Origin of the sequence: Burkholderia sp. S171 (assembly GCF_009766085.1) — a bacterium.
GTDB lineage: Bacteria > Pseudomonadota > Gammaproteobacteria > Burkholderiales > Burkholderiaceae > Caballeronia.
Window position 1 is genome coordinate 302504 of record NZ_LMUF01000007.1, and the last position, 57671, is coordinate 360174.

Consider the following 57671-nt stretch of genomic DNA (forward strand, 5'->3'; position numbering starts at 1 on the left):
CGCGCGTGAGATTGAAGTCGCGTGAATGCTTGACTACGGCACCCGCCGCGACTTCGCCGAGTCGCAGGCCGTGCAGGTCGTACCGGTCGATCACGCCTTGCAGCACGAACGTCAGCATGTCCTGATTCGATGCCGTCGAGTATGCCGTGTTGGAGCGGGCGAACGGAATCCGGTTGCTGCCGAGGATCGCAACGCGACGGACGGCGGGGAGGGCGCTCACAGTCATGATGAAGTCTCGTCGAAGGATACGGCGGGCGCTTTAAGAACGGTTTCGGTTGGTGTGAGTTGCTTAGAACACCGTATGATTGTGTGTAAGGCGCAAGCCCGAATCATGGCAATTCCCACTCGAAGCGGCCGCGCAGATGCTTTCGCTCTCCCGCCATATCGCGCACTTCGAAGTCGCGTCCAGTCGGAGATAAAGCCGCAGTCCACAACGTGGTTTCGGCAGGCAGGAAAATGGGTGACTTGAAGTCGCCTTGTACATCCGCGGCACCGAGTTGCTTCGACGGTTGCAGAGCCGCGAGCGAGCGCGCGAGCGTCCACATGCCATGGGCGATGGCGCGCGGAAAGCCGAACGCTTTCGCCGAAAGTGCGTGCAGATGAATCGGGTTGAAGTCGCCGGACGCTTTTGCGTAGTCGCGGCCGAGTTGTGCAGGAAGCTGCCAGCGTGCTTCGCGGATCAAAGCAGGCGGCGCCGTATCGGCCTGAAGTATGGACGCATAACCCCGGCCCGCGACACCGCGCTTCAGATACACACTGTCGGCATCCCAGACCGCTTCACCACCGCGATAGATCCGCGTATGCAACGTGAACGCTTGCCCCTTGTCGTGAGCCACCAGCGCGCCGCTTTCCACTTCAACGCGTAATGCCTGTCCGGAGTGCAGCGTGCGCCGCAAGCGCACGCTGTTCGATACATGCACGAGACCCATCGCGGGCCACGGAAACGCCGGATCGGTAAGCAGCATCAGGTGCAGCGGGAACGCCATCACGTGAGGGAAGGTGACCGGCACGCCTTGCTCGGGGATAAAACCGCATACGCGCGCATAGCGGCCGATCTGTTCGGGATCGAGTGCCACGCTTGGGCGCACGAGGCGCAGCGGCGGTAGTTCGGCGACTCCCTCCGGGCGCTTGAAAATGCCCTGCAGCGCACGGCCGTAGAGTTTCACGGGTGGCGGCAGGGACTCGAGGATTACCGTGCGCATGCGGGGCGAACCCGACGGCGAGCTTGATGGAAGCGGCATGCCCATGGTCATGCTCCGATCAGGCTTTGTCCGCACACGCGCACCACGTTGCCGGTGATGCCGGCGCTAGCCGGACTGGCGAGCCACGCGATTGTCTCTGCTACGTCCACAGGCTGGCCACCCTGGCTCATCGAGTTCATGCGCCGTCCGGCTTCACGAAGTCCCAGCGGAATCCGGGCGGTCATCTGCGTTTCGATGAACCCCGGCGCGACCGCGTTGATCGTGATGCCTCGTGCGCGTAGCGGTTCCGCCATGCTTTGCACGCGGCCGATCACGCCTGCCTTCGAGGTCGCGTAATTGGTCTGGCCGAGATTGCCGGCAATGCCGCTGATCGACGATACCCCTATGATCCGGCCGCCTGCATGCAGCACGTTCTGATCAAGCAGCAAGTCATCGATGCGTTCCTGCGCCGAGAGGTTTACATCGATCACGCTGTCCCACGCGGCTTCCGCCATCTTCGCGATAGTCTTGTCGCGCGTGATGCCGGCGTTGTGCACGACGATATCGATACCGCCCATGGCCAGCAGCGCGGCCGCGATGGTCTCGGGTGCTTCGGGTGCGGCGATATCCGCGACGATCGCCGAGTGTGCTCCAAGCGACGGCCACGCATCTTCCAGCGCGAGCATGGTCTGGTCGAGCGCGTCCTGTGCCTGAGGGACATCCAGCCCGATCACGTGCGCGCCACGATCGGCGAGGACTTGCGCGATCGCTGCTCCAATCCCACGCGCCGCCCCCGTCACGAGCGCACGTTTGCCCGCGAGCGGCTGATTCCAGTCGACGGGCTGCGTGAGCGGCGTGGTGTCGATATGCACGACTTGCCCCGATACATACGCCGAGCGCGGCGAGAGCAGAAAACGCAGCGCCCCTTCAATATCGGCGCCCGGTTCCACCTGAACCAGATTCGCAGAAATGCCGCGGCGCGCTTCCTTGCCGAGCGAACGCGTCATGCCTTCCAGCGCCCGTTGCGCGGTCCAGGCACGCGGTGAAGCGCAGGATTCGGGCGGAAGTCCCAGCACGACGATACGGCCGCTCTTCGCCACTGACCGGATTGCATCGTGGAAGAAGCCGTATAGCGCATGAAGTTGCGTGCTGTCGGTGATACCCGTTGCGTCGAAGATCAGCGCCTCCACCCGATCGTTCGGCGGCCCGCCGGGCGAGCGCGGTTCGAAGCGTCCGCTCATGGCGCCATGTCTTGCCGCGACGGACAACCAGCCAAGCGCGCTTTCGTGGGCCACGCTCGTCATGCCGAGGGAAGTCAGCAGCGTAATCAATGGCTCGAACAGCGTAGGCGACGGACCCGCGCCGATCGCTGCCATACCGTCGAATTCCGCGCGGCCTTGTGCATGCCGGCGCAATACTTCCGGCTGAGGCAAGCCGATGGAACGCGCGACACTCGCGCCGAAGGGGGAATTGACGAAGTCGAGATAACGATCTTTCATGCCTGCCTGAAAACGGTTTAGCGCTTATGTGAAGGGTCACGCATGGATTTCCTCGGGCTCGCTCGCCAGCGCTTCCTGGCGTTTCTTCAATGCGTCGAGCATACCGAAATCCGCGCCGAAGTCATCGACCTTGACGACTTCCACGCCGTAACGTGCATAGTCGGAGAGTACCTGACGTTCGGTCGCATCGATCAAACCGCGCGTTTCGCAGGCCGCAGCCCACGCGTCGAGATCGGGCAGGCTTTGCGGCATCGGCGGGATCTGCCTGGCCTTGACCGCATCGCGCAGCTTGTGTTCGATCTCGGCATAGCGCGGGCTGAGCGCGAACATTAACTCGCCGTAACCCAGCGGATCGATATGCACGGGCGGTGCGTACGAGTCGCCAATCAGACGCTCGCGAGCGTCACCCGGCGTTGTCATCAACTCGGCTATAGCTGTTCCCAACCGATCTCCCGGCACGCGATGCGGCATGCCGAAAGGAAACGCCAGCACGCGCACGAAGCCTGCTGCGAGCGGCTTCGGATAGTTGGAGAGTACGCCTTCGAAGGCCGTTTGCGTTTGATGCAGCGCATCTTCGACACCCCAGCGCACGAGCGGAAGATCGGCTTCAGGGCGGCCATCGTCTTCGAAGCGCTTGAGTGTGGCCGAGATCAGGTAGAGCTGCGAGAGGATATCGCCGAGTCTTGCCGACAGGCGTTCGCGCCGTTTCAGTTCACCACCGAGCGCGAACATCGATACATCCGCGAGCAGTGCGAATGCCGTAGCGAAGCGAGTGGCCGCGCGATAGTAGGGCACAAGACGGGCGTCGGCGCGGGTGGGTTTGGGGATCAGCGCGCTGCCACCCAACGCGAACACGAAGCTGCGCACCGCATTCGATGCCGTGAAATTCGCGTGGCTGAAGAAGGCGCAGTCAAAATCACGCAGGCCTTTGGCGCGGTCGGCATTGCGGGTAGCGGTCATCTCTTTCAGCACGTACGGATGACAGCGGATCGCACCCTGACCAAAAATAATGAGGCTTCGAGTGAGAATATTCGCGCCTTCGACCGTGATCGAGATGGGCACTTGTTGATACGCACGGGCGAGGAAATTCGATGGCCCCATGCAGATGCCCTTGCCCGCGACCACGTCCATGCCGTCGTTGATCACTTTGCGTGCACGCTCGGTGATGTGATATTTCGCGATCGCGGAAATCACCGATGGCTTCTCGCCAAGATCAACGCCTTGCGCCGACAAGCGCCGCGCCGCGTCCATCACATACAGGTTGCCGCCCATGCGCCCGAGCGCTTCCTGAACGCCTTCGAACTTGCCGATCGCCGTGCGGAACTGCCGGCGTACGGCCGAATACGCACCGGTGCCGCGCACGGCAAGCTTCGCCATGCCCACGTTCGATGACGGCAGCGAAATGGCGCGTCCCGCGGCAAGACATTCCATCAGCATGCGCCAGCCGTTACCCACTTGTTCGCGCCCGCCGATCACCCAGTCAAGCGGGATGAATACATCGTTGCCCCAGTTCGGGCCGTTCTGGAAAACCGCATTCAGGGGCCAGTGACGGCGGCCGATATTCACGCCGGGATGACCGGTCGGGATCAGCGCGCAGGTGATGCCGGCTTCATCGGCGGTGCCCAGCAGATGGTCGGGATCGAGCGCGCGAAACGCGAGGCCGAGGACCGTCGCGATCGGTCCAAGCGTGATGTAGCGCTTCTCCCATGTCACGCGAAAGCCGAGCGTTTCGCGGTCCTCATGCAACCCCTTGCACACGATGCCCACGTCGGGAATCGCCGCCGCATCCGATCCGGCGTAGGGGCTCGTCAATGCGAAGCAGGGGATTTCATCGCCGCGAGCAAGGCGCGGCAGATAGTGGTCCTTCTGTGCTTCGGTGCCGTAGTGCATCAGCAATTCGGCGGGGCCGAGTGAGTTGGGAACCATCACTGAAACCGCTGCGGCCGAGCAGCGCGTGGCGAGTTTCATGATGACCTGCGAATGCGCGTAGGCGGAAAATTGTTTGCCCCCGTATTGCTTCGGAATGATCATGCCGAGGAAGCCCTTCGACTTGATGAACTGCCACGCTTGCGGCGACAAATCTTGCCAGACTGCCGTCGTTTCCCAGTCGTTCGCGAGATCGCAGAGTTGGGTGCATTCCGTATCGATGAACGCGCGCTCTTCGGCCGTGAGCACCGGTGCGCCGAGTGCGAGCAGCGTGTCCCACCTCGGGCGCCCGGAGAACAACGCTGCGTCCCACCAGACCGTGCCGGCTTCGATTGCATCGCGTTCAGTCGGCGACATCTCCGGCAGGATCTTGCGGAACAGGTCAAAGATGGATTTTGTTAGTAGTGCACGGCGCAGCGGCTTGATGGCAAGCACGAGCGCGGGCAGCACGAAGACAATTGCAAGGAGCACTGTGACGACTGGTCCGGTTACCCCCGCGAACCAGCCGATGGCCACCCAGATCATTGTCCACGCGAGCCACGCGGCGGCGGGCGCTTGCAGATACAGCAAAGCGCCGCTCACGATAAACAGTGCGACCACGAAGCTGGCTGTCATGACGACCTCTCTTGTTGTTGTTCGATAGTGTGCGCGGGAACGGCACGGAGGCGGTGTGCATTGGCAGCTTAATCTTCAGCACATTACATTCCCGGCGCGTGCGTTCTCCGTTCAAGCAGTGGCATGTTGCGACGCGGTATCGTGCATGAACGGACTTGCGCTTAAAGGGGCCGACGTCAACGCTGTTGCGCTATGGGAGACCGGTTCGCGCTCAGCGAACATGGCGGCGAACGGACAGGCTCCGCTTGGGGGAGAGAGAGGCGCTTTGAGCGCGGCCACCATGACCAGCGCAAGGCGGCCAATTAATTGCGAGTCCTCCAGACGCTGCCCCTGCGCGAAATCGGCGATAAGGCTGCTCGTATCGGCCCCGGCGAGAATGCCGCTCAGCGAGCCGATGCAAAAGTGCAGCCGCCAGCCCAGTTCTTCGCGAGGCAAATGCGGCAGCACGGTTTGAAACGCGCAGAAGAAACGCTCGGCGACATCGGCATAGATTCCGCGCAGGAAATGACGAATGAATGGCGACGGATCGGTGTAGGCGCGGCCGAGGAGACGCAGCAACGCAGGGCCGCTTTTGTCGATGCAGCGGGATTGCTGAAGCGCCGGGATGAACATCGCGCCAAGGATGTGCTCGCAGGTGAGTTGCGAACCCAGCGAAGACTGGAAGCGTTCGAGCAAGGCCAGGCGGTTCTGGTTGAGGCCGTCGAGGCGGCGAGTGAGCATGGCGTGGATCAGCGCGTCCTTGCCGCCGAAATGATAGTTCACGGCGGCCAGGTTTGCATCGGCGCGAGCGGTGATGAGCCGCATCGACATGGCTTCGTAACCCGCGTCAATGAAAAGCGCTTCGGCGGCGTCGAGCAAGCGCGTCTTGGTGTCGCCGGACGCTCGTGAAAACAGACGTGAGGACACACGTGAAGGCGCGCGACTGGATGGGTTAAGCGTGGAACGGGTAGGCACTGGCGTCTCCGGGACCTTTGAAACGGTCCACATTCTGGAAATGGTCGAGTAAAGCCTTTAATTAAAACGGGCGTTCTAATCAAGATAAAAAGCTTTGGCGATATCGACAAGCCATTTTGTGGAGCGCGGTCTCTAGAAAGAGAACGATCGTGCGGGAGATGGGGAGCGACTGAGTTAAATCTAGTGGAAAAATGGGGACGCGGGCGCGTCCCCATCGAATAAAAATCCTTAAACCGAACTTGTCGCCCCAACTTGCTGAGCCGACTCGGTCATGTCAATACCGCGCCGCTCGCGGCTAAAGAGAATAAGCCCCGCGATCACCACGGCGACCGTGCCGCCGACCAGCGCCATGGCAAGGCCGTAGTTATTGCCATTCTTGATAGCGATAGACGCCTGCATGGTCGCATTGACCGATGCCAGCAGATTGCCCAACTGATAAATCAGCCCGGGGAACGTAGCGCGAATCTCATCGGGCGAAATCTCATTCAGGTGAACCGGGATCACGCCCCAAGCTCCTTGAACAGAGATTTGCATCAGGAACGCGCCAGCGGCGAGAGCTACCGGGCCAGTTGAGAACGCCCAAAGGGGCAATACCGGCAACGCGATTAAAGCGGCAATGAAAATTGCCCAGCGGCGCCCGATTTTCTCCGACATGGACCCGAAGAACAGGCCGCCACAGATTGCCCCGACATTCAGGACAATGGTAATGAGCGCAACCGTGTGTGGATCGAAGTGATGCTGTTCGCGCAGGAAGGTCGGATAAAGATCCTGGGTGCCGTGCGAGAAGAAGTTAAACGCGGTCATCAAGACAATCGCGTAAATCGACAACTTCCAGTTTTCCTTGAGCGTCTTCAGCAAGCCGGGCCGTGGCCGCTTTTCCATGGCCTTCCATGCCGGCGATTCCGGCACGTGCGCGCGCACATATAAAACCAGCAGCGCAGGCGCCACGCCGATAAAGAACATTCCGCGCCAGCCAACATATTGATACGCGACGCCAAAGACGATGGAAGCCAGCAGATAGCCGCTCGGATAACCCGCTTGCAAAAGACCCGAGACAAAGCCACGTGCTTTGGTCGGCACGGTTTCCATGGTGAGGGCCGAGCCCACGCCCCATTCACCGCCCATGGCAATGCCGAACAGCGAGCGCAATATGAGCAGCGTCAAGAGGTTCGGTGAGAAGCCCGACAACATTTCCAACAGCGAATAAATGGCGATGTTGACCATCAAGGTCGGGCGCCGACCGTACTTGTCGGCAAGACGACCGAAGATCAGCGCTCCTATAGGGCGCATCGCAAGCGTCAGGGTAATGCCCAAAGCGACCGACGGAATCTTCGTATTGAATTCAGCGGCGATATCTTTCAAAACGAAAACCATTAGAAAGAAATCGAAGGCATCGAGTGTCCAGCCTAAATAGGCCGCAATCGTCACGTTTCTTTGTTCTCGCGTCCAGCTCATTACCGTAATCTCCCCATTCGCGTAATTGATTAATCATGACGTTGTGACCAAGCCCTTCTCTGCGCCGCGCCGAATAAGGCGCTCGGCTGGTGTCGGCAGGTTGGAGTGTACGCCGCTGTTTAATTGGATGCTCGCAACGATCACGCAAACTGGTATTAACCCCGGTATGGTTTCATGTTTTCTGTGCAATGCGTCAATCGGATAGCTTTCGGTTAAGTCAGTAAATTAAAGGAAATGAAAGTTAATTGAATTATTTTTGTATTAAATCGCTAATGAGGGTGAAGATCAGGCGTAGTTCACCTGAGGGCAAGACATCGGTTCACTTACGGACAAGTGCGTTGACCGGCCAAAATTGATACTGGGCGCATCGAAACGAGACCCGCCGAGCCCACATGTCCACTACTCCCCATGCCCGATGGCACTATGTCTTCATCTCGGCTTTCCTCGGCACCGCAATCGAACAGTACGATTTCCTGCTCTATGGCACGGCTTCCGCGCTCGTATTCAACAAGATATTTTTCCCGAATCTCGATCCGCTGGCGGGCACCATCGCAGCGCTGGGGACCTACGCGGCGGGGTACTTCGCACGCGGTGCCGGGGCGCTGATCTGCGGGCACTTCGGCGATCGTATCGGCCGCAAGACGTTGTTGCTGACAACCCTCCTTGTCATGGGCGTGGCCTCCACGCTGGTTGGTTGTCTACCTACGTATGCGGCCATTGGTATCTGGGCGCCCATTCTGCTGACCACGTTGCGCGTGTTGCAGGGATTCGCCATCGGCGGTGAGCAGAGCGGGGCAATCGTGCTTGGGGTCGAAAGCGCGCCGGCGAATCGCCGTGGCCTTTATGGGAGCTGGAGCAATTCAGGCAGCTATGGCGGCGCGCTGCTCTCTACGGGGGCGCTCCTGTTGACATCGTTATTGCCGGAGCATGATTTCCTGTCGTGGGGATGGCGCGTGCCGTTCCTCTTCAGCGCGGTGCTGGTTGTCATGGGCCTGTTGGGACGCGCCCGGTTGCCCGAGACACAGGAGTTCAAGCAGTTGCAGGCAACTGATTCGGTCGCGCGGTTTCCGCTACGGGACCTGCTGCGCGATAAGCGTCGTGAGGTTGTGATCGTCTTCATGGCGAGGCTCGGCGAGATCACGTGGTCAGTCTTCGTGTTGCTGTTCTCGGTCGCTTACGTGACGGTGCAGCTCAAGTTGCCAAGGTCGGTCGTTCTCGGCGCGATCATGGCCGGCGCGTCCTTGGGCGTATTCATGGTGCCGCTGTTCGCGGCGCTGTCGGATCGGATCGGCCGCAAGCCACTCTACCTGTTTGGATTGATCGTCTGCGCGGTGTATGTATGGCCGTATTTCAGCCTGCTGAACACGCGCGACCCGGCGCTTATCACGCTCGCTATCGTGGTTGCGCTGGGCGTCGTGCATCCGCTGATGTACGGGCCGCGAGGCGGTTTCTTTGCGGACATGTTCGATGTCCGCGTGAGATTCTCGGGTGTTTCCATTGGCGCTATCGGCGCGGTGGTTGGTGGCGGGATCAACCCGGTTATCTGTTCGTCGCTGCTCGCACATCGCGCGGGAGATCCCTCGGGTGTTGCGCTGTATATCACGATCAGCACGTTGATTGCGGCGTGTTTTGTTGCGTTTGCTCCGCGCGGTTCAGCAGCGCGGCACGCGTCGTCTGCGGCCACGCCAACAAGCACTGAAACAGCCACCCATGCCGCGGCCATTTCGCAGGCGAATCAATTGTGAAAGCGCATGACAACCGATAAAAATTCTTCGATGGAGAGTGTGATGAGTGAAGATAACAACCAAGACAACCACCACGACAACGACCACGACCTGAGCCAGAAAATCACGGCGCAGATGGACGAAAAACTGGAGCAGGGCACATGGGATAGTCGACAGAAGATAGCGCTTGCGTGCCGAATGCTTGCCCATGAAGGGCACTCCGAAACGCTGGCGGGACAGATCACCGTGCGGCAAAAGGATGGGTCGTTCCTGACGACGGCCATGGCTATCGGCTTCGACGAAATCACAAGCAGCAACGTGATTCGAATTGACGACGCCATGCAGGTGATCGAGGGAAAGGGCATGGCCAATCCGGCGATCCGTTTTCATCTCTGGATTTACCGCAAGCGCCCCGAGGTGAATTGCATCGTGCATACGCATCCGCCGTATATCAATGCGTTGTCGATGACGGGCACGCCGCTGGGGGTCGCGCACATGGACGCCACGCCATTCTTCGAAGACTGCGCGTTCTTGCGTGAATGGCCGGGCTTGCCGATCGGCGATAGCGAAGGCGAAATTATCTCGGCGGCGCTGGGGTCCAAACGAACGATCCTGCTGGCGAACCACGGCTTCCTGGCGGCGACCCGGTCGCTTGAGGAGTCCGCGTACCTGTCCATGCTGATCGAGCGGGCGGCGCGAAGCCAGATACTCGCGCAGTCGGTGGGAGAGATTCAGCGTATCGATGCTGAGCGCGCGCGCGAATCGCACGACTTCTTGCTGCTGCCGAGTATTGTCAAAGCGAGCTTTGCGTTGTTCGGCCGCCGCGTGATCAAGCGCGAGCCGGAGGTGCTGTTCTGAGTTCAGGGCGCCGGCCAACCGGCTCGCGCGCGCGGCACCGGGAATAGCGCCTTTTGCGTGTTCATTTTGACTGCGACATAATGGCCGCGACTGCGTTGCCGCGCCGAGGATCGTCCTTGGCGATCCGGTGGCCTTCAATCTTTCCAGCGACGTCCCAAGAGGGGCTGCCATGCGCGATATCACCCGTTTCGACCTGCCGTATGCTCCTGGATTGCGCGAGATGCCCGCCTGCGGAGCGGATGAATTGAAGCGGTCACTGGACGACATCGTGACGCCCGGCGACATTCAAATGACGGCGCATGCAACGACCGGCGCACTGCGTGCATGCCGTCTGACAGGGGGCGGAGTGCTCGCGACCGCGCATCTCGGCTATCAGGAGGTTCACCACGAAAGTGCTCACCTTCGTGAACTGGCAGGCGACGATGTCATCGTACTGGTCGCGCTGGATGGCAAGGGTGCTGTGACGCAACAGGGTCGCGTGCTGCCTTTCAGCAAGGGCGACATCACGTTTCGCCGTGCGCGAGTGCCGTCGATTGCACGCATCGACGAGCCGGCTAATCTCGTGCTGCTGCGTTTGCCGATCACCCGTTTCCTTGGTCATTCGGCGTCGCGTCATGCGTCGTTCACCCCGTACCGTGCAGATGCCGCCTCGGGCATTGTGGGTACGATTCATCGGTTCATCGACTCCGTCTTGCCCGCCTTCGCGCATATGAGTCCGGCGACTGTGGCGGCTGCGGAAGAGTCGCTGGTGGCGTTGATAGCCGCTGCGTATCTTGAGGCGGGGGATCGTACACATGCTGAGTTTGGTGAAGACACCGCACCTTGTTTCAATCCGCTGCGATGGTCGCAGCTCACGGCTTACATTGCCGCGAACCAGCGTGATCCGGAGATGGATGTTGCATCATGCGCAAGCGCGCTGGGCGTCTCGAAGCGCTACGTCCATACAATCTTCGAAGCCATGGGCCTGCAATACGGAAGCTATGTATTGCAGGAACGCCTTGCACGCAGCCGCGACGATCTGGCTAACCCGATTTGGGAATCGCTGTCGATAGAAAGGATAGCTTACCGAAATGGCTTTAACGACCCCGCGCATTTCAGCCGGCGTTTTCGCGCGGCCTTCGCTATATCACCTCGGGATTTCCGCCGTCGCGGCGGTGAGTTGCCAACGCGTTCGGTAAGTTAGTGCGAGTCGACGAGCGCGCGTAGGTCGGGATCGCGGACCTCCAGTAAATCGAACAAGCCAAGGGCGCGTAATGCGGGCAGGCCATCGACAATATCGTGCTCCGCCTCTGTGCGCTGGCTCGCAGGCGTTAAGGGATCGACCCAAACTCGCGCATTGGCAAGGAATGCACCGACGGTGCCTTTGCGAACGGAGACGCCGTTCAGCATGACGACGTTGGTGTCATCGGGAAGGATATCTGCAGCGCGCATCGTGTACTCCTGGTGTGGTTGACCCCCTCGACTGTATCGAGCGGCAACCGGACGCGCTGCGGCAACCATGCCATTCGATACGCTTTCCACGCCAACAGGGCGGCTCACGAGCCGTTTTGCGCCTCCGTTTTACGCGTCCGTTTTGCGCGTCCGTGTTACGCGTCCTTAACTCCACTCAGTATCCGCATTCTCGTCAGGCTCATGCAACGTCAATCCGGACAGCGGCAGCGGCAACGCCGTCTTATACCTGACCTGCTTGAGCGCGAAGCTTGAACGGATGTTCGAGATGCCTGGGATCTTTGTCAGCCGTTCAATGATGAAGCGTTGCAGCGCCTGGATGTCCGGCATCATGACGCGCAGCAAGTAGTCCGCGTCGCCGGTCATCAGGTAACACTCCATCACCTCGGGACGCTCGCCGATCGCTTCTTCGAAACGCCGCAGCGCGTCTTCGTCCTGTTTCGTCAGGCTGACCTGAATGAACACGTTGATCCTTAGCCCAAGCGGTTCGGGATTCAGCAACGTGACCTGCTGTTTGAATAGCCCCAGCTTTTCGAGTGCCCGCACGCGGTTAAAACAGGGCGTCTGCGACAGGTTTACCGCCCGCGCCAGTTCCGAATTAGTGATGCGTGCATTCTGCTGCAGCTGGTTCAGGATGCCGATGTCGATACGGTCCAGGCGTTTAGGCGATGTGGTCATAGCTCGAATATTCTGGAGAAATGGGCGTACACGGAATAAATACACTATCCCGCGGCCTGATTAAAAGCAAATCAGAGGCACATTCTGCGGCGCAATAGTTAAGCTGTATCTATACGCAGCGCTATTCCCCCATTCAATGCGGAGCCGTGCCATGACTGATTTATCCAGCGGAAGCGAACAGATTCTGTCGATATCCCGAGGTCGCGAAGACACCGATCCCGAGGAAACCGCCGAATGGCTGGAGTCGCTCAATGCAGTCACCGAACACGTCGGCCGCGACCGCGCGCAATATCTTTATGACCGGCTCGCCGAGCATGCGCTGTCATTGGGTATCGAGTCGTCGCGCGCACGTGTCACCCCTTATATCAACACCATTCCTGTTGCAGATCAGCCGCGTTATCCGGGCAATCTGGAGATAGAGGAAAAGCTCGCTGGCGCTTTGCGTTGGAATGCACTTGCCATGGTCGTGCGCGCTAACAAGGCTTACGGTGAACTTGGCGGCCACATTGCGAGCTATGCGTCCGCGGCCGATCTCTTCGAAGTGGGTTTCAACCATTTTTTCCGCGCTGCTGCGCCGGACGCGGGTGAAGGCACGGGCGGCGATCTTGTCTATTTCCAGCCGCATTCATCGCCAGGGGTTTATGCACGCGCGTTCCTCGAAGGCTTTCTTAGCGAAGAGCATCTGGAGCACTACCGCCAGGAGATAGCGGGACCGGGACTGTGTTCGTATCCGCATCCGTGGCTCATGCCGGATTTCTGGCAGTTCCCCACGGGCTCGATGGGCATCGGTCCGATCAACTCGATCTATCAGGCGCGCTTCATGCGCTACCTGCACAATCGCGGCCTCGCCAAGACCCAGGACCGCAAGGTGTGGGGCTTCTTCGGCGATGGCGAGATGGACGAGCCGGAATCGATCGGCGCGTTGTCGCTGGCGGCGCGTGAGCAACTCGACAACCTGGTGTTCGTCATCAATTGCAACCTGCAGCGGCTCGACGGTCCGGTGCGCAGCAACGGCCGCATTATCGATGAACTCGAAGCGCAGTTCATTGGCGCGGGCTGGAATGTGATCAAGGTCTTGTGGGGCTCCGACTGGGATGCGCTCTTTGCACGCGACCAGACCAATGCGTTGCTGCGTGCCTTTGCGCATACGGTCGATGGCCAGTTCCAGACCTTTTCGGCCAACGATGGCGGTTATAACCGCGAGCGTTTCTTCGGCCAGAATCCAGAGCTTGCCGCACTGGCATCCCATCTTAGCGACGAGGACATCGACGGCTTGCGTCGTGGTGGCCACGACGTCCGCAAACTTCACGCGGCCTATGCGAAAGCACTGAGCCACAGAGGTCAGCCGACAGTGATCCTCGCCAAGACGATGAAGGGCTTCGGCATGGGGACGTCGGGCCAGGGCAGGATGACCACGCACCAGCAAAAGAAGCTTGGCTTCGACGACCTCAAGGCGTTTCGCGACCGCTTTCGCTTGCCGCTGTCGGACGCCGATGTCGAGGCGGTCAAGTTCTACAAACCTGCGGAAGACAGTCCGGAGATGCAGTACCTGCACGCACGACGCGCAGGCCTTGGAGGCTATCTGCCCAGAAGGCGGAGAGCGGCGTCGAAGGGGCTGATCGTCCCTTCGATTACTAGCTGGGGCCAGTTCGCAATCGACGCGGCAGGCAAGGAAATGTCCACCACCATGGCGATCGTGCGCATGTTCGGCACGCTGATGAAGGACGCAACGCTTGGACCCCGCGTGGTTCCCGTGGTTGCCGACGAGGCACGCACATTCGGCATGGCGAACATGTTCCGGCAAGTCGGCATCTATTCGCCGCTGGGCCAGTTATACGAGCCGGAGGATCTTGGCTCCATGCTGTATTACCGTGAGGATACCAAAGGACAAATTCTCGAAGAGGGCATTTCAGAAGCGGGCGCAATGTCCTCATGGATCGCCGCGGCGACCTCCTACAGCGTGCACGATCTGCCGATGCTGCCGTTCTACATCTATTACTCGATGTTCGGCTTCCAGCGCATCGGCGACATCATCTGGGCGGCGGCGGATCAGCGTGCACGCGGCTTCCTGATCGGCGCGACCGCGGGCAAGACGACGCTTGGCGGTGAAGGGCTGCAGCATCAGGATGGCAGCAGCCATCTCGTGGCATCGACTATTCCGAATTGCCGCGCATACGATCCCGCGTTCGCCTATGAAGTTGCGGCTATCGTCGACGAAGGCATGCGCGAGATGGTCGAGCGCCAACGCGACGTGTTCTATTACGTCACGGTGATGAACGAGAATTACGCGCAGCCGTCGGTGCCCGGCGGCGATCTCGAGACGCTGCGCGAGGGCATTCTTAAAGGCATGTATCCGCTGGCGACAGAAACAAAAGCGGAAGCCACGGTGCAGTTGCTGGGGGCCGGTGCGATCCTCGGCGAGGTTATCGCGGCGCAGCGGATGTTGCGCGACGAGTGGGGTATCGAAGCGGCGGTATGGAGCGTGACGAGTTTTACTGAATTGCAACGCGACGGCATGGCTGCTGAACGGCTTGCACGGCTCGGCGAGACTGCGCCCGCGCCGTATGTGACCACGATGCTTGGCGCATCGCGAGGCCCGGTAATCGCGGCAACGGACTATGTTCGTGCTGTGCCCGAACTGATCCGCGCGTATGTGCCGGGTCGTTATGTGACGCTTGGCACCGACGGCTTCGGTCGCAGCGACACCCGTCAGGCATTGCGCGAGTTCTTTGAAGTGGACCGCGCATCTATTGTGATTGCTGCGTTGAAAGCGCTGGCCGATGACGGCGAAATCGATATCGCCATCGTACGAAAAGCGTCGCAGCAGTATGGGAAGGTGGCGTCGGCATTGGGCGCTCCCTGGCAACGGTAGAGAGCGCTCGCGGATAACGGGGCAAGGGTAACGCCGCGCGAAAACCAACCGGTCGATCAGACACGCCGCAACAGCTTCTGAAAGACCCATTCGATTCGAGCCGCGTTGCCATGTATCAAGACCGGATGACTTGCGCCATTGACCTGTCACCCGACGGCGGGACTTTTATATTGTGCGGAGGCCTGGCGCTGCGGTATAAGAGCCGTTCCAGAGGGTTTTCCGGCCATGTCCGCTCCGCTTCTTGATCCTGCAAAAACTGAATCGTCCGACGGCCCGGTGCTGTTCGCCGTCGAGCTGTCCGGCGATGTCGCGCGTGTCACCGGGTCTCATCGCCACGCTCGGGGTCAGATCTTCGGTGCGGTTCGCGGGTTACTGTCTGTTGGAATGGATGACAGCCAATGGGTCGTGCCTGCTACCCACGCGGTCTGGCTTCCACCCAATCGTGCGCACTCTGTTCGTTCGCACGGCGCGTTTTCAGGGTGGGGCGTCTACGTCAGTGAGAGTGCTTGCGCGGATCTGCCCAATGAGCCCTGCACGGTTCGCACGTCTGGCCTGTTACGCGAGGCCGTGAGCCGTGCCGCAAGCTGGCCCGATGCAATGCTGGACGAAGCGCAGATGCGCCTGTCCGGCGTTATCCTCGATGAAATTCGCTCGCTGCCGCGCGAGGCTTTCGGCTTGCCGATGCCGCGTGATGCGCGCGTGCTGCGGATCGCTCGCGCGCTTGCCGACAATCTCTCCGATAACCGCCGTCTGGAAGAGTGGGCCGCCTGGGGCGGCGTGTCGACGCGAACCTTGACGCGGCGGTTTATCGATGAGACCGGGTTCAGCTTTTCCGAATGGCGCCAACGCGCGCGCTCGATGCGGGCGTTGGAGATGCTTGCATCAGGCGTGGCGGTCACGACCATTGCACTCGATCTTGGCTATGAAAACGTCAGCGCTTTCATTGCAATGTTTCGCCGGACCTTTGGCGTGACGCCAACTCAATATTTCGTCTAGCGACCGCGCGCTCCTGGAACGATTAAGCGTGATGGTCAAGCGTCGGCTTCGGCGTCCACTGCCATCCTTTTAACACGAAGCTCCCTCAATGAAAGGGCGGAGTGAACGCGGTTCTGCTTGCCGCCGCCGGCACAAACCTGCATGCGCTGGTATTCTGGCAGTTGACATTGCAATACGTGCTTGGCAAGAACCGTGAGTCTATTCGCATCCCTTAATATTTCGACGGAAAGTCCATGAACGAGCTAACACTGCTGGCTGAAGCCGATGACCGCGCCCGACGCTATACCGAGTCCATTCCAAGCCGCCGCGTGTTCCCCGATCAGGCGGCGTTGCAGGCGCTGACCGCATTCAACGAGCCGCTCCCGGCGCGCGGCTACACACCGGAAGACGTCCTGCGGATGCTGGACACTATTGGCTCTCCCGGAACGGTGGTGTCGAACGGACCGCGTTACTTCGGCTTTGTGATTGGCGCGGCGTTGCCGGCGGCGGCTGCCGCAGAACGGCTGATGCTGGCATGGGACCAATGCGCATCATCATTCGATAATTCTCCGGTCGCGGCCACACTTGAAAAGGTTGCGGCGGGCTGGGTGCTCGAAGCGCTTGATCTGCCTCGCGAAAGCGCCGTGGGGTTCGGAACCAGTGCAACGGCATGCACGCTAAGCGCCCTTGCCGCCGCGCGTCGCGTGCTGCTTGCACGCAAGGGTTGGGACTTTGACAACGACGGACTGGCGGGTTCTCCCGAGGTCAAGGTCGTGGTGTCCGAGCTTGTGCATATCACGGTAAAAAAGGCGCTGCGTTTGCTCGGTTTTGGCATGAACAAGATCGTGTTCGCGCCGGTGAACCGCCATGGCCAGGTGGACCCGGACCGCTTGCCGCCGCTGGATGACATGACCATCCTCTGTTTGCAGGCGGGTGAAGTCAACACGGGCGAATTCGATCCCTTCGACACGCTCATTCCCCTAGCCAAGGCCGCGGGTGCGTGGGTTCATGTCGATGCTGCGTTCGGTTTGTGGGCGCGCGCATCCTCGCATGCGGAACTGACGAAGGGCATAGAAGGGGCCGATAGCTGGACTACCGACGCCCATAAGTGGCTGAACACCCCCTACGACTGCGCGATGGCAATCTGCCGCGACAGCGAAGCACTCGCTGCAGCGATGAACAGCGACGCGGTCTATCTGAGCGGCGCGAGAGATGCGCAGAAAAACCTGACCCTCGAATTTTCGCGAAGGGCTCGCGGTATACCGGTGTGGGCGGCGTTGCGATCGCTGGGTCGTGAGGGGGTGGCTTCAATGGTGGACCAACATTGTGCGCTGGCGCGTCGCATTGCAGAGGGTCTGGAACGAGCGGGATTTGAAATTTTGAACCGCGTCACGCTGAACCAGATCCTGGTTCGCGCTCATACCGATGAACTGACCATTGCTGCCCGCGAAGCGGTCCAGGCATCCGGCGAGGCCTGGTTTGGTGCAACCGTCTGGGAGGGGCGGCCGGCGTTCCGGATCAGCGTGTCGTCATGGCGGACGACGGAACACGAAGCAGACGCGCTCGTTGAATTGTTGACCGGGATCGCAAAGCGGCAGTAAGCAAGACGGCATGAAGCAAGGCGGCATTCGTCGCACTCATGGGTGAGGTTTGCCCATGCTACCGATGCCGGCCGAGAAGCGTGCGAAGGTTGATCGCAAGGCTGGCCAATATTGCCAGCGCGCCCAGCGTTTCAAGTATTGGCGAGAGCATTGCGGCAGATCTCCCAGAGGGTTGAAGCCGGTGGCGTGCTCCCGGCGCAACGCTTAAACCAAATGCCGTAAGAGCAGTTGAAGACCGAGCGCCAGCATGCAGATATAGAACCATCGGCGGAAGCTGGCCGGGCTGATGTGGCCACGTATGCGTTGACCTAGCCACATACCGAGCAAGGCAGGGACGACGGCGAGCAACGAACGGGTGAGATCAGTGGTGGTGAACGCGCTTGCACGGGCAAGCCCGATCGCCAATGCCACGGTCGATACCGTAAATGATAGTCCGAGGGCCTGGACGAGATCTTCTTTTTTTAGATCGAGCGCCTGCAGATACGGGACTGCGGGCACAACAAAAACGCCGGTTCCGCCCGTGACAAGTCCGGTCACCACGCCAATGACGGGCGACAGCCGCCGCTCATGCCGTGGCGGCACGGTGAAGTGCCACGACAGCAATCCGGAGGCGGCGTAGAGCGTCAGTGCGGCTCCGAGTCCAGTTAAGGCCCAGACGCCGCCGCTGCCGGCAATGAACGAAGCCGCAGCCACGGTGCCGATCACAATGCCCACCATCATCAGCCAGAAGCGCCTGACAAGCGCACCCAGTCGTGGACCTGCAACTAGCTGCCAGACGTTCGTGACGAGCGACGGCAGGATCAGAAGGGAAGCTGCCTCGGCCGGCAGCATAAGCGTTCCAAGTACACCCATTGCGACGGTTGGCAGGCCCATGCCAGTGACGCCTTTTACCGTGCCTGCTAGCAGGAAGGTCAGCGTAATGGCAGCGAGACGCGCGGTGTCAGGAGAGGTCATTGATACTTTGCAGGAAACTTCGCAGGAAGATGATCTGCTCTTATTTTCCCCAGATTCGCAATGGGCACAATGCGGAAGATACGTACTCTGCCTTAGGGTATAACTAAGGCTGATCAACAAAAATTTCCCCGGCCATGCGCTTCGATCTGATAGACCTGCGCCTGTTCCTGTACATCCTTGAAACCGGCAGCATCACGCATGGCGCGGCTCAGGCGAACATGTCGCTGCCGTCGGCCAGTGCCCGTTTGCGCGGCATGGAGGACGCACTCGGCCTGCCGCTGCTGGACCGAGGCCGCCGTGGCGTTGAATCCACGCCGGCAGGCGACACGTTGGCGCATCACGCGCGTCTGGTACTCGGCCAGATTGCGCGGATGCAGGGTGAACTGGGAGAGCACGCCGAGGCCCGTAGGACGCGCGTGCGGGTGTGGGCGAACACCGCGGCCGTTACGGAATTCCTGCCCCGTCCGCTTGGCGGATTTCTTCGGCATCACCCGAACGTGCACATCGATTTGAAGGAGCGGCAGAGCGTCGAGACCATCAAGGCCGTCCTGAGTGGTTCCGCGGAGATAGGCATTGTTTCCGATGCGGTCGAGCACGGGACGTTGCAGACATTTCCGTTCGCAACGGACAAACTGGTTTTGATCGTCGCGCGCGACCATGCGCTCAGCGGGCGTCGTCGTGTCGCGCTCGGGGATGTGGTCGAGGAAGACTTCATCGGCTTGAGCGCAGGCAGTGCACTCCAGGAGTATCTGGGCGAGCAGGCGCTGTTTGCCGGGCAGCAATTCTACTTTCGCGCGCGGGTGCGGACCTTCGAAAACATATGCTGCATGGTCGAGCAAGGGGCCGGCGTGGGGATCGTGCCGGCAACCGCTGCGAAGCGCTATAGAGGGACGCCGGGCGTGCACACGGTGGAGTTGACCGACCCCTGGGCCACACGCCGGCTCCTGATCTGCGTTCGCGATCTAAAGGCGTTGCAACGACCGGAGCGCGCGCTGGTTGAGGACCTTGCCGCGGCCTCTGATGGTTGAACGCTAGCAACTCAGATCGAAATATCCCTTGGCGAGGCATACGCCGTTCACCAGGATCTCGACGTCGTGCCGCCCGGCATAATGCACGCGCGTGGTGAAGTCCCGAATGTTCTGCGTGCGTTCTATTGCTACTTTTTGGCCGCCGTCGAGCGTCAACTCCTTGAGCTTGAATACCTTCGCGGCCGTCACGCCGGATTTCTTCACGTAATGCATCCTGTAGTCGATCACCAGCCGCTGGCTGTCCGGACACTTGGACGCAAGTTCGAATGACAAGGTCACGCGCTCGCCCAACGCAACCTGGCGTGGCGTCACGGCAAACTTGCTGACCTTTACATCGGGTACGCCGCCCGCTCCAATCACGGTCAACGCGCGGCCGTTGCCGGCCTTGATCAGTGAGCGCAGCGCACGCTTAGCGATCCAGGCTGTGTGAGCGTTTTCGATCGGCCACGTCGCCAGCCGGTCTAGCACCCACTCAGGATGCGACTTGGTCACATCGTTCAGATGATTGGCGACTGACTTGCGAACATATAGGCTCGTGTCCGAGCGCAAGTTTTCAAGAATTGGCGCGGCCAGCGAAGGATCAACCAGGATTGCATCGAGCCGGAACGACCATGGCAAGCGCGGACGGCTGCCTTCACTCGCGAGGCGGCGCACGGCGTCGCTGTCATCGCGTGACCAGATTTCCATGATGGCAAGCGCACGCTTCAGATCCTTGCGCAGGAACTCGCGCACTGCGAACTCGGACGAGCCGAAGGCCGTGAAAAACTTGAGCGCGTCCATCGATACATCGAAGTCGTCCAAGCCGTATTGTCCAACGTAGTCGGGAAGGACAAGCGTTGCAAATCCGTTGTCGATGCGCAGTGCCAGCGCACGAAGAACCTCAAGCGCCTGGCGATAGTCCGCAGGAAGGGTGGCACGCAGCGCCTGAGTCATGCGGCGCAGACGCTGCATCAGCGTCAGGTCGTCGAGTTCGGCGAGCGAGATCTTGAGAAACCGCCGCGTGTCGAATGAGGGATAAACCGCTTTGACGTCGAGCGCCATATCGCGGAATCGGCGCTCGTTGAAGATCTCTTTCAGTGCGGTGGTTTCGGTGTCCGACATCGTGATCGTTTTCTTGTTGGAGTTGTACTGGGTTTGCAAGGCGGTGCTATCGGCTGCAAATGATGTTGATGATCCGGCGCCGAAGTTCATCATGAGCGCGGCTTTCACAACACCGGAAAGAGAGTGTAGCTGCTCGCCCTGTCAGATCTTGTCAGGAGCGGCATTTTTGGGGCCGGTTCAGACTAAATTCAAAAAACCCTCGAACCCCTTTCGCAAGCTTAAGTATCCGTCGATGCCGCCGTTAACAAGGGGCCAGCCTGCCTGGTTTCAACGCTGTCTTAGATCCATTGATTAGTCACTCGACGACCATCCTGCAATAGCTTTCTCGATCCGCATCCAATGACACTTCCACGCCGTTTTGTTCCGTCGCGAACGGGCGCGGTGGATGAGTGCTGCAGAAAGAGTTTTATTGTTTGACACTCTAAGACACGTTGAAGGGCCATATCAAATTCAACGTTACGAAGAGTCGTCATTATGTTTAAAAAAGCGAGTGTTTCCACCTGCCTTCTGGTCGTTCTGGTCGTGTTCTGTCTTTTCCAGGTCGTCACCGAAGGGCTTGGTTTCTGGTCGCTGACCGCCACTCACGAAGATGTCGATAACCTGTCAAACATCGCACTCAAGCAAGTCAACGAGGTCAATGAAACCACTCAGCGACTGATGGATGCGCGGATCAACCTGTCGCGCGCCGGCACCCGCATGGCGCGTGGCGGCACTGAACCGGTCGACATTGTCCAGCATGCGCGCGAGCAGTTGGCGGTTGCGGACAAGTCGTTCACCGCCTTCGTCAATGCGCCCAAGACCGGCGATGAAAACCGGGCGCGCACGGCCGCATTGCAGGAAAAATTCCAGGTGTATCACGGTGCATTGAGTGAGCTGACGCAATACCTCGACGCCAACAATCTGCAGGCGTTCCTCGATCAACCGACCCAAGGGTTCCAGGACCGCTACCTTGCCGAGCAACAAAATTTTGCCCGGTTTGGCGACGCCGCGAGCCAGTCGTATCTCGATTCCATCGATGCCCGGCTTGGTCTTTTCCGCGGCGTCGGTCTGGCGATTTTCGCGGCGCTCGTGGCCGGTGTCGTGTTCGTACACGTCGCGTTGCGCCGCGCAGTGGTTGCCCCGCTCGAAGAGGCCGGCCGTCACTTCGAACAGATTGCCGAGGGCAAGCTCGACGAGCACATTGCCGATCGTGGCAGCAACGAAATTGGCCGCTTGTTCGCGGGTCTCGCGTCGATGCAGGCAAGCGTCGCGCACACGGTGAAGACGGTGCGCGAATCATCGGACTCGATCAATCTTGGCGCCGATGAAATCGCCACAGGCAACGCGGATCTGTCGGCTCGCACGGAGAACCAGGCTGCATCGCTGGAAGAGACTGCATCGAGCATGGAGGAACTGACCGCGACAGTGCGCCAGAACGCCGAGCATGCCCGCGATGCGAACAGCCTTGCAGGCGACGCGCTGACTGCGACATCACGCGGCACGGGCGTGGTCGATCAGGTGGTCGAGAAGATGACCAGCATCGCCAGAAGCTCGGACAAGATCGCGGAGATCATCTCGGTGATTGACGGTATCGCGTTTCAGACGAACATTCTTGCGTTGAATGCGGCCGTTGAGGCGGCGCGTGCGGGTGAGCAGGGTCGCGGATTCGCGGTCGTGGCCAGCGAGGTGCGTGGGCTGGCGCAACGCAGCGCGCAATCGGCCAAGGAGATCAAGGAGCTGATTGGTGAATCGGTTTCGCAGGTCAACGATGGTTCGGCGCTGGCGGGACGCGCCGGTCAGGCAATGCGCGACGTATCGACGTCAATCTCGCGCCTCACGCAGATGATGGCCGAGATCAGCGCGTCATCGCTTGAGCAAAGCACGGGTATTGAGCAGGTCAATCAGGCTGTAGTGCAGATGGATGAAATGACGCAGCAGAACGCGGCACTGGTGGAGCAGGCGGCGTCGGCGGCCGCGTCGCTGCATGAGCAGACGCGTCACCTGAAGGCGGCGGTATCGGTGTTCAAGATTCCGGACGAGGGAAGGGTAACGCGGTACTAAGAGCTGACGCCGGTACAAGGGCGCTTGCTCGCCAAAGTTTGCAGAGGCTTCACGATGGCGCAAGCAGGGCTAACAATGCTCACTTGGGGGCCGGCCGCAATTGGGCCGCCCCCAGATCACGTTCGCAGCTTAGCGGTCATCGCGTCTCAGGAGTACGCAGCCTCGGCGTGCCCATCTTGAACCATGCCTTGGCTATTTTCCCGTTCTCGATTTCGTAAATAGCGACCACGTCGATCTCACCGGGACCGTCCGGAAAGGTGCGAGTAACGATCTCCTGGTCGACCACCATGTTGCCAACCGATATCCGTTTAACGAGCGTGCCGTGAAGATTGGTTTCGCTGAAGCGGGCGACGTGCCGTTCGCGAATCTCGTTTGCTCCGCTAGCCAGCAAACGCGAAGGGAACTCATAGTATTCACAGTCGTGGGCCCACCACTGCATGAAGTCTTCTATATCCCGGGCGTTATAAGCCTCGAGTTGTTTTTGCACCGGGAATTCTGCGTTGCTCAACCCGCTTCCGTTCATTTCGTGATGTTCCTTGTGCAGTGTGAATGATCTCGGCTATGCGCTGCATTATGAAAGCGCATGCCGAGTGTCCGCGCCGAGTATTGCAGCGATGCATTGCGACTGTCTATAGCCGCAGCACGCTGGACCTCGGGCACACTGACTAATCAGAGAGTGAAGGGCGGATCTATTGCCCGGCGGTTTCGCTGGCCGGTCGATCGAAGGAGTCTTTGAAGGCTTTCCAGCCGAGGTTGAAGCCCATGCGCGCAATCATGATGCCGATGACGGCAGCGGCCAGGCGATCCGATATCGCCAGCCCGGCCATGCTGCCCAGGATGCCAACCGCCGCTATCAGCGCCGAGATTGCGTCCGAGCGCGCATGCCAGGCGCTCGCAACGAGAAGGGTGGAACGGGTGCGTTTAGCGACCGACATGATGTACCGGAACAGCGCTTCCTTGGCGATGATCACAAACACCGCGACGACCAGCGCGCTCGCGTGAACGCTGGAATTAGTCGCCGCGTTGGCCACGTGCCCGAGGCTGCTCCAAAGGGTTTCCATTCCGGTTGCGATCAAGAGGAAGGAGATCAATAGTGATCCTATGGTTTCGTAGCGATCATATTGATCGTTGACGCTCCGGTGCGCGGCCGTCGCGCTCAGGCGCAAGACCGCCAGCACCATCCCATCTGCTGCCAGGTCCGCCAGCGTATGAACGCCGTCGGCGAGCAGACCGTCCGAGAAAGCGAGCCAGCCGATGGCAATCTGCATGGCCATCAAGGCCGCGTTTAACAGGACGCTCACCTGGGCCGCCTTGAAGGCGGCATTGTGCTTCTCGCGGCCGTGCTCGGACGTCGACGACATCGTGGAGGGGAGTTATTAGTGTAGGTACAGCACCGTAACCGCCCTTCGTGGCGATGATATGACACGGATCGAGGAAGAGGGATGAGGCGGGTCAGAGCGACCGACCCGGTTGGCGCGTGCAACGCCATAAGGGTCCAGGCAAAGACCTGGACGCGGCCTGCCTCTGCCATTGGCGGCTCAGTGCGGGCGGGCAATATTGCCGATTACTCGTCCCACTCTCTGCCCGATCTCCGGAAGATTCGGCCAATTTTCTAAAGTGCCATCGACTCTTGCCGTAAAGTCATATACCAGTCTAGAACCAGCTTGATACTTTGAGGTCGTACAGTGGCAAAACAGCATTCGCTCACGATCCGGATGACTGCGTTTATCGTCGTTGTCTGCGCTTTGCTCGTGGGCACGGATATTTGGCGCAGTGTGGCTGCCCGACAAGTGCAGTTGAAGGAAATGACGTCGGCCACCGCGAATCTTGCCCGCGCAATGGCGCAGCACGCTAACGACACGATCAAAGAGTCCGACATAGCACTGAGGGGCATTGCCGAGCGCGTTGAACACGATGGCACCGGCCCGGTTCCCCTGGAACGGCTTCGTCAATTGTTTGCGTCCCGGTTGAGCGAGCTTCCGCAACTCAATGGTTTGTTCGTTTTCGATCGGAACGGTCAACTGATCTTGAGCACCGAGCCTGGGAAACCGCGCAGTTATAACAACGCGGACCGGGACTATTTTGTCTTCCACCGGACTCACGATGATCGCGCTACCCGCGTCGGTGTCCCGTTGCTTAGCCGTGCGACCGGCAAGTGGGTCGTTCCGGTGTCGCGGCGTATTGATGACACCGACGGTAAGTTCGCCGGCGTCGTTGTGGCGACCATCGACATCAACTTCTTCTTACGATTCTATGACAGCCTGGATATCGGCCATGCCGGCGCTGCGGCATTGGTCCTCGATAACGGGCGCATGGTCGTGCGCAGACCGTTCGAAAGCCGATTCCAGGGCGCGGACGTATCGGAGACGGTTCTTTTTCACGCTCACCAGCTAAACAAGTCGGGCTCCTTCCTTACAAAGTCATCTCAAGATGGCGTGGTACGGCTTAATAGCTATCGAAGCCTGCAGGACTATCCGCTCTTCGTCGCCGCGGCTTTATCGCAGCAAGAAATATTGGCCGGCTGGTGGACCGATACGCTTTGGCATTCGGCGGGCGTAGGCGCGCTGGTTATCGCGTTGGCGTTTTTTGGTTTCCGGCTTATCCGGCTTATCGGGCTGAGGACCGCGGCGGAAGAGAGGCTTGCTGCCAGCCTTGACATCACGCGTGCAATCCTTGATACAGCGATCAATCCGATTCTCACCATCGACGGCACGGGGGTTGTGCGCTCGCTCAATCCTGCAGGTGAAAAGGCCTTCGGCTACGCGTCGCACGAGCTGGTCGGGCAAAACATCAGGACGCTGGTCCCCGATAACTTCGTCGATGCTTACAACGACTATATCGCGCAGTTCAAGCAACAAGGAAGGACGGGCGGCGGCAGTGGCCGGGAACTGGCGGGATTGCGCGCGGACGGCTCGATTTTTCCGGCGCATGTTTCCACCGCGCCGATGGTCCTCGCCGGAGAGCTTTGTTTCGTCTGCGTCATCACGGATCTCACCGATCAGCACGGACAACGCACAGAGCTTGCCGCTGCGCGAGACCAGTTGTTACTGGCAGCCCAGACAGCAGAGCTCGGTATCTGGTCGTGGCATCTTGCCGACAACGCGCTCCACTGGAACGCGCGCATGTTCGATATCTACGAACAACCAAAGACCCTGCTCAATAACGGCCTGAATTTTGAACACTGGCGCATGCGCGTGCACCCGGCTGATATTGACGCCACGATGCATTCGCTCAATGCCGCGCTTGAGGGCAATGGCGACGAGTTGCCGTTGTTCCGAATCACGCTTCCCGGCGGCCAGATCCGGTACATCCAGTCACGCATCCGTGTCGAGCGGGACGCGAATGGCACGCCAGAGGTAATGACAGGAATCAACCGCGACATTACCGACCAGCATCAGCTCGAATTGCGTTTGCGCGAGGCGAAGGAGCAGGCCGATGCAGCGAGTGCTGCGAAGTCGTCCTTCCTCGCGAACATGAGCCACGAAATCCGGACTCCGATGAACGCAGTTTTAGGCATGCTGCACCTGGTCCAGCTAAGCAACCTCAATCTCCGTCAGCGCGACTATGTCAGCAAGGCGCAGACAGCGGCGAAGTCCTTGCTTAGCCTGCTAAACGACATTCTCGACTACTCGAAGATCGACGCGGGCAAGCTGCAACTCGACGTCCATCCGTTCGAGCTTGAACCGCTGATGCAGGATCTGGGCGTAGTCTTGTCCGGCAATCAGGGCGATAAAAACGTCGAGGTCCTGTTCGATCTGGATTCGGCTCTCCCTGAGTCCCTGATCGGCGACAGCCTTCGCCTGCAACAGGTCTTGATCAACCTCGCCGGCAATGCGCTCAAATTTACGTTGACCGGACAAGTCATCGTCAGCGTCGAGTTGCTGCAACGTCTGGATGCGGCTGTCCGCGTACGAATTGCGGTCACCGATAGCGGCATTGGCATCAGCGACGAGCAGACCGGTCGTATTTTCGAGGGTTTCAATCAGGCCGAGACATCGACGACCCGCCGTTTTGGCGGCTCAGGTTTGGGATTGGTTATTTGCAAGCGCCTCGTCGGATTGATGGGTGGCGACCTGCTGGTTGAAAGCGAAGTAGGCGTTGGCAGCCGGTTCTGGTTCGACATCACGCTTGGCGTCGATGGCGCGCATCCGGCCGCCGATGCACCTGTCATCAACCGGCAATTGCGGTTGCTGGTAGCCGACGATAACCAGATGGCAGGAGAACTGCTGGTTCGAACGGTCGCGGCGCTTGGATGGCAAGCGGACCTGGTGGGCGGGGGTATCGACGCCGTCAAGCAGATCAGCGAGTCGGTACGCGCCGGGCAACCTTATGACGTCGTGTTAATGGATTGGCGCATGCCGGACCTGGATGGATTGAACGCGGCGCGGCTCATTCGCGGCGCGAAAGACAGCCTGCCGCTTCCCGTGGTCGTGATGGTCACCGCCTACGGGCGCGAGGTGCTGGCTGAGGCACGCGACAGCGGAGAGGCGCCTTTTGCAGGCTTCCTGACCAAGCCGATCACGCCTAAGCAGTTGAACGAAGTCGTACTGCGTGCGCTGCACGCCGGGGACACGCATCAGGCCGAGATCGAGGAGCCGGCGGCCAAACCCGCGGCTCGCCTCGCCGGACTGAATCTGCTCGTGGTTGAAGACAACGCCTTGAACCGTCAGGTTGCCGAGGGCGTGCTGAGAGCAGAGGGCGCCCAGGTACAACTGGCCGAGGGCGGGATCGAAGGCGTGAAAAGAGCGACGACGTCGGGCACTCCGTTCGATGCCGTCCTGATGGATATCCAGATGCCGGATATCGACGGATTCGAAGCCACGCGACGCATTCGTGCAAATCCGCGCTTCGCCTCGCTGCCCATTATCGCGATGACGGCGAATGCATCGAATGCGGATCGGCAAGCCTGTCTCAACGCCGGCATGGACGATCACGTGGGCAAACCCATTGATGTCGAGCAGCTGGTCGCGGCGCTGCACGCTCAAATCGATGGCAAAAAAATCTCGCTCGGCCTTGCATCCGGTCATCCGAAGTCCGGCGCAGCCGTCGTTGCCGAGCCGCTGCTGGAAACGAAAGCGTCGATTGTTGCGCGGTTTGGTGGCAATATTGCGTTAATCAACAGTGTTTTGGCTAATTTTGGGGCTCAAACGGAAAAGCAGTTAGCGTTGCTTAGCCAGCAAATCGCGCAGAGCGATCCTCTTGACGCTGCCTCGCTGCTGCACGCAATCAAAGGGACCGCCGGGACAGTCGGCGCACGCGCGCTTTCTGCGCGGGCCGGCCAACTCGAATACGATCTGCGCCACGCCGATGTCCTGGCAACGAATGACGTGATCACCGACGAGGGCGTTGCGGATCTAAGAGCGCTGCTCCAGGACAGTGTAATTGCATTGGCACGTGATTTCGGCGATGCCAGAATCGAGGTGCCGGTCACCGAGGTGGCATTGCCGTTGGCAGAATGGAAGCTGCGGCTCAACGAGATAGTGGCATTTCTCGAGTCATCGAATCTGCAAGCTATCGCGCTTGCCGAGGCGTTGGTGGCTCACACGGCTTCGGAACAACGGACTCAATTCGATCAGTTCCTGATGCAGGTAAGGGAATTGGATTTCGCAGTCGCGGCGCTCAGCGCACGCGACATGCTGGAGCGATCGTGACAAATGGAGCATATTCTGGAAAGCTGGTTACTTCATGCGAATCGCCGTCCCAAGATCCTGATTGCCGACGATCAGCCGACGAACATTCGTGTTCTATACGAGCTTTTTCGCGACCAGTGCGACGTATTCATGGCAACGAGCGGTGCGCAGACCATTCAAATCTGCCGCGCTGAGTTGCCCGATCTCATCCTCCTGGACGTAGTGATGGAGGATATCGATGGTCATGAGGTATGCCGGCGGCTCAAGGCCGACTCGCTGACCAACGCCATTCCGATCATGTTCGTGACGTCGCAGAATCACGAGGCGGATGAAGTCATCGCCTTGGGATTAGGCGCGGTTGATTTCATCACGAAACCTATCAACCCGGTGATCGTGCGCGCACGTGTACGCACCCATTTGACCCTTAAACTTCAGGGTGATTTGCTGCGCGCAAGCGCATTACTCGATGGATTGACGGGCGTGGCGAATCGTCGGAAGTTTGACGAGGATGTGCAGACTGACTGGCGCCAGTGCCTCAGGGAAACTGCGCCTCTTTCGCTGATTCTGATCGATATCGACTATTTCAAGCTTTATAACGATCGTTATGGCCATCAGGCGGGTGACACGTGCCTGAAACTCGTCGCGAAGGCTCTGGCTGAAACGCTTCGACGTCCGTATGACAAGCTGGCGCGGTACGGCGGTGAAGAGTTTGGGTGTCTTTTGCCTAAAACCGAACTCGCAGGAGCGAGCGCCATAGCGGAAAGAATGCAAACGCGCGTGAGCGAATTGAGAGTGGAGCATCTTGGCTCCGACGTCGATCAGGTCGTGACCATCTCTTTGGGCGTCGCTTCAATGGTGCCGACGGCTTCCATTACGCCCGAATTATTATTGAAGGCAGCAGACCAACAACTCTACGAAGCGAAGCGCACGGGTCGTGCGCGTGTCTGCGCGTTGTCGACGTCATAAGTCGGGTTTGGAATCTCGGCTGCGAAATCTTGGCTAACGCTGCTAATGCTGCGCTCCGCTCTCGACTCACGCGTCAAGAGCGGAGCGTCTCCCATTCAGCCTTTATACCGATTGTTTGCGTTCGCTTGCCCTTGCTTGCGACGAATGACTGTCCGCTGTTTTCCAATATTGGATAATCCCGCGAACTTCCGCTTCGATACGTCGCACCGTGTCAATAATGCTTTGAATCCGGGCTTGCAAGACGACGGGTTTGAACGGTTTGGCGATCACATCGGTTGCGCCAAGGTCGAGGGCTTGCTGTTCAGCGTCGGCATCGGCGGCCGGTGCAATATAAACAATCGGCACGTGTTCGAGCGCGACTACGGCTTTCAGCGCCGCGCAAATCTCAAAGCCGTCGTTATGCGAGTGGTGGGTGTCGAGAAGAATGAGGGTAGGCGCGTGGCGATGCGCTTTTTGCAATGCCTCTTCGCAGTTGGCCGCAAAATGTAAGGCGCCTGTATTTTCGAGCGCTCGCCGCATGAGCTGAATAGTGGAAGGATCATCTTCGATAATCAGCAGGTTCGGCGTTTCCGGCGTCACTGGCCATGTGCGCAAGGTGCCCGCTCGACAGTCCTGATCAATATTTTTCACGATCTGTCTTACGCGGAGCTGGGCGCGCACGCGGGCCGTGAGTTGTGCGGCGACAAGCGGTTTTGTGACGTAATCAGCGGCACCGAGTCTCAGTGCATCGACTTCGAGCGCAGGCGCGTCATGGCTCGTCACGAAAATAATGGGCACGTGCGCCAGATTTGCGTCGGCCTTGAGGACTTCGCAAACGTCGAATCCGGTCATGCCGGGCATATCGGCATCGAGGAGAATAAGGTCAGGGGGCGAATCCTTTGCAAGCTCAATGGCAGCTTCGCCTGAAGTGGCGAACCGTTGATCAGGATACGCGGCAAGCATCTGCCCCATGATTCGGATTGTCGACGGATCGTCGTCTACTAAAAGAAGTCGCGCACTGTTTGCTGACATTCGATTGTCCCTCAGAATTTTTGACGTATGACACCATGATGCGGCTAACCGATGCAGCTTGATCGGCGGAAATGCGACGGCTTTAGACCTTAAATCGCGCCTTGAAGGCGGCCGCGAAAATGAGCGTTGGGATATTCTAATATAGGGCGTGCTTGTGCTGGACAGTCTGTTGGTTAAGTGCCAAATTCGAATGCCAGAAAGCCGCGATATTCCGGTGGAAACGTCACTATTGCGTAGTGTCGGCCGCTTACGGCATCGCTAAGTCGAGGGCAATTGAAACGGGACTGCTGACATTCCGTAAAGTCGAGACATCGATAAATCGAGTTTGCGGAATCGTGCCGAGAAGACGTTCGTGACGGAAGCGTAAAGTCAGTGATACCGTAGGGCGCTGCAAAGCCCGCGTAAACCGCATTATGGTGGACGCATTGGACGCCCGAAAAACAAAAACCCCGCGGGCAAAAAGCTTTGCGGGGTTTTTCTTTTACTGCGCCGACTGTCTTGCTAACTTCTTGTTGGTGCCCAAGAGAGGACTCGAACCTCCACACCTTGCGGCGCATGGACCTGAACCATGTGCGTCTACCAATTCCGCCACCTGGGCCAACCGATACAGCGAAGAGTGCTATTTTAGCGGACGATTCGAAGCTGTCAATGGTCTGTCAGGAAATGCATCAAAAGAAGGGAAGGGAGTGGCGCTTGATCGCGTGGATTTCTTACTTTATCGATGCCGCTTAACTGATCAAGCCGGCTGATAACCATGCCGCATAAAAAACCGATCGAGTTCGCGGTCCTCCGGCCGCCGGCCCGTAAAGACCTCGACGTACTCAGCAATACGCATCATGCGTACTGATAATTCCTCTTCGCTTTTCATTGAAATGTACCCCATCTGCGTCAGGTAGATAGCCCTCGCGCGCACATCGGCCGAGATCGGTTCGTATTCATAGCGCTCGAATAACCGGGTGAGCGCAGCGATGCGAAGCTGGTCCGCAGTCTGGATCTCGGCAGCAATCTCAGGCGACTGCAGCGCCCAGCTTCGGATAGCCGCTTCAAACCGCGAGTCGAAGATCCGATCATCTAGCCAGCAATCAAATACGTTCAGAACCGCCTCGGAGATTGTTTCGGCGTAAGCCTCAGTCTGCTTGACCCAGTTGCCGGTGTTTTTGGCGCGCCAGCGTTCCAGCAACGCAGCCAGCAACTCCTCACGGTCCTTGAAAAACCAGTAGAAACTGGTTCGCGACAAATTCAGCTTCTTGGCCAACGGGAGGATGCGCACGGAATCGACGCCGGCGTCACGCAGGCTGTCGTAAGCGACCTCGAGCCACGCTTCGGGCGACCCGCGTCCCGCGTCGGCAGTCGGTTGATCCATAGGTAGTAGTTCCTTAAAACGGCCGGAATCGTCAGGCCGCAGAGCGGCGCCACATCACGAAAGCGTCGATATTCTGGCTTCTCGACTGGCATCGGTCAAAGCGCTTTCGACTTCCATTCGGCCTCTCAGTCCGCCACGCGACTGAACGCTGATGACCATCGCAGCAAACCAATGTTCATTGTAGTCGAGATACTTGACACAGATGTACAGAGTGAATAATCTTCATTGCGTCCCCCAAACAAAACTGTCAAAGGCCACGCCATGTCGTCTAGTGACCCGCTCCTGCAGCCTTACACCATCAAACATCTGACGTTTCGCAACCGCATCATGACTACGTCGCACGAGCCGGCGTATGCGGAAGATGGCATGCCGAAGGAGCAGTACCGCGCGTATCACGTCGAGCGCGCGAAGGCGGGCATCGCGCTCACAATGACGGCCGGGTCGGCGGCGGTATCGAAAGATAGCCCCCCGGTATTCAACAACGTCCTCGCGTACAAGGACGAGGTCGTGCACTGGATGAAGGATCTCGCCGATGAATGCCACGAGCACGGCGCGGCGGTCATGATCCAGTTGACGCACCTCGGACGGCGCACGCGCTGGGACAAGGGCGACTGGCTTCCGGCGGTGTCCCCCTCGCACAATCGGGAGCCCGCGCACCGCGCCTTTCCGAAGAAGCTCGAGGATTGGGATATCGAGCGCATCATCAAGGACTATGCGGACGCCGCCGAGCGAATGAAGGCGGCCGGTCTTGACGGGCTCGAACTGGAAGCCTACGGACATTTGATGGATCAGTTCTGGTCGCCCCTCACGAACACACTGGATGCGCCCTACGGCGGCTCGCTGGACAACCGGATGAAGTTCACGTTCGACGTCCTGACGGCTATGCGCAAACGCGTGGGTCCGGACTTCCTGCTCGGTATCCGATACACCGCCGACGAGATCATCGAAGGCGGGCTCACGAAAGAGGACGGGCTGCACATATCGAAGAAGCTGAAAGAAAGCGGCCTCGTCGATTTCCTTAACGTGATCCGCGGCCATCTGGAAACCGATGCCGGATTGACCGACATCATCCCGATCCAGGGCATGAAAAGTGCGCCCCATCTGGACTTCGCGGGCGAGATCAAGAAGGCGACCGAGTTCCCCACCTTTCACGCAGCGCGAATCCAGGATGTGCCGACGGCGCGGCATGCGATTGAGTCAGGCAAGATCGATATGGTCGGCATGACGCGCGCGCACATGACTGACCCGCACATTGTTCGCAAGATCATCGAGCGCCGGGAAGACGATATCCGGCCGTGCGTGGGCGCGAACTATTGCCTCGACCGTATCTATCAGGGCGGCGCGGCGTACTGTATTCACAATGCCGCCACGGGCCGCGAAACCACCATGCCGCACGACATTGCGCGTGCGCCGACCCGGCGCAAAGTGGTGATCGTCGGGGCTGGCCCGGCGGGACTGGAGGCAGCCCGCGTGGCCGGTGAGCGAGGGCATGAGGTCGTCGTGATCGAGGCCACGAACCACCCGGGCGGCCAGATCCGCCTGACCGCGCAGAACGTGCGGCGCAAGGAGATGATTGGCATCGTCGATTGGCGGATGTCCCAATGTGAACGGCTCGGGGTGACGTTCAAGTTCAACACGTGGGCCGAGCCGGCGACCGTGCAAGCCGAAGCGCCGGACGTGGTGATCGTGGCAACGGGGGGCATGCCCCACACCGACGTTTTGCGCGAAGGAAACGAGCTGGTTGTATCGACCTGGGACATCATCTCCGGCGACGTCAAGCCTGGCTCGAACGTTCTGATCTTCGACGACGCGGGTGACCACGCGGCATTGCAGGCAGCCGAAGTGATTGCGCAAGCCGGAGGGAAGGTCGAGATCATGACGCCGGACCGCTCGTTCTCGCCCGAAGTGATGAGCATGAACCTCGTGCCCTATATGCGATCGCTGCAGAAGCTGGATGTGAAGTTCACGGTAACGTACCGGCTCGCTTTGGTACATCGCGACGATAACGGGCTTGTCGCGGTCGTGGGCAGCGACTATGGCGGCATCCGCAACGAGCAACGTCATGACCAGGTCGTGGTGAACCACGGAACCATTCCGATGGACGATCTGTATTTTGAACTGAAGCCCTTGTCGAGCAACCTCGGTGCGCTCGATTACGACGATCTTATTGGCGGGACGAAACAGTCGCGCAAGTCGAACCCGGAAGGCGCGTTCCAGCTTTTCCGTATAGGCGATGCAGTGGCCGCGCGCAACACGCATGCGGCAATCTACGATGCGCTTCGTCTGGTCAAGGATCTGTAGGGAGAGGGCTGTTTTCTTGCAGCCCGTATTGGGTTTTACAGAGATTTGGATAACTAATCATTTTGGTTAGCGTTGTAACGCCTATGAATTTTCTGGCGCGTGCGTCTATTACGTGAACGCTTCAAAAATAGAGCATGCGATCCGCGCAATATCGGCGTTTTTGATACCTTGACACATGGTTCCACGTGGGACTAATCTGAATTTATCGGTGGTCGGCATTCGACGAATTCGTACAAGCCGCGGCCCTTCGAAAACGGGTGGATGTAACCATGGATCGTGACGCGCGCCTTTCCGGCCTGAGCTTTCAACGTCCTCGCGACGGCCGCGAGTATCGAGAGGGTCAGGCGGTCAAGGGTCACCAGATCGCGCCTGTCGACTGGTCTCTGATTGAAAGGGCTGAGAGCATCGATCGGCGTTCGCTCCGCGCGTATCGTCTCGAGAGAATTCGCGCGCAATTGCGTTCGCATGATTACGGCGGGATCCTGCTGGCGGATCCGCTGAACATCCGCTACGCCACTGACACGAACAATCTTGGGCTCTGGGTCATGCATTCGCCGAGCCGTTACGTCTATATCGCTACAGACGGGCCGGTTATCCTGTTTGACTTCGTTAGCAGTCGACACAATAGCGAAGGCATTGAGACCATCGACGAGATACGTCCTGCCATTCCGTGGTTGTACTTTCTTGCCGGTCCGAGAGTCGAAGAAAAGGCGACGTTATGGGCCAGGGAAATTGCCGACCTGGTTTCTACTTACGGCGCGGGTAACCGCCGGCTTGCGGTCGATCGCTGCGATCCTTGGGGCGCAGAGCGCCTGAAGGCGCATGGCATCGAATTGTTCGATGCGCAGCCGCTCACCGAGCAAGCGCGGCTGATCAAGTCGCCGGAGGAAATCGCGCAGCACGAGGTGTCCATGGCAGTGTGCGATCTGGCCATATCGCGCATGGTCGAGTCGCTTCAAGCCGGTGTGACCGAGAACCAGTTATGGAGCATCCTGCATGAGACCAACATTGCGCATGGAGGCGAGTGGGCCGAAAGCCGATTGCTGAATTCCGGGCCGCGGACCAACCCTTGGTTCCAGGATGCAACGAACCGGGTGATCGAGGCGGGAGACATGGTTTGCTTCGACACGGATATGGTCGGCCCCGGTGGTTACTTGTCCGATATCTCCCGAAGTTTTGTTTGTCCGGGGCGCGGTATGGCGGCAAGCCAGGGGAATCTACTCGGCTTCGCGGAGGACCAGATCATGCACAACGTAGGGCTGCTTCGCGCGGGGCTTTCCTTCCGCGAATTCGCCGAACAATGCTGGCCGGTTCCCGAGCGTTACGTGCATAACCGGTACATGATGATGCTGCATGGTGTCGGACTGGTGGATGAATATCCGAGTGTCGCCTATGCCGTCGACTTCGACGCCTGGGGCTACGACGGAACCTTCCAGGAAAACATGGTCGTGTCGGTGGAGAGTTACATCGGCGAGCAGGGCGGTAAAGAGGGTGTCAAGCTTGAAGAGCAAGTGCTGATTACCGCGAACGGTTCGATTGTCCTTTCGCACAGTCCGCTGCTAGGCCGCCGGTACTCATAATGACCGAAACCCTTCCTCGCGTGATTGATTCCGACTCGGTGCTGGCTCGGATTTGCCCTCTTGCACTGATCGATGCAATGGAAAAGAAGCATCGGGAGGGCTACGAAACGATCGGCCGGCTGCATACGCCGATCTCGAGGGACGACCGGCCCAGCGCCGAGTTGCTCATCTGGGCGGGCGCACGGGCGGACGGATCAATGGGGGCGAAAATTGTTTCGATCTCTCCCGACAACGGGCAGTTGAGCCAGCCTTCGCCTACGGTTCATTCCGCCTTTGCGCTGGTCGACCGGTTGGATGGGCACTTCAGGTCTTTTATCGTGGGAGAGAGCTTTACCCGATGCAAGACGGCGGCTGATTCCGCGCTCGCGGCGCGGTACCTCGCTCCTGTCAACCCGACGAAAGTGGTCGTGCTCGGCGCCGGCGCGCAGGCCAGGACCCATCTGACCTACCTGCATGCCGTTTGCCCGAGCATCGAACGGGTCGACGTGTGGAACCGGAATCGAAGTCGCGCAGAGCAGTTGGTAGAAGAGCGTTTTCTGCCCGTCAATTTTCAGGTGTCGAATGATCTTGAGGCGAGTGTCGCAGACGCCGACATCGTGGTGTGCCTGACGTCATCGTCTACGCCAGTGCTTGACGGGAAGTGGCTAAAGCCTGGGTGTCATGTCGATCTTGTCGGTGGCTTCACTCCCGACATGCGCGAGACAAACGACGCCGCCATTCTTCGATCAAGCGTTTTTGTAGACCATCTAGGGCTCACGACTGAGCATTGCGGCGACATCGTTCAACCTCTGAAGAACGGAACCATCACCTTGTTGGACATCCGGGGAGACCTCTTTGACCTGTGCAGAAAGCAGGTTCCCGGGCGACGCGACCCGCAAGAAATTACCTTGTTCAAAAACGGTGGCGGCGGGCATCTGGATCTGATGGTGGCGGAGTGGTTGTCCGAGTCCTTTCGTTGATGTAGGGGAGAGAGCGCTGGCTCCCGTATTTTCAGATGCGGTCTGTTTATGGGTTTTCCTGGTTGTTGTATTCGAGGATAAACAGATATGGTTAGTACAGTTGAGGATGTTCAGGAAGCGGAACTGAAGTCGTCCGATAGCACCGTCAAGGCACAAGACGTGTTCGCTGCGGTCGTCACCAATGGACCGATCAGCGATGCATGGCGCTTCACACTCTGGTCGAACTACTACACGGAGCCGTGCTTTTCAGCGATGAGTCGTGACTTCGATGTTGGCCGTGACGAGTTTAACGTGATGAGCTGCCTGAGTTCCTACGGTCCAATGGCTGCCAAGACCATTTGCGAGGTGACCGGCCGTCCGAAAAACAGCATCAGCCGTGCGGTAACGCGACTAAGCGAAAGGAAAATGATTCGCCGCAAGATCAACCCGCTTGATCGGCGTGAGAGCTCGCTCATGTTGAACGAAGGCGGGCGGAAGCTCTATGAACGTGTGGTGCCCGTTGCGATCGAGCGGCAGTCGACCATGCTGAGTGGGTTGAGCGCATCGGAGCGCGCCTTGCTCGATCAGGTGCTGAACAAGTTAATGCAGTTTCGCCATGAGTGGTGAAGACGCTGAGCAAAACCCCGCGAAGCCAGCTCACGAATAGTTGATTCAATTTTTGCACTACATGGTGCGAAAGCATCACTTGAGGTCTGCTTTTTGGCTTAGTCAAATTAACTATTCGAGTGGTGCTGCGAGGCGGCCTTGGAAGGCAGTGTTGAACGCCCAAGCGACCGGGACCGACTTTGCACGAAGTTCACGGAGTGAGTTCCATGAATAGTATCGCGTCTCCTTTTCTAGAGTCCGATCCGGTCGCCTTGAAGCGCACGGGAGCAACGGGCGAGCCGATACTTTGCGTTGAATCGGTGAGCAAGACGTATGGCACGCACAAGGTACTCGAGAACATCACCTTTCAGATGCAAGCCGGAGAGGTTATCGCAGTCATTGGTCCCAGCGGTTCCGGAAAAAGCACGTTGCTTCGGTGCATCAATCAACTCGAGCCGCCGAACGAAGGCAAGGTGACAATCGGAGGCGTAACGATCGACGCCGAACGCCCAGCGACCCGGCGAGATCTCGTCGCATTGCGCCGGAAGATCGGCATGGTGTTCCAGTCCTTCAACCTGTTTCCGCATCTCTCCGTGTTGCGCAACGTCAGTCTTGCGCAGGAGCGCACCATGGGGCGCTCCAGAAAGGAGGCGGACGTGCGATCGATGGATCTTCTCGCGCGCGTTGGCCTGGCAGACAAAGCGAGCCAGTATCCCGCGCGGTGTTCTGGCGGTCAGCAGCAAAGGATCGCGATTGCCCGTGCGTTGGCCCTCGAACCGGAGATCATGTTGTTCGACGAGCCCACATCAGCACTCGATCCGGAGTTGGGTCTCGAAGTGCTGGCGGTCATGAAGGAACTTGCGTTGTCGGGCATGACGATGATCGTCGTCACCCATGAAATGCATTTTGCAGAGAACGTGTCGGACCGCGTGATCCTGATGGCTGAAGGTCACATACTCGAAGAAGGACCCAGCGCCGAAATCATGCGCGCACCGAAGACCGAACGCGCAGCCCGGTTCCTAAGCGCAGTGAGGGACCGGTAATGATCATGGATCTCACTGCAATCTTGAATGGTGTCCCGTGGACAATTGCGCTCACCCTGGCGTCGTTTATTGTGGGCGCGGCACTCGGATTGCCGCTTTGCGCGATGCGCTTGTCGACTATCGGCGCGTTGCGATTGACGTCGACAGCGATAGTGGTGTCCTGCCGATCGATCCCACCCATCGTCTGGCTATTCTTTGTGTTCTTCGGCATTGGCAACGGCCTCATAGCCATGAGCCCGTTTACCGCAGCCGTGGTGGGCCTCGGTGTGGTGACCGCCGCCAATATGTCCGAGATTTATCGAGGCGCGCTGACGGCAATTCACCCGGGTCAGTTCGAAGCGGCAAAGGTGTTGAACCTGACCAGAAGCCAACAGTTTCGTGACGTCGTCCTGCCGCAGTTGATGCGGATCGCATTGCCGTCGGGCGCTACCTATCTTATTGGCTTGCTTAAGGACTCCGCCGTTGCGTCGACGATTGGTGTAACTGACCTGGCTTACCAGTCGTATCACATTTCTCAACAGACGTTTCGCGGGCTGAGCGTCTACGCGGCTGCGGCGCTTCTCTACATACTTTTGAGTTTGCCGATCGCCTGGTTGTCGCGCTGGACCGACGTTCAATTGCGTTCGAGGGTATCGAGATGATGGAGCTCCTCAACCTCTGGAAGGGCTGGCTTCCGGAGCTCATCGGCGGTTATGGCCTTTCACTTGAGGTGAGCGCTCTGAGCCTTGCGATAGGCATTCCGCTTGGGCTCGTGCTCGCGCTTGCGGTGCCGGCCAAGTCGAGGGCAATCAGATTCACCGCGTTGACGTTCGTTGAAATCGGTAGAGGGGCGCCGGTTCTCATCCTGCTCCAGTTTGTTTATTTCGGCTTGCCGACAGCCGGTCTTACGTTGACATCGTTTGCGTCGGCGGTGGTTGCGCTCGCGTGCTGCACAGGCGCCTATACAAGCGAAATCATCCGGGCCGGATTCGAGGCCGTCCCGTATGGGCAAAAAGAAGCTGCGCTAGTGATTGGGCTCAACGGCCTCGACGCACTGCGCTTTGTGATCGTTCCGCAAGGCCTGAGAGTTGCGCTGCCCGCGCTTCTCGGGTTTTCGATAATGATGCTTCAGGCAACGTCTCTTTGCTTCACGATCGCGCTTCCCGAGCTGGTCAGCCGGGCATCGAATATCGGGTCCACGACCTTTGAATATATGCCGGTGCTGATCCTTGCTGGCTTGATGTTCGCTGTCATCTGCATTCCCGCAACGCTGTTTGTCTCCGTACTGGAACGACGATTGGGACGTCATGCCGTTCGATAGATTCGCTCCATCTTTGCCGCTTAGCTGCCTGTGAATATCCCTCCACTGAAGCCACAATAGGAAACGACATGAAAACGTCTGCGAAATTCTTAAGGAGGCTGTGCACTGGTCTCCTTTTATCCTGCGTCACCTATTCTGCTTTCGCGGATCAGTGCAAGCCGGCTCATACGTTTCCGACCATTACGTCCGGTACTTTATCGGTTGCAGCATGGGTATTTCCGCCGTATTCAATTCCAGCAGGCAGCACGGATATCGGCGGCGTTGACGGAGATATCGTCAAGCTCATCGCGGCGAAGGAATGCCTGAAGCTCTCTATCAGCACGGTGGATCCGGCAGCGGTCATCCAGTCGGTCGTGTCGGGGAAAGCGGACATCGGAATGGGTGACTGGTACAGAACGGCCGACCGTGCGAAGGTCTTGGGGCTTAGTGGCCCGATGTACCTCGATCAGATGGGCGTCATCTCCAAGGAGGGTATAGACACAATCACGGGTTTGCAGGGCAAACGCGTTGGATCGGTTCAGGGTTATCTCTGGACAGGCGACCTCCAGAAGGTACTCGGGAGTTCGGTGACGCTTTATCCCAACCCGGTTGCCATGGCTCAGGATCTGGCGGCAGGCCGGATTGACGTGGGCACGGACAGCTACGCCGTCGCGCAATACGACCAGAAAAAGGGCGGTTATTCGTCGATCAAGATTATGGCTGTGAAGCCGGACCCCAGGGTCCCGGCATCGGTTCAACCGGGTCAGACTGCATTTCCGTACACGAAGTCGAATCAAGCGCTTGGCGATGCCTTGAGTGCTGACATCGCTGATCTGCACAAGTCTGGCGATATCGCGCGGATTTTGAAAGCGCACGGTCTGGAGCCGTCAGCCGCCGATGTTGGCCAACCGCGGTTGATTCAATGACATCGAGGAGGAGGGCATGATCAGCTCAGCCGTGGGCGTGGCGTTGGGTCCTGATGTGGAGGGTTCGCATTTTCTCGATGCGAGAGATCTTCAATGGCAGCCGTCCGATACCCCGGGATTCGATATCGTGACGCTGTTCGAGAATCCATCCACTGGTGAATCGACTGTCTTGATGAGAGTCGAGCCTGGCGCAAGGGCGGCCTCGCACAGTCATGACTTGTTCGAGGAGATCTATGTCCTCGACGGTGAGTTTTCGGATGAGGCGCGCACTTACCTGCGTGGGCAGTACTGCGTGCGCTCGCCTGGAACGCTCCATACGGCGGCGTCGGAAAATGGATGCGTAGTTATGCTGATCTATCGGAATACGGTGGTGGTGTCGGCGTAACCATGCAGATATCGGACGCATCCATGATCACTCTCGGCGTAGTCGGAACGGGGCAATTCGCTTCCTATTTTATTGCCGCGCTTCGTCGAGGGGGATACGACGGCAAGGTCTTGCTCTCGCCACGCAATGCCGACATCGCCAGCACGCTAGCGCGCAATCACGGCTGTGTGGTCGCGGCATCTACCGACGAGGTGTTGGCTGGCGCTGACGTAGTGCTCGTGAGCGTAAGACCGGAACATGCAGAGGTCGCGTTGGCGAATCTGCGTTGGGAGCATCGCCACACCGTCCTTTCTGCAATGGCAGGTATCCGCCTCGACGACCTGCAAGCGTTGCTGCCTGGGGTTGGGGACCTCCATCTCATCATGCCGGGGAGCTATATAGAAATCGCGCCGGGGCCCATACCGCTCTATCCGCCCGCGCCGGCGCTGATGCCGCTGCTCTCTTGCGCCGGGAATGTCGTTGCATTGCCAAACGAGGCTGCGTTTAACACGGCGATCGTATCCCTCTGCGCATCGACGTGGATATACGACCTTGCCCATGCGCTTGCGGCCGAGCTTGCACTGCATGGTCTTGAGCCGGACGCTGCCCGTGCGCTGACGCTTGGCAATATTGCGGGCCCAGCCAACTTTGCCTTAAGCGTGCCGAAGACGAGCCTTCTTGATATCTCTGCTGGCATTGCGACCGAGCGGACATTTACCAAGACCGGACTTGATCATTTGAAGGCGAGTCACTTTGACGCCCCATGGAGAGAAGCCATTGCGCAGCTTGCGGAAATGCTAAATCTACCCACGTGAGGACTCTGGTGCTACGGTATCAATTTGCGGCACTTGTGATGAGGCGCGAAGGCGGCTTTAGGGAAATATGCAAAGAGAACGTGTTCGCGAACGCGAGCCGTTTGTTTACAACCATTTGGAGTGAGTCGTGAGTTCTAAGGTCGTTATAGTTGGCGGCGGGGTCATTGGTAGTTCCATCGCCTATTTTCTGCGTGCTTCAGACCCGACGGTCGATGTGACCGTTATTGAGCGCGACCCGAGCTATGCGAAGTCATCGTCGGCACTGTCCGCTGCATCGATCCGGCAGCAGTTCTCCACGCCGCTTTCCATTCAAATGTCGTTGTATGGCATCGAGTTTCTTCGCGGTATTGGCGACATTCTTGAAGTGGAAGGTTTCAAGCCGGCTATCGATCTTCACGAAGGCGGTTATCTTTTCCTCGCCACTCATGCCGGGGACGCAACGCTTCGTGAAAACCACGCGCTACAAAGGAAGCTCGGAGCGGATATCACGCTCATGGGACGGGACGCGCTGCACGCGAAGTTCCCCTGGTTGAATGTCGAAGACCTCGTAGCCGGTGCGTTCGGCGAGAGCGGAGAAGGGTGGTTCGACGGCTACGGTCTCGTGCAGGCGCTTCGAAAAAAAGCACAGTCGCTGGGCGCGCGGTACATTGCTGCGGATGTGACGGGACTGATACGGGACGGCCGACGCGTCACGCACGCCGTGGCGAGCAATGGCGAGACCTATGCCTGCGACACCGTGGTTAATGCCGCAGGTGCGTGGGCGCGCAAGGTATCGGAAATGATGGGTATCGACATCCCTGTTTTTGCGCGGCGCCGGAGCATCTTCAACGTGTCGTCTCCTGCGAGATTGCAACACTGCCCTTTGCTGATCGATCCGACCGGGGTTTATTTTCGCCCTGAGGGGAGGACGTATATTTGCGGTACGTCGCCGAGCGCAGACAATGACCCGGACGACCTGCCGCTGGACGAAGTCGACCACGCAATCTTCGACGAAGTCATCTGGCCGACGCTTGCTCACCGCGTTCCGGAATTCGAAGCCCTGCGCGTTGAAAACTGCTGGTCCGGCTACTACGAGTACAACGTGCTCGACCAGAATGCAATTATCGGGCATCACCCCGACATCGAGAATTGTGTGTTCGCAAATGGCTTCAGCGGTCATGGGCTCCAGCAAGGGCCGGCCACCGGTCGCGGCGTGAGCGAGTTGATTCTCTCCGGGAAGTACACGTCGCTCGACTTGGCGTCGCTGAGCTGGGAGCGCGTGCTCGAATGCCGTCCCATTGTTGAAAGGAACGTTGTTTAGCGCGGGCTGGGTATGCGTTGGTCGAGTGTCGACCGAGCTTGAGATGGGGGCTTGTGATATTAAGGGCCCGTATGATCAACAGACCTAGCCGCGGCTCAAGCTCCACTTGGGACACGACTGCCCGATACGCGCGCGCCGCGTCTGCTTGATCGCCGTTATCCAGTCGCGGCATTAGCGGTTAATATTTGGTGATCAGGGGCACGTGGCTGTGTCAAACTCCGCCAATTTATTTCGACAATTATGGAAACGGTAATGCCTGGTTTGAAGGAACTACTGGCGCAGCGCGAAGCGCTTCAACAGGAATTGGAGCAAGCGCGTCAGCAAGAAGCGGATCGCGCGCTACGCGAGATCGTTGCGAAAATGCGGGAATATAAAATCTCCCTGCAGGAGCTGATAGGTACCCAAGCTCATGCCCGAATGGTGCCTCCGGTCCCGAACGCAAAGTACCGCGACCCGGCCACCGGGGCTACGTGGAGCGGAAGGGGGCGGGCGCCCCAATGGATTGCAGACAAGAACCGCGACGATTTCCTTATCCAGCCGTCTTTGTTTCGCACTCAGTGAGGTGTCTCAGGGAGAGGTTCCGGCAGTCCGAGAAGACGCCGGCCTTCGATCCCGCTATGACGGTGCGAAACATCTGTTCCTGCTGTGTCGCGACATATCCGGGGATGTTTTTCGCCCCTAAATATTTCGGAGCATGGCCTGCGTATCATCTAGAGGATTGTGACCTGGCGCCAATTCAGTGCGTGCAGAGAATAGGAAGCATCCGTCTGCGCGGTTGCCGCACGACGACTCTCCTGTCGCAAGAATCGCAACACGCCATGAAGTACGCGCTCGGCAAGCCCATGTAGTCGCGAGCGTTGCAGGAGGATCTATTCTCCGATGCGAATCAAAAAGCCGCCGATCACGCTCCAAAAACACGCTTCCCAAGATTAGGCTATCCGCTACCTACCAACTGCCGTTCACCCTCCCGAAGCTTCCCCGCCGCTCTGGATTTCGTCTGCTACACTGGATTCAAGCTCCTCTATTTGGCGCTCGGTTTGAGCTTGGCGTCAGCGACTGAGTCGCGAGTCAACACAACTCCACTCGAAGCTTGCTACTCCGCACACTAGACACCGAGCTCGGTCTTATAGAGAAGATTTTCACGGTCACTGTCCTGCTCGCATTGCATTACCGCGACGACTCTGACTTCTTTCCAAAGCGCTGAAGTCGCGCCTGCCGATGAAGAGACACTTCACCTTCCTTCAAATAACGTGGCTCAGTAACGCGACGCAGTAACTAGCCTCAATAACTAAACTCAGTAGGTAGTTCACCCACTCTTCAGCTAGGGATTCGCTATGAAGCAGTTAGCCGACTCAACCACGTTGACGTTTTTTCTGTTCATAGACCCGGCGCCACAATCGCACGCTCGAGCATCGGTCGTAGTCGCTGGGCGCGAGAGTGGGGGAGTATCGTCATGACTGAGCCGGCCGATTTTCGTAGCAAAAAGATGGCGCTCAATCACGGCGGTGGCCGTATGCCCGCGCTCGGATTTGGCACGCTTATTTCCGATGCAGCCACGACTACGACTGCTACCAGAGATGCGCTGGAAGCCGGATATCGACACATCGATTGCGCCGAGCGATATCGGAATGAGCGGGAAGTGGGTGATGGCCTGCGGGAAGGGCTCGCGGCTGCAGGAGTCGTGCGCGAAGACATCTTTGTAACCTCGAAATTGTGGAACACCAACCATCGGCCCGAACGTGTTCCACCGGCTTTCGAGGCGAGTCTTGAGCGGCTTGGGCTCGACTACTTGGATCTCTATCTCATTCACACTCCGTTTGCGTTTCAGCCAGGCGACGAACAGGATCCGCGCGATGAAAATGGCAATGTCATCTACGATAAAGACGTGACTTTGATCGACACGTGGAGGGCGATGGAAGATCTCGTCGGCCAGGGAAAATGCCGCGCCATCGGACTGTCTGACATCACCTTGAACCGATTGCAGCCCCTTTACGAATTGGCACGAATTAAACCGGCCGTGGTGGAGGTCGAAGCGCATCCGTATCTTCCGGAAACAGAACTCCTGGAATTCTGCAGGGAGAACGGCATAGTGTTTTTGGCCTTTGCGCCATTAGGTCATGGAATAAGGCCGGGGCCGCTTGAGGATCCTGTCGTATCCCAGATTGCCGCGCGAATTGGAAAGACGCCAGCACAGGTGCTGCTTGCCTGGGCGCTACAGCGCGGCGGGGCTGTGCTTACCACCCCCAAGACTGCGGTCCGCGCGCGCGAAAATTTCGACGTCTCCGCGCTGCCAGCAGACGCGTTTGACGAGATCAACCGGATTCAGACCCGGCAGAGGTTTAACGAGGTCGTCAATACCGGCAGCGGGGGCTTCCTCCCGCCAAGTAAATCATCGTGAAACGTGGACTGCGTCCGGAGGCAGCCGATGCATGAGGAAAAAATACGTGAAGCCCTGAATGCGCACTGGAATGCGTCGGCGGCCGGCGACCTCAACGCGGAGCACGAGATTTACGATGACGATGCCATCTGTGATTATCCGCAATCAGGTGAACGCATCCTCGGGCGGCTCAATCTGCAGGCGTTGCGGGGTCATCATCCAGAAAAGCCATCGGGTTTCGAGGTCAGGCGACTTCAGGGAAACGGCAATCTCTGGATCACGGAATACTCGATCACTTATAAAGCGCGAGCGGCGTACACGGTGAGCATCATGGAGTTCTGCAACGGTAAGGTCGTTCACGAGACCCAGTATTTTTCGGATCCCTTCGAAGCACCGGGTTGGCGGAGCCAATGGGTGGAGCAGATCGCGTGACGTCGCGTTGCGGCGAGAGGAGGTGCGGTTTCGTGGTCACACGCATTTCGTTGACGATGACCTCGCCGACCTCGCCGACTACTGTGGCGAAACGCCCGTTCCGACTTGGGTTCGACGTATCTGGCGGGGCGTTGCACCGACGCCGGAGCGCGGCAAAATGCTGGAAATTACTAGAACAACCCGGACCGAAGAAAACAAAAAACCCCGTAATCACAAGGATTGACGGGGTTTTCCGGACTTCTTCGGATTGCTCCGAATTTGAATCTTGGTGCCCAAGAGAGGACTCGAACCTCCACGCCTTGCGGCGCATGGACCTGAACCATGTGCGTCTACCAATTCCGCCACCTGGGCAGGGTGCGTGTGCAACAAAGAACGCAATTATAGCCGGGCGTATCGCGCTGTCAAGCATTTTGAGACTCAAACTGAAACTCGGCTCCGAGCCAGTACCCATATGGCTTGCGAGCCGATGTGGGCCGGTTGGCGGGTGTTAGAATGGCTCGCAAACTATTCGTGAACGAACCGGAACAACGTTAAGTGCAACGTCCCGGCAACGCGCCGATCTGGCCCCGGCGGGGCTGGAAAGTAAAGCCGGGATGGGATCCCGAGAAGTAGATGTGATCCCCCATTAACCGCGACATTCAGTTAGACGAGAAGAGATCATCGATAAGCCCTTGAACAAATATCCGTATCCGATTCCGAGCCGCGAAGAAATTCTCGGCGTGTTGCGCACGAGCGAGGCTCCGCTCGCCGCGAATGACATCGCCGAAGCTCTGTCGATCAAGCGCCAGGAGCGCGAGGGATTTTTCAAGCGATTGGGAGCCATGGAGCGTGACGGCCAGGTCCGTCTCGACAAACGCGGCTATTACCAACTCACGCATCCCTCGAACTTCGTTGCCGGCCGTGTTCAAGGCCATCGCGACGGCTTCGGCTTCCTGATTCGCGACGACGGCCAGGACGACCTGTTCCTGCCCAACGGCGAAATGCAGAAGGTCATGCACAACGACCGCGTGCTCGCGCGCATTGTCGGGTATGACCGTCGCGGGCGGCCTGAAGGCCATATCGTGGAAGTCACGGACCGTGCGAACAAACGCATCATCGGCCGGCTGATCAGCGAGAACGGCGCGCTGATCCTCGTGCCCGAAGACAAGCGCATAGGCCACGACATCCTGATCACGCAGAATCCGAAGAAGGCGAAAGTGGGGCAGGTGGTATCGGTGGATCTCACCGACTTCCCGAGCCGCCATTCGCAGCCGCTCGGACGCGTGGCGGAAGTGATCGGCGACATTGACGATCCGGGCATGGAGATCGAGATCGCGGTGCGCAAATACGGCGTGCCGCACGAGTTCAGCGACCGCGCGCTTGAGCAGGCTTCGAAGCTGCCGGACGAAGTGCGCCCCGTCGACATCCGGCATCGCGTGGATCTGCGCGATGTGCCGCTGGTCACTATCGACGGCGAAGATGCCCGCGATTTCGACGACGCCGTGTATTGCGAGCCCATGACAGTCGGCCGGGGTACGGGCTTTCGTTTATTGGTCGCGATTGCCGACGTCTCGCATTACGTGCGCCCGAACGAGGCGCTCGATGTCGATGCGCTGGATCGCAGCACATCGGTGTATTTCCCGCGCCGCGTGATTCCCATGCTGCCCGAGAAGTTGTCGAACGGGCTGTGTTCGCTGAATCCGCATGTGGATCGTTGTGTGCTCGTCTGCGACATGGTGATCACCGCGCGCGGCGAGATCAAGGCGTACCAGTTCTATCCGTCCGTAATGCATTCGGCTGCCCGGCTGACGTATACGGAAGTTGCGTCGGTCCTGACTAACACCAAGGGACCGGAAGCGGCGAAGCGCGCCGACCTGTTGCCGCAATTGCAGAACCTGTACGGCGTCTATAAGTCGCTGCACGCGGCACGCCAGAAGCGCGGTGCGATCGATTTCGATACGACTGAGACGTATATCGTCTGCAATGCGCAGGGCAAGATCGAGCAGATCGTGCCGCGACATCGCAATGACGCGCATCGGTTGATCGAGGAATGCATGCTGGCCGCGAACGTGTGCGCCGCCGACTTCCTCAAGCGCCACAAGCATCCGGGGTTGTATCGCGTACATGCCGGGCCGACGCCCGAAAAGCTCGAAAACCTGCGGGCGTTCTTGCGCGGCGTAGGTTTGTCGCTGGGCGGCGGCGAAAAGCCGCACGCAAGCGATTACGCTGCGCTCATGGCCATGGTCCGTGACCGGCCGGACGCGCAGATGTTGCAGAGCATGGTACTGCGCTCCATGCAGCAAGCCGTCTACAGTCCGGACAACATCGGCCACTTCGGGCTCGCGTACGAAGCGTATGCGCACTTCACGAGCCCGATTCGCCGGTATCCCGACTTGCTCACGCATCGCGCGATCTACGCCATCTTGCAAGGCAAGAAGTATCAGCCCGAGGTTGGCCACGACACCACGCTCAGCACGGGTCTCACGAAGGCCGCGCGGGCCATGCAGAAATCCGACGACGAATCGCGCAGCCGTCAGCGCAACAATGTCGCGATCTGGGAAGAACTCGGCCTGCATTGTTCGTCGAATGAGCGCCGTGCCGACGAAGCATCGCGCGACGTGGAAGCCTGGCTCAAGTGCTATTTCATGCGCGACAAGCTAGGCGAGGAATACGGCGGCATGGTGAACGGCGTGACAACGTTCGGGATCTTCGTGCAACTGGATTCGCTGTTTATCGAAGGGCTGGTGCATATCACCGAACTGGGCGCCGACTACTTCCAGTACGACGAGATCAAGAACGAGTTGCGCGGCGAACGCACGGGTATCCGGTACCGGATGTCGGACCGGGTGCGCGTGCAGGTCAGCCGTGTCGATCTGGATTCACGCAAGATCGACTTCCGGCTGGTCCGCGATACGCCCGTCAAGCCGCCAGGACGCACCACGGCGCCTGCCGTCGAGCACTCCGCCATGAATGGCGCGGGTGCGGGCGCGGGACCGCGTGTGCGGCCGTTCCCGTCGGACGAAGGCAGTAGCGTGAATAGCCGGCGGCGCGACCGCGGCGGCAAGAAGGCGGCATCCCAGGCTATGGGCAAGGCAGCCGCCGCTGCTGCATTGCCGCCTACTATCGCCAAGGATGTAGCGGTGGCGAAGAAACGCGGCACGGCGCCGAAGGCGGCGGCCAAGAGTCACCCGCCACGCAAGAAGCGCTGAGGCGCGCGGTAGCGACGAAGGCGACGCGCCTCAGTTTGAAATGCGCGGCCCGATGCATCATGCACCGGGCCGCGTTTCCATTTTGTTTTGTTTGAATACGGTCTGGTCCAGTCATGTCACGTCTCAAAGTTTTGTATGGTTTTCACGCGGTGACCGCACGGGTTCGCGCCGACGCATCCACTATCGAAGAAATTCTCTACGATCCGACCCGCAAGGACCGGCGTATGACGGATTTCTTGCGCACGGCGAAGGAAGCGGGCATTCGCCTGATCGCCGCCGATGAAGCGCGCTTGTGGGGCCTGTCGGGCAACGTCGGCCATCAAGGCGTGGTGGCGCGCGCGACCGACATGCCGCTCGCGCAGAACCTGGCGGAACTGCTCGACGGCGTCAGCGGTACGCCCTTGCTGCTGGTGCTCGATGGCGTGACCGACCCGCATAACCTCGGTGCGTGTTTGCGTGTAGCCGATGCCGCCGGCGCGCATGCCGTGATCGCTCCGCGCGATCGTTCGGCCGGGCTGAACGCAACCGCCGCGAAGGTCGCGAGCGGCGCCGCTGAAACCGTGCCGTACATCACGGTGACGAATCTGGCGCGTGCGTTGCGCGAGTTGAAGGACGCGGGCGTGTGGGTGATCGGGACATCAGGCGATGCGACCGCAAGCGTCTACGAGACGAAGCTCGATGGTCCAGTGGCGATTGTTGTCGGTGCGGAAGGCGAGGGCATGCGACGCCTCACCGGCGAAACTTGCGACGAGATCATGAAGATCCCGATGGCGGGCAGCGTCGAGAGTCTGAATGTATCGGTGGCGAGCGGGATTTGTTTGTTCGAAGCGGTCAGGCAACGGTCGCTGAAGAAGTAATCGCACCTCATGCGTTTTCGCTCCACCGTCATTTGCAGTGTGTGCTGCGCGCTGCTCGCCGCGTGCTCCAGCACTGAGATCAATCGCGGCGCCTACATAGCCGACACGCGCTATCACGCGCCCAGCGCCGACTCGCGTGTGCGCTTTCTTGTCATGCATTACACGCAAGGTAACGAAGCGCGATCGCTCGCAGTCCTGACGGGTGATGACGTCAGCGTGCACTACGTTGTGCCGGATAATCCGCCCATCGAGAACGGCGAGCCGGTGGTCTATCAGCTCGTGCCCGAATCGGAGCGCGCGTGGCATGCGGGCAAAAGCGAATGGCAGGGAACGACGGAGTTGAACGCCGCATCGATAGGCATTGAAAACGTCAACGTGGGTCCTGTCGATACACCGCAGGGACGCACGTGGCAGCCGTATCCGCCGGCGCAGGTCGATGCGCTCGTGAAGCTCGCGAAGGACATTGTCGCGCGCTACAAGATTCCGCCCACCCGCGTGGTGGGTCATAGCGATATCGCGCCGCAACGCAAGACCGATCCGGGTCCGGCATTCCCCTGGCGCACGCTTTACGACAACGGTGTTGGTGCGTGGCCGGATGACGCAACAGTGGCACAACATCTTGCCGGACGTGATCCCAAGTCGCTGGTCGATGTAGCCTCCCTGCAGCAAAAACTTCAGCGATACGGCTATGACGTCGCGACCGACGGCGTGCTCGACGACAAATCGCGCCGCGTGATCGCCGCATTCCAGATGCACTTTCGCCCCGCTGATTACGCGGGCAATCCCGATGCGCAAACCGATGCAATCGCGGCCGCGTTGCTCGATAAATACGTCCCTTAATAAATACGTCCCTAAAAGGCCCTTCGCCTCCATGTCCGATCTTTTTTTGCCGCTGCGCTCCGTCCATATGACCTGCGCTGCGCTCAGCATCCTGGGTTTTGTCATTCGCTATATCTGGATGCTGCGTGAATCGCCGCTGCTGCAAAAACGCGCGGTGAAGATCGTGCCGCATATCGTGGATACGGTGCTGCTGTTGAGCGCAATCGGGCTGGTGGGAATCATCGGCTTTGGGCCGAATGCGGCGTGGCTGTCGGCGAAGATTGCCGGGCTGATCGTGTATATCGTGCTTGGCACGCTCGCGCTCAAACGCGGTCGCACGAAGGGTGCGCGAGCGGTGTTCGGCCTGCTGGCAATCATTGTGTTTGCGTTCATTGCATCGGTAGCGCGCACGCATAATCCGCTCGGCTTTTTCATGCAAGTGTGAGCGCGCGGCATCGCCGCTGCCGCGAAAACGCTGCGCGGCCCCGCTCAGCTAGAATTGAGGTTTCCCCTTTTACGCTGTCACACCCGCCATGACCCAAGACGAACTGAAGCAACTGGTCGCCGCCGAAGCGGCCGCCTATGTCCATGCCAACGTACCCGAAGGCGCGGTGATTGGCGTCGGCACGGGCACGACGGCGAATTGTTTTATCGATGCCATCGCCAGCACGAAGTCGCGGTATCGCGGGGCGGTATCGAGCTCGCTTGCTACTACCGCCCGGCTCGAAGCACATGGTTTCAAGGTGCTGGAGTTGAACGAGATCGAATCGTTGCCGGTGTACGTGGACGGCGCTGACGAAATCGACCCGCATGGCGCGATGATCAAGGGCGGCGGCGGTGCGCTTACGCGCGAGAAGATCGTGGCGTCGGTGGCAGACGTGTTTGTTTGTATCGCGGACGGAAGTAAGCGGGTCGAGGTGCTTGGCACGTTCCCGTTGCCCATCGAAGTCGTGCCCATGGCGCGCACGGCGATCGGCCGGCGCATCACAGCATTGGGCGGCGTTCCGGTGCTGCGCGTGACCACGGACGGCGCCCCGTTTATCACCGACAATGGCAACGAGATCATCGACGTGAAGACGCTGAAGATCACCGATCCGCTCGCACTCGAAGCACAACTGAATGCGTGGCCGGGCGTGGTGACGGTGGGCTTGTTCGCGGCGCGCGGGGCGAATGTGTGTTTGCTCGGAACGCCGGGTGGCGTGGAACGGATCGATTACACGCGGCGCTAACGGCTGCAGTCAGTTCCGACCGTGCGCGGAGGCCTTCGGACCGACCGCGCTTTTTTACGCTTTCTAACGTGTTGCGACCGAGGAGTCCGCCCGATCGCAGGTTCGTGCGGCTGTCCTGAACAAACTGTTTCTATGTAGTATGCGATTAGTAAGATATCTCCGATCGAGAAGAACAGGCAGTCAGTCAAAATAAGCCAGTCCCTAGAGCACGCGCTCTAAGCCCACTCGATTGCGCGACCGCGAACATTCTGTCTGCGTTAGAAAGCGTAATAGCTTGTATAGCCACTGACGCGTGGGCGTGACGTCAAAGGTCTTAATAATTAAGGGAGTTCGGCGATGCAAATCAATCTTCGCAATACGCTCGATGCGTCTTACGCGCGGCTCAAGCACATAGAGCCATCACCTACGGCACCCACGGCATTCGCAGGCAACTACGCGCTGTGCCTGGGCATGATCATGGGCGCCCAGACCTGCAAGGGGATGTCGGTCAAAGAAGCAGAAAGCGAACGCGCCTACCTGGCGATGCTGGCCGCCTTCTACGAGATCCAACTTGCCATGCCGCGGAAACTAAGCAAGCGTTGAAGGAGTCAGGCAAGCAGGTTATCGAAAGAGCCTGGCATTTCATGTCTCGGGATTTTTCAATCTTTAACTGTTTGGGTCAATTAGCTTTTGCGTCTGTTCTAGTCTCTCTCTTAGCACTAGCAATTTAGTCAACGATGCGTTGCCAGGTTCACATCGGCTTTAGGCGGCGGTGATGCCAGTTCAGGTTCACGCGGCAACGTGCTGGTCGCATCCGCGAGTGCCTGTGCGTTGGCCGGTTCGACGATCAACCCATCCTCGCGATCCTTCAGTATTTCCGGCACTGCGCCTCCGTTAGAGGCGACCACAGGCTTGCCTGCGACCATGGCTTCAATGATCAAGAGACCGAACGGTTCCGGTTGCGTGCACGCATGCACGACCACATCCATTACGTTCATCCATGACGCTACGTCGTGTTGAAAGTCCACGAAGTTCACGCGCTCCTCAATGCCAAGCGCTTTCGCTTGCGCTCTTAACCCCTCTGCGTGATCGGTCTCGCCGAAGAGTGCATCGCCGACAAGAACAAGATGAGCGCGTGCAATCGCGTCGCGTTCTACATGCCGACCCTTCCATGCGTTGAAACGACCGAACAAGCCGACGAGAAAGGCGTTGGTGGGAAGCTCAAGCGCTGCACGGCGCCGGTGCATTGGCGCCGACTGCGGTCCTTCCTGATGTTCGAGATACCTGCGTTCGTGTCCACCAATACCCGCACACCTACAGCCTGGAGCCGTTCTCGAAACGGGCCGTCCGATGGCAATAGGACTTCGCTGCGTCGGGTGCATTGAATGGCGGGTAGCAGCAGGCGGATCTAGCCCTCGCCGCGCATGGCGAATGAAATCGATCAGCTGGCCGCGGATTTTGCGGGCATCGATGACAGGGCGGAGCGAATAGTCAATGAACGACAGGCAAATCCCGCGCCGGTGGAATTACTGACCGCGGGCGAGCGGGAACAGCGGTCAATATTTCGCAATACGATAGTCGAACTGTGTGGGTATACGAACGTATGCGTGCAGCGACTATCTTTAAACTCGTTTCATCGGCAGCAAAGGCTGCGGCAGACGGATTTCATAATGAAAGTGGCTATTGTTCACGACTGGCTGGTGACGTCGGGCGGCGCTGAGAAGGTACTGGAGCAGATGATCGCCTGCTTTCCGCAGGCAGATATTTTCAGTCTGGTGGACTTCCTCGAAGACCGCTCGATTGTTCATAATAAGCCAGTGAAGACTTCCTTCATTCAGAGGCTTCCCTACGCGAAGAAAAAGTATCGGGGGTATTTGCCGTTGATGCCGCTTGCTATCGAACAGTTCGACTTGTCCGGCTATGACCTTGTGCTCTCGAGTTCGCATGCTGTAGCGAAGGGCGTGCTGGTTGGGCCTGACCAGACCCATGTGAGCTATGTGCATTCCCCCATCCGTTACGCGTGGGACCTGCAACATCAGTATTTGCGTGAGGCGCGTCTTGAGCATGGGCCGCGGTCTTGGGCTGCCCGCATGTTGCTGCATTATTTGCGTAACTGGGACGCACGCTCGGCCAACGGCGTGGACCGCATCATTGCGAATTCGCAGTTCGTGGCTCGCCGGATCATGAAGAGCTATAGGCGTGAAGCGGCGGTCATTGCGCCGCCGGTTGACGTCCAGGCATTCGAAGTGGGTGACAAGAAGGACGACTTTTATTTGACGGCTTCGCGGATGGTGCCTTACAAGCGTATCGATATGATCGTGGAAGCGTTTGCTTCCATGCCCGATCGCAAGCTGGTGGTGATTGGCGATGGTCCGCAGATGGATTTGGTTCGGTCGAAGGCTACACCTAATGTGAGTATTTTGGGGTATCAGTCGTTCGCGGTCTTGAAGGATCACATGCAACGCGCCAAGGCGTTTGTGTATGCCGCGGAAGAGGATTTTGGCATTGCCATAGTGGAAGCGCAGGCGTGTGGAACACCCGTCATTGCTTATGGCAAGGGTGGGGCGCTGGAGTCGGTGGTTCCGCTCGGATCTCCTGGGGCGACGGGTTTGCATTTCATGACCCAGACATCAGCGTCGCTGTGTGATGCCGTGGAGCGGTTCGAGGATTGCTCGCATGCTTTTACGATTGCTGCGTGCCGCAGGAATGCTGAACGTTTCGGTGCCGCTGATTTCCGCCGCCGGTTTGTTGTTGAGGTATTGAACGCGATGGCCAAGGCCAGTCCTAGCCGGGAAAGCGAGCTGACGAGTGTTATGCCGCCGGCGTATGTCAAGGTCACTTAGAGCGACGATTATTCGTTCGCACCAGTGGACGGATTTGGATGCCGGTGGTTTCGGACGTAGCGGCCGGGGTTGATGCCGGGTTGCTGCTTTCGGCTTTGGCCGTCTACGCGAGCCGGCTATTTCTTTATCGCTATCCATGGCACATGGCGACCATCTATTGCAATGCCGGGGTGTTCGTAAGTATTTGTATGCCACGATAGCCCGCATCACGGTACACAACAGTCTCCTCGCCGGGCAGCAAACCGTCCGCTTTGACAATGTCATGCACGTTCGTGGCCGTTCCTCTTGCGGTCTGTACCAGCGCGGATTCGGCGCGGCGACGACGGGTAGCGGTGGCGCATTGCTGCGCCACCGCCCCGTGAAAGCCGGACGTGCGAGTCGACGAAACACTTGAAGTGCGCTGTTGAACGGATGCGTCGTTGAAAGCAAAGGCTGCATAGCATTGCTTGAAGCCGGCAAAACTATCGCGTTCTAAAGCGCCATTGCCGTGGGCATTTTCGCAGAAAAACCAGGTGTCGAACCGGGTCCATCGCCTACCGGCTGCGTACCCCAATCGCTTAGATCAGGCTCGTCCACACCCGCAAAAAATCCACGTCGTACAAAGGCAAACATCACGCCGCCATCACCGGGGCAACCCTCCAGCGGCGATGATCAACGCGGTCTTGTTCAGTAGTGCAACTTAGATTTGGAAGCTGACTCGCTTCACGTTGCAGCGAAACAGCCTGAGTCGCCAACAGCGCCCAATGTCGCATCGAGACACAAGCGCCGAACACTTGAGGCCATGCCCTGGCTTCTTCGCTCCAGCACTTTGTCCCGTGTTCAGTGAACCGCTTCAGCCTGATGCAAACGCGGCAGCAGCCGGTCGAATTCACGCTTGACGATGCCGTAGCATTCGCATGCACGCGACTCAAGGCCTTCGCGATCCAGGACCTTGATGCAACCACGGCTGTGATGGATCAGCCCGGCATTGTGAAGCTTGCCTGCGGCTTCTGTCACGCCTTCACGACGTACGCCCAGCATGTCTGCAATCAACTGCTGCGTGACTTGCAACTGGTTCGACGTGGTGCGATCGATTTCGATGAGAAGCCAGCGGCACAGTTGCTTGTTGAGCGAGTGGTGGCGATTGCATGCTGCCGTTTGCGCAACTTGCGTGAGAAGGGCTTGCATGTACAGCAGCATCAGGCGGCGCAGGAAGTCAGAGCGGCCAAACTGTTCACGCAGTGCGGATGCGCTCATGCGATAAGCGAAGCCCGGGCATTGCACCTGGACGCGCGTCGGCATGGTTTCGCCGCCCGTCAGTACCGGCACGCCGGTCATGCCTTCACGGCCGACTGCTGCGATCTCTACCGAACCGCCGTCTTCCATCGTGTGCAGCAGGGAGATGATGGCGGTGGTGGGGAAATACACGTGATGAATACGTTGTCCCGAATCGCACAGCAATTGGTCGGTGCGAAGTTGAACCAGTTCAAGATGCGGCGTGAGGGCTTGCCATTCGTGTGCGGGAAGTGCACCCAACAAATGATTGCCATGCAGGTCGGACTGAAGGGTCAGCATGATGTTCTTCTCTCGTAACTTTGCGCATTGCGCCTTACTTGTTATTTACCGGCCAGCGATTCGTTTCGTGGATGCATCTGACGGCCCCATCGAAACATGTCGCGACCAGCCCCGTAAGCAACCCCGCATCGTCATTTAGTTAAATTCGTTTTGGACAGTGCCGGTGCCGCGAGACTCATTTAGCGAGGACCGTGCCAGCAATGAAGAATCTCAATGCCATCATGGCGCTGTGCTTCAAGCGGCGTGACCACAAATCCGCAGATGGATATTTTTGTTTCACTCTTGAACATGGCGCCGGTGGACAGACGCTATTGATGCGATTGATGCAGTGCATGCTTTCGTCTGCGCAATGCCTTGCTGGTGGCCCATTGGAGTTTTTTTTCGAGTGCGCAAAGCAAGCTCGCGGGGTTGTGCATCGAGGGCTTAAGCCACCAATCGTCGGTTGTTTGAAAATTGATTCAGAACTGTTCCATCAACTTGGTGCGCTAACGAACGCAGTTGCTCCGGAGCGGCGCTTGACACGCTGGTACCGCCTGATGGGAGGCATGTCGCCTTGCTCAGCATGGGCTTCTCGTTACGCGGGTCGAAAACTGAAAACGTTGCGTTGAACGCACGAATCTCGCCTTCTGGCGGATGAGAAGTGTTGCGTTGGCGACCAGTCAGCGGAATACGGCGTACGTGGCCGAGTGAAAGAGGGAACCGGTCGGGCGTCGCGATAGTCCGGATCGACAATATGAACTCAGCGTGCCAAACGTTTGGCGTTGTTTGGCGTTGTTTGGCGTTCACTACCCGTTCCAAGTTCTCGTTGCTGGTTTGCTTCACGCGAACCTCAAGTCCGAGGTCATGGCGCTGCGTGCATGCGTGTTCGGGAACGTGGAGCGCTTCGATCAAGACGTCACCGTTGATCTTGTCACGCAAGGTTCACGGTTGCATCGTGGTCGAGTGGACCGAATCTGTTGCGTCGGTGAAATCGAAGATGTGTCCGAGCAGATCAGAGGCATGGATACGTGCTGTGCGGTGTGCCTCGAGTGTCATGTCTTTCGACGCACGGGCCACTTTCCTTGCGCCGTCACGAAGGCGCGCGTGTTCCAGACGGGTGTCGATAGGTACGGCAGTCTCATTGATCAAATGCTCATTGAGGCCGTCAAGGCCCTCGTCTGTGATGAGGGCCACTGTGGGGACGCTAAACCTGCGCGAGGCCGTGCCAAGCGCTTTTAGGCACTCCCAGGGCACCTATTACGCCCCAGCCCGCGCCGATCGCAGGTCCTGCAACTGTCAAACAATCTCGTTAGCGGCAATTAGAAGTCGTGCCCTGCGAGTTCATCGCGTAAAGGCACATCGGGCCGTAGAGCAGCCAGAAT

Annotated in this window: 48 protein-coding genes, 2 tRNA genes and 2 pseudogenes; 32 read left to right on the forward strand and 20 right to left on the reverse strand. The window is 58.9% G+C overall.

The features are described 5' to 3' along the window. From GSQ93_RS04365 to GSQ93_RS04390, 6 genes and pseudogenes are all read right to left on the reverse strand, one after another. Positions 1–226: pseudogene (locus GSQ93_RS04365) on the reverse strand (acetyl-CoA C-acyltransferase); the annotation flags it as partial. A gap of 103 nt (positions 227–329) precedes the next feature. Beyond that, entirely contained in the window at positions 330–1247 is a 918-nt protein-coding gene (locus tag GSQ93_RS04370; protein WP_174254574.1) for a MaoC family dehydratase, read from the reverse strand. A 2-nt stretch (positions 1248–1249) separates the two neighbouring features. Further along, on the reverse strand, positions 1250–2680 hold the full coding sequence (locus GSQ93_RS04375) for a 3-oxoacyl-ACP reductase (protein ID WP_158934388.1): 1431 nt from the start codon (positions 2678–2680) through the stop codon (positions 1250–1252). Positions 2681–2716: 36 nt separating this feature from the next. Next, positions 2717–5221, reverse strand: a complete 2505-nt coding sequence (locus tag GSQ93_RS04380) for an acyl-CoA dehydrogenase (RefSeq protein WP_158934389.1) — start codon at positions 5219–5221, stop codon at positions 2717–2719. A 111-nt stretch (positions 5222–5332) separates the two neighbouring features. Beyond that, positions 5333–6127, reverse strand: coding sequence for a TetR/AcrR family transcriptional regulator (locus tag GSQ93_RS04385; protein WP_158934617.1), 795 nt, complete (start codon positions 6125–6127; stop codon positions 5333–5335). Between the two features lie 276 nt (positions 6128–6403). Further along, the gene (locus tag GSQ93_RS04390) at positions 6404–7630 is read right to left on the reverse strand and encodes an MFS transporter (protein ID WP_158934390.1); all 1227 of its coding nucleotides are present in this window, start codon (positions 7628–7630) and stop codon (positions 6404–6406) included. A gap of 392 nt (positions 7631–8022) precedes the next feature. Between GSQ93_RS04390 and GSQ93_RS04395 the strand changes: the two genes are divergently transcribed. The 3 genes from GSQ93_RS04395 (at position 8023) to GSQ93_RS04405 (ending at position 11395) form a co-directional block, all read left to right on the forward strand. Further along, positions 8023–9375 (forward strand): MFS transporter, encoded by a 1353-nt coding sequence (locus GSQ93_RS04395; RefSeq protein WP_158934391.1) that lies wholly within the window; start codon positions 8023–8025, stop codon positions 9373–9375. Positions 9376–9417: 42 nt separating this feature from the next. After that, positions 9418–10212: an aldolase gene (locus GSQ93_RS04400; RefSeq protein WP_158934392.1), complete on the forward strand. Its 795-nt coding sequence runs from the start codon at positions 9418–9420 to the stop codon at positions 10210–10212. 169 nt (positions 10213–10381) lie between these two features. Continuing rightward, positions 10382–11395 (forward strand): helix-turn-helix domain-containing protein, encoded by a 1014-nt coding sequence (locus tag GSQ93_RS04405; RefSeq protein ID WP_158934393.1) that lies wholly within the window; start codon positions 10382–10384, stop codon positions 11393–11395. Here GSQ93_RS04405 and GSQ93_RS04410 read toward each other — a convergent pair. Beyond that, entirely contained in the window at positions 11392–11643 is a 252-nt protein-coding gene (locus GSQ93_RS04410; RefSeq protein ID WP_158934394.1) for a hypothetical protein, read from the reverse strand. The two genes, GSQ93_RS04405 and GSQ93_RS04410, sit on opposite strands and share 4 nt — an antisense overlap. A gap of 165 nt (positions 11644–11808) precedes the next feature. Beyond that, positions 11809–12339 carry an Lrp/AsnC family transcriptional regulator gene (locus GSQ93_RS04415; protein ID WP_158934395.1) on the reverse strand — a complete coding sequence of 177 codons (531 nt, stop codon included), beginning with the start codon at positions 12337–12339 and terminating at the stop codon, positions 11809–11811. Positions 12340–12490: 151 nt separating this feature from the next. On the opposite strand from GSQ93_RS04415, the gene mdeB reads away from it, so the two are divergent. The 3 genes from mdeB (at position 12491) to GSQ93_RS04430 (ending at position 17787) form a co-directional block, all read left to right on the forward strand. Further along, positions 12491–15211: an alpha-ketoglutarate dehydrogenase gene (gene mdeB, locus GSQ93_RS04420; protein WP_158934396.1), complete on the forward strand. Its 2721-nt coding sequence runs from the start codon at positions 12491–12493 to the stop codon at positions 15209–15211. A gap of 225 nt (positions 15212–15436) precedes the next feature. Beyond that, positions 15437–16207 (forward strand): helix-turn-helix domain-containing protein, encoded by a 771-nt coding sequence (locus GSQ93_RS04425; RefSeq protein ID WP_158934397.1) that lies wholly within the window; start codon positions 15437–15439, stop codon positions 16205–16207. Between the two features lie 233 nt (positions 16208–16440). Then, positions 16441–17787, forward strand: a complete 1347-nt coding sequence (locus GSQ93_RS04430) for an aminotransferase class V-fold PLP-dependent enzyme (RefSeq protein ID WP_158934398.1) — start codon at positions 16441–16443, stop codon at positions 17785–17787. A gap of 204 nt (positions 17788–17991) precedes the next feature. Here GSQ93_RS04430 and GSQ93_RS04435 read toward each other — a convergent pair whose 3' ends face one another. Continuing rightward, positions 17992–18741, reverse strand: a complete 750-nt coding sequence (locus tag GSQ93_RS04435; protein WP_158934399.1) for a sulfite exporter TauE/SafE family protein — start codon at positions 18739–18741, stop codon at positions 17992–17994. A gap of 134 nt (positions 18742–18875) precedes the next feature. Between GSQ93_RS04435 and GSQ93_RS04440 the strand changes: the two genes are divergently transcribed. Further along, positions 18876–19769 carry a LysR family transcriptional regulator gene (locus GSQ93_RS04440; protein WP_158934400.1) on the forward strand — a complete coding sequence of 298 codons (894 nt, stop codon included), beginning with the start codon at positions 18876–18878 and terminating at the stop codon, positions 19767–19769. A 3-nt stretch (positions 19770–19772) separates the two neighbouring features. On the opposite strand, the gene GSQ93_RS04445 is transcribed toward GSQ93_RS04440, so the two are convergent. Beyond that, on the reverse strand, positions 19773–20870 hold the full coding sequence (locus GSQ93_RS04445; RefSeq protein ID WP_174254576.1) for a DNA alkylation repair protein: 1098 nt from the start codon (positions 20868–20870) through the stop codon (positions 19773–19775). A 474-nt stretch (positions 20871–21344) separates the two neighbouring features. On the opposite strand from GSQ93_RS04445, the gene GSQ93_RS04450 reads away from it, so the two are divergent. Further along, on the forward strand, positions 21345–22910 hold the full coding sequence (locus GSQ93_RS04450; protein WP_158934401.1) for a methyl-accepting chemotaxis protein: 1566 nt from the start codon (positions 21345–21347) through the stop codon (positions 22908–22910). Positions 22911–23046: 136 nt separating this feature from the next. On the opposite strand, the gene GSQ93_RS04455 is transcribed toward GSQ93_RS04450, so the two are convergent. Together GSQ93_RS04455 and GSQ93_RS04460 are read right to left on the reverse strand one after the other, a co-directional pair. Beyond that, the gene (locus GSQ93_RS04455) at positions 23047–23433 is read right to left on the reverse strand and encodes a nuclear transport factor 2 family protein (RefSeq protein ID WP_158934402.1); all 387 of its coding nucleotides are present in this window, start codon (positions 23431–23433) and stop codon (positions 23047–23049) included. A gap of 166 nt (positions 23434–23599) precedes the next feature. Further along, positions 23600–24271, reverse strand: coding sequence for a cation diffusion facilitator family transporter (locus tag GSQ93_RS04460; protein ID WP_158934403.1), 672 nt, complete (start codon positions 24269–24271; stop codon positions 23600–23602). 324 nt (positions 24272–24595) lie between these two features. Here GSQ93_RS04460 and GSQ93_RS04465 point away from each other — a divergent pair, with 324 nt between their 5' ends. Both GSQ93_RS04465 and GSQ93_RS04470 read left to right on the forward strand, forming a co-directional pair. Then, on the forward strand, positions 24596–28561 hold the full coding sequence (locus tag GSQ93_RS04465; RefSeq protein WP_254073740.1) for a response regulator: 3966 nt from the start codon (positions 24596–24598) through the stop codon (positions 28559–28561). A gap of 3 nt (positions 28562–28564) precedes the next feature. After that, positions 28565–29506 (forward strand): diguanylate cyclase, encoded by a 942-nt coding sequence (locus tag GSQ93_RS04470; protein ID WP_158934404.1) that lies wholly within the window; start codon positions 28565–28567, stop codon positions 29504–29506. A 102-nt stretch (positions 29507–29608) separates the two neighbouring features. Here the strand turns inward: GSQ93_RS04470 and GSQ93_RS04475 are convergent, their stop codons facing one another. The 3 genes from GSQ93_RS04475 to GSQ93_RS04485 form a co-directional block, all read right to left on the reverse strand. Then, a complete protein-coding gene (locus tag GSQ93_RS04475; RefSeq protein WP_158934405.1) occupies positions 29609–30517 on the reverse strand; it encodes a response regulator in 909 nt (302 codons plus the stop codon). A 513-nt stretch (positions 30518–31030) separates the two neighbouring features. Next, a tRNA-Leu gene (locus tag GSQ93_RS04480) sits at positions 31031–31115 on the reverse strand. A 138-nt stretch (positions 31116–31253) separates the two neighbouring features. Continuing rightward, positions 31254–31880: a TetR/AcrR family transcriptional regulator gene (locus GSQ93_RS04485; RefSeq protein ID WP_158934406.1), complete on the reverse strand. Its 627-nt coding sequence runs from the start codon at positions 31878–31880 to the stop codon at positions 31254–31256. A gap of 261 nt (positions 31881–32141) precedes the next feature. Here GSQ93_RS04485 and GSQ93_RS04490 point away from each other — a divergent pair, with 261 nt between their 5' ends. The 14 genes from GSQ93_RS04490 (at position 32142) to GSQ93_RS04555 (ending at position 45841) form a co-directional block, all read left to right on the forward strand. Continuing rightward, a complete protein-coding gene (locus GSQ93_RS04490; protein ID WP_158934407.1) occupies positions 32142–34181 on the forward strand; it encodes an NADH:flavin oxidoreductase in 2040 nt (679 codons plus the stop codon). A 269-nt stretch (positions 34182–34450) separates the two neighbouring features. Further along, positions 34451–35761, forward strand: coding sequence for a Xaa-Pro peptidase family protein (locus GSQ93_RS04495; protein ID WP_158934408.1), 1311 nt, complete (start codon positions 34451–34453; stop codon positions 35759–35761). Beyond that, positions 35761–36720 carry an ornithine cyclodeaminase family protein gene (locus GSQ93_RS04500; protein ID WP_158934409.1) on the forward strand — a complete coding sequence of 320 codons (960 nt, stop codon included), beginning with the start codon at positions 35761–35763 and terminating at the stop codon, positions 36718–36720. The genes GSQ93_RS04495 and GSQ93_RS04500 overlap by 1 nt, the downstream gene beginning before the upstream one ends. Before the next feature lie 87 nt (positions 36721–36807). Continuing rightward, positions 36808–37326 (forward strand): MarR family winged helix-turn-helix transcriptional regulator, encoded by a 519-nt coding sequence (locus GSQ93_RS04505; RefSeq protein WP_158934410.1) that lies wholly within the window; start codon positions 36808–36810, stop codon positions 37324–37326. Positions 37327–37532: 206 nt separating this feature from the next. Next, a complete protein-coding gene (locus GSQ93_RS04510; RefSeq protein WP_301952044.1) occupies positions 37533–38348 on the forward strand; it encodes an amino acid ABC transporter ATP-binding protein in 816 nt (271 codons plus the stop codon). Positions 38349–38353: 5 nt separating this feature from the next. Then, on the forward strand, positions 38354–38989 hold the full coding sequence (locus GSQ93_RS04515; RefSeq protein ID WP_254073741.1) for an amino acid ABC transporter permease: 636 nt from the start codon (positions 38354–38356) through the stop codon (positions 38987–38989). Next, positions 38986–39648, forward strand: a complete 663-nt coding sequence (locus GSQ93_RS04520) for an amino acid ABC transporter permease (protein WP_158934412.1) — start codon at positions 38986–38988, stop codon at positions 39646–39648. Before GSQ93_RS04515 ends, GSQ93_RS04520 begins: the two co-directional genes overlap by 4 nt. Before the next feature lie 68 nt (positions 39649–39716). After that, entirely contained in the window at positions 39717–40553 is an 837-nt protein-coding gene (locus tag GSQ93_RS04525; RefSeq protein WP_158934413.1) for an ABC transporter substrate-binding protein, read from the forward strand. A gap of 16 nt (positions 40554–40569) precedes the next feature. Then, a complete protein-coding gene (locus GSQ93_RS04530; protein WP_158934414.1) occupies positions 40570–40938 on the forward strand; it encodes a cupin domain-containing protein in 369 nt (122 codons plus the stop codon). Then, positions 40890–41732 carry an NAD(P)-binding domain-containing protein gene (locus tag GSQ93_RS04535; RefSeq protein ID WP_158934415.1) on the forward strand — a complete coding sequence of 281 codons (843 nt, stop codon included), beginning with the start codon at positions 40890–40892 and terminating at the stop codon, positions 41730–41732. The genes GSQ93_RS04530 and GSQ93_RS04535 overlap by 49 nt, the downstream gene beginning before the upstream one ends. Before the next feature lie 127 nt (positions 41733–41859). After that, a complete protein-coding gene (locus tag GSQ93_RS04540) occupies positions 41860–43032 on the forward strand; it encodes an FAD-binding oxidoreductase (protein ID WP_158934416.1) in 1173 nt (390 codons plus the stop codon). Positions 43033–43284: 252 nt separating this feature from the next. Next, entirely contained in the window at positions 43285–43593 is a 309-nt protein-coding gene (locus GSQ93_RS04545) for an H-NS family nucleoid-associated regulatory protein (RefSeq protein ID WP_158934417.1), read from the forward strand. Positions 43594–44485: 892 nt separating this feature from the next. Further along, positions 44486–45430, forward strand: coding sequence for an aldo/keto reductase (locus GSQ93_RS04550; protein WP_158934418.1), 945 nt, complete (start codon positions 44486–44488; stop codon positions 45428–45430). Between the two features lie 27 nt (positions 45431–45457). Beyond that, positions 45458–45841: a nuclear transport factor 2 family protein gene (locus GSQ93_RS04555; protein ID WP_158934419.1), complete on the forward strand. Its 384-nt coding sequence runs from the start codon at positions 45458–45460 to the stop codon at positions 45839–45841. Positions 45842–46107: 266 nt separating this feature from the next. Here the strand turns inward: GSQ93_RS04555 and GSQ93_RS04560 are convergent. Further along, positions 46108–46192 (reverse strand) — tRNA-Leu (locus GSQ93_RS04560). Between the two features lie 320 nt (positions 46193–46512). Here GSQ93_RS04560 and rnr point away from each other — a divergent pair. The 6 genes from rnr (at position 46513) to GSQ93_RS04590 (ending at position 52516) form a co-directional block, all read left to right on the forward strand. Beyond that, on the forward strand, positions 46513–49029 hold the full coding sequence (gene rnr, locus GSQ93_RS04565) for a ribonuclease R (protein WP_158934420.1): 2517 nt from the start codon (positions 46513–46515) through the stop codon (positions 49027–49029). A gap of 113 nt (positions 49030–49142) precedes the next feature. Further along, positions 49143–49886, forward strand: coding sequence for a 23S rRNA (guanosine(2251)-2'-O)-methyltransferase RlmB (gene rlmB / locus GSQ93_RS04570; RefSeq protein WP_158934421.1), 744 nt, complete (start codon positions 49143–49145; stop codon positions 49884–49886). 9 nt (positions 49887–49895) lie between these two features. Continuing rightward, positions 49896–50726, forward strand: coding sequence for an N-acetylmuramoyl-L-alanine amidase (locus tag GSQ93_RS04575; protein WP_158934422.1), 831 nt, complete (start codon positions 49896–49898; stop codon positions 50724–50726). Positions 50727–50757: 31 nt separating this feature from the next. After that, entirely contained in the window at positions 50758–51150 is a 393-nt protein-coding gene (locus GSQ93_RS04580; RefSeq protein ID WP_158934423.1) for a SirB2 family protein, read from the forward strand. Between the two features lie 88 nt (positions 51151–51238). Next, a complete protein-coding gene (gene rpiA / locus GSQ93_RS04585; RefSeq protein WP_158934424.1) occupies positions 51239–51934 on the forward strand; it encodes a ribose-5-phosphate isomerase RpiA in 696 nt (231 codons plus the stop codon). 336 nt (positions 51935–52270) lie between these two features. Next, on the forward strand, positions 52271–52516 hold the full coding sequence (locus tag GSQ93_RS04590; protein WP_158934425.1) for a hypothetical protein: 246 nt from the start codon (positions 52271–52273) through the stop codon (positions 52514–52516). Between the two features lie 128 nt (positions 52517–52644). Here GSQ93_RS04590 and GSQ93_RS04595 read toward each other — a convergent pair whose 3' ends face one another. Beyond that, positions 52645–53160 (reverse strand): glycosyltransferase, encoded by a 516-nt coding sequence (locus tag GSQ93_RS04595; RefSeq protein WP_158934426.1) that lies wholly within the window; start codon positions 53158–53160, stop codon positions 52645–52647. Between the two features lie 423 nt (positions 53161–53583). On the opposite strand from GSQ93_RS04595, the gene GSQ93_RS04600 reads away from it, so the two are divergent. Then, on the forward strand, positions 53584–54756 hold the full coding sequence (locus GSQ93_RS04600) for a glycosyltransferase family 4 protein (RefSeq protein ID WP_158934427.1): 1173 nt from the start codon (positions 53584–53586) through the stop codon (positions 54754–54756). A 187-nt stretch (positions 54757–54943) separates the two neighbouring features. Here GSQ93_RS04600 and GSQ93_RS37980 read toward each other — a convergent pair. Both GSQ93_RS37980 and GSQ93_RS04610 read right to left on the reverse strand, forming a co-directional pair. Next, positions 54944–55069 (reverse strand): annotated as a pseudogene (locus tag GSQ93_RS37980) (IS5/IS1182 family transposase); the annotation flags it as partial. Between the two features lie 506 nt (positions 55070–55575). Then, positions 55576–56310, reverse strand: a complete 735-nt coding sequence (locus GSQ93_RS04610; protein WP_158934429.1) for a Crp/Fnr family transcriptional regulator — start codon at positions 56308–56310, stop codon at positions 55576–55578. A 200-nt stretch (positions 56311–56510) separates the two neighbouring features. Between GSQ93_RS04610 and GSQ93_RS04615 the strand changes: the two genes are divergently transcribed. Beyond that, on the forward strand, positions 56511–56918 hold the full coding sequence (locus GSQ93_RS04615; protein WP_158934430.1) for a hypothetical protein: 408 nt from the start codon (positions 56511–56513) through the stop codon (positions 56916–56918). A 313-nt stretch (positions 56919–57231) separates the two neighbouring features. Here GSQ93_RS04615 and GSQ93_RS04620 read toward each other — a convergent pair whose 3' ends face one another. Beyond that, positions 57232–57483 carry a hypothetical protein gene (locus GSQ93_RS04620; protein WP_158934431.1) on the reverse strand — a complete coding sequence of 84 codons (252 nt, stop codon included), beginning with the start codon at positions 57481–57483 and terminating at the stop codon, positions 57232–57234. Positions 57484–57671: the final 188 nt, after the last annotated feature.

What these genes read in the sequence shown, in the direction of transcription:
- GSQ93_RS04575 (WP_158934422.1), top strand. Translation starts at nt 49,896, where the DNA reads ATGCGTTTTCGCTCCACCGTCATTTGCAGTGTGTGCTGCGCGCTGCTC.
- GSQ93_RS04495 (WP_158934408.1), top strand. Translation starts at nt 34,451, where the DNA reads ATGGATCGTGACGCGCGCCTTTCCGGCCTGAGCTTTCAACGTCCTCGC.
- GSQ93_RS04525 (WP_158934413.1), top strand. Translation starts at nt 39,717, where the DNA reads ATGAAAACGTCTGCGAAATTCTTAAGGAGGCTGTGCACTGGTCTCCTT.
- GSQ93_RS04490 (WP_158934407.1), top strand. Translation starts at nt 32,142, where the DNA reads ATGTCGTCTAGTGACCCGCTCCTGCAGCCTTACACCATCAAACATCTG.
- rlmB (WP_158934421.1), top strand. Translation starts at nt 49,143, where the DNA reads ATGTCACGTCTCAAAGTTTTGTATGGTTTTCACGCGGTGACCGCACGG.
- GSQ93_RS04520 (WP_158934412.1), top strand. Translation starts at nt 38,986, where the DNA reads ATGATGGAGCTCCTCAACCTCTGGAAGGGCTGGCTTCCGGAGCTCATC.
- GSQ93_RS04515 (WP_254073741.1), top strand. Translation starts at nt 38,354, where the DNA reads ATGGATCTCACTGCAATCTTGAATGGTGTCCCGTGGACAATTGCGCTC.
- GSQ93_RS04390 (WP_158934390.1), bottom strand. Translation starts at nt 7,630, where the DNA reads ATGAGCTGGACGCGAGAACAAAGAAACGTGACGATTGCGGCCTATTTA.
- GSQ93_RS04460 (WP_158934403.1), bottom strand. Translation starts at nt 24,271, where the DNA reads ATGTCGTCGACGTCCGAGCACGGCCGCGAGAAGCACAATGCCGCCTTC.
- GSQ93_RS04435 (WP_158934399.1), bottom strand. Translation starts at nt 18,741, where the DNA reads ATGACCTCTCCTGACACCGCGCGTCTCGCTGCCATTACGCTGACCTTC.
- GSQ93_RS04555 (WP_158934419.1), top strand. Translation starts at nt 45,458, where the DNA reads ATGCATGAGGAAAAAATACGTGAAGCCCTGAATGCGCACTGGAATGCG.
- GSQ93_RS04380 (WP_158934389.1), bottom strand. Translation starts at nt 5,221, where the DNA reads ATGACAGCCAGCTTCGTGGTCGCACTGTTTATCGTGAGCGGCGCTTTG.
- GSQ93_RS04500 (WP_158934409.1), top strand. Translation starts at nt 35,761, where the DNA reads ATGACCGAAACCCTTCCTCGCGTGATTGATTCCGACTCGGTGCTGGCT.
- GSQ93_RS04440 (WP_158934400.1), top strand. Translation starts at nt 18,876, where the DNA reads ATGCGCTTCGATCTGATAGACCTGCGCCTGTTCCTGTACATCCTTGAA.
- GSQ93_RS04545 (WP_158934417.1), top strand. Translation starts at nt 43,285, where the DNA reads ATGCCTGGTTTGAAGGAACTACTGGCGCAGCGCGAAGCGCTTCAACAG.
- GSQ93_RS04450 (WP_158934401.1), top strand. Translation starts at nt 21,345, where the DNA reads ATGTTTAAAAAAGCGAGTGTTTCCACCTGCCTTCTGGTCGTTCTGGTC.
- GSQ93_RS04400 (WP_158934392.1), top strand. Translation starts at nt 9,418, where the DNA reads ATGAGTGAAGATAACAACCAAGACAACCACCACGACAACGACCACGAC.
- GSQ93_RS04415 (WP_158934395.1), bottom strand. Translation starts at nt 12,339, where the DNA reads ATGACCACATCGCCTAAACGCCTGGACCGTATCGACATCGGCATCCTG.
- GSQ93_RS04595 (WP_158934426.1), bottom strand. Translation starts at nt 53,160, where the DNA reads ATGCACCGGCGCCGTGCAGCGCTTGAGCTTCCCACCAACGCCTTTCTC.
- GSQ93_RS04405 (WP_158934393.1), top strand. Translation starts at nt 10,382, where the DNA reads ATGCGCGATATCACCCGTTTCGACCTGCCGTATGCTCCTGGATTGCGC.
- GSQ93_RS04395 (WP_158934391.1), top strand. Translation starts at nt 8,023, where the DNA reads ATGTCCACTACTCCCCATGCCCGATGGCACTATGTCTTCATCTCGGCT.
- GSQ93_RS04615 (WP_158934430.1), top strand. Translation starts at nt 56,511, where the DNA reads ATGAAGAATCTCAATGCCATCATGGCGCTGTGCTTCAAGCGGCGTGAC.
- GSQ93_RS04430 (WP_158934398.1), top strand. Translation starts at nt 16,441, where the DNA reads ATGAACGAGCTAACACTGCTGGCTGAAGCCGATGACCGCGCCCGACGC.
- GSQ93_RS04410 (WP_158934394.1), bottom strand. Translation starts at nt 11,643, where the DNA reads ATGCGCGCTGCAGATATCCTTCCCGATGACACCAACGTCGTCATGCTG.
- GSQ93_RS04580 (WP_158934423.1), top strand. Translation starts at nt 50,758, where the DNA reads ATGTCCGATCTTTTTTTGCCGCTGCGCTCCGTCCATATGACCTGCGCT.
- GSQ93_RS04510 (WP_301952044.1), top strand. Translation starts at nt 37,533, where the DNA reads ATGAATAGTATCGCGTCTCCTTTTCTAGAGTCCGATCCGGTCGCCTTG.
- GSQ93_RS04445 (WP_174254576.1), bottom strand. Translation starts at nt 20,870, where the DNA reads ATGTCGGACACCGAAACCACCGCACTGAAAGAGATCTTCAACGAGCGC.
- GSQ93_RS04485 (WP_158934406.1), bottom strand. Translation starts at nt 31,880, where the DNA reads ATGGATCAACCGACTGCCGACGCGGGACGCGGGTCGCCCGAAGCGTGG.
- GSQ93_RS04530 (WP_158934414.1), top strand. Translation starts at nt 40,570, where the DNA reads ATGATCAGCTCAGCCGTGGGCGTGGCGTTGGGTCCTGATGTGGAGGGT.
- GSQ93_RS04455 (WP_158934402.1), bottom strand. Translation starts at nt 23,433, where the DNA reads ATGAACGGAAGCGGGTTGAGCAACGCAGAATTCCCGGTGCAAAAACAA.
- GSQ93_RS04425 (WP_158934397.1), top strand. Translation starts at nt 15,437, where the DNA reads ATGTCCGCTCCGCTTCTTGATCCTGCAAAAACTGAATCGTCCGACGGC.
- rpiA (WP_158934424.1), top strand. Translation starts at nt 51,239, where the DNA reads ATGACCCAAGACGAACTGAAGCAACTGGTCGCCGCCGAAGCGGCCGCC.
- GSQ93_RS04475 (WP_158934405.1), bottom strand. Translation starts at nt 30,517, where the DNA reads ATGTCAGCAAACAGTGCGCGACTTCTTTTAGTAGACGACGATCCGTCG.
- GSQ93_RS04590 (WP_158934425.1), top strand. Translation starts at nt 52,271, where the DNA reads ATGCAAATCAATCTTCGCAATACGCTCGATGCGTCTTACGCGCGGCTC.
- GSQ93_RS04610 (WP_158934429.1), bottom strand. Translation starts at nt 56,310, where the DNA reads ATGCTGACCCTTCAGTCCGACCTGCATGGCAATCATTTGTTGGGTGCA.
- GSQ93_RS04505 (WP_158934410.1), top strand. Translation starts at nt 36,808, where the DNA reads ATGGTTAGTACAGTTGAGGATGTTCAGGAAGCGGAACTGAAGTCGTCC.
- GSQ93_RS04470 (WP_158934404.1), top strand. Translation starts at nt 28,565, where the DNA reads ATGGAGCATATTCTGGAAAGCTGGTTACTTCATGCGAATCGCCGTCCC.
- GSQ93_RS04370 (WP_174254574.1), bottom strand. Translation starts at nt 1,247, where the DNA reads ATGGGCATGCCGCTTCCATCAAGCTCGCCGTCGGGTTCGCCCCGCATG.
- mdeB (WP_158934396.1), top strand. Translation starts at nt 12,491, where the DNA reads ATGACTGATTTATCCAGCGGAAGCGAACAGATTCTGTCGATATCCCGA.
- GSQ93_RS04535 (WP_158934415.1), top strand. Translation starts at nt 40,890, where the DNA reads ATGCGTAGTTATGCTGATCTATCGGAATACGGTGGTGGTGTCGGCGTA.
- GSQ93_RS04600 (WP_158934427.1), top strand. Translation starts at nt 53,584, where the DNA reads ATGAAAGTGGCTATTGTTCACGACTGGCTGGTGACGTCGGGCGGCGCT.
- GSQ93_RS04550 (WP_158934418.1), top strand. Translation starts at nt 44,486, where the DNA reads ATGACTGAGCCGGCCGATTTTCGTAGCAAAAAGATGGCGCTCAATCAC.
- GSQ93_RS04375 (WP_158934388.1), bottom strand. Translation starts at nt 2,680, where the DNA reads ATGAAAGATCGTTATCTCGACTTCGTCAATTCCCCCTTCGGCGCGAGT.